The sequence below is a fragment of the Tsukamurella hominis genome (assembly GCF_965137015.1).
In the GTDB taxonomy this organism is placed as follows: domain Bacteria; phylum Actinomycetota; class Actinomycetes; order Mycobacteriales; family Mycobacteriaceae; genus Tsukamurella; species Tsukamurella hominis.
The window spans coordinates 1-56,980 of sequence record NZ_CBCRZG010000021.1 but is presented as its reverse complement, the minus strand read 5'-3'; the positions used below and the strand labels follow the sequence as shown (position 1 = coordinate 56,980).

Sequence of the window (56,980 nt, the reverse complement as noted above, 5' to 3'; positions counted from 1 at the left end):
TCCCGCTCGACGACCTGCTCGACGCGAGCAGCAGTCTGCGGGTGGTATCCGCGTCGCTGTCGGCCCCGGCACGCCCCGCCGTCGCCGGCGCAGGAGCGGAAGCAGGTGCGGCGGTCAACGCAGCCATGGCCGGTCATGCCGAGGTCGGCGGGGTCTTCACCCAGCAGCTGATCGCGAACATCGCCGAGTTCGGCCGCGCCGCCGACGGTATCGCCGCGCGGGCATCGGCGTCGGACATCGCCGGCAAGGCCCTGTTCAACCGCGTGCAGGCGTGACCGGACACGCGTCGAACGGCGCACACCTCACCTCCGCCCGGTCGGGGACGTTCCGTGGCTGAATTCGTCCGGGTCACCGTCGTCGGCCCGGAGGACAACGCCGCCGACGTCACCGCGCCGCTCGGACGCCCCGTCGCCGAGGTCGTCGACCAGGTCGCCGCCGTTCTCGGTCTCGATCCGTCCGACGAGACCGGATGGCAATTCGCGTCGGTAGCGGCCGGTCCCCTCGCGGCGCACGGGAAGCTCAGCGACTACGGCGTCGTGGACGGGGACCTGCTCTACATCGTGCCCGCCGCGAGCGAGGTCGCCGCACCGGAGATCTTCTCCGCGATCGACGTGGTCGCCGACTACGTCGAGGACGACCGCCGGATGTGGACCGGCAACGCCCGGCATTCCGTCGTCGTGGGCTACGCGGGAATGCTGGTCGTCGTCGCGGCCGTCGCCTTCGCCGTCACGGGGGGCCTCGTCGCCGGCGCATGCGCCGCCGCGATGGGCGCGTTCATCCTCGCCACCTACGCAGCCCCGGAGCCGGCCCGTCACCTCGTCTGGATCACTCCGATCTGCTTCGCCGCCGCGTCGGCGGCGGTGTTCCACGCGTCCCCGTGGCCACAGGTCGTCCTCGCCACCGTCGGCGGCGGCCTGTGCGGAATCGCCATCACGACCTTCGTCCTGTCACCGGCCCGGTGGGCGATCGTCGCTTCGTCGTCGATCGCCGGCGCAACCGCGATCGCCGCTGTGATCGCGATCCGGTTGGGAGTCAACGCGACCGCACTCGCGGCATGGATTTCTCCGGTCCTCATCATCGGCCTCGCCTGCGCCGGAAGGCTCTCGGTGGCGTGGTCGGGACTGGGCGGCGTCGTGGCCCGCACCGAAGAGGAGTCTCCCGCCGCCTCGTACGAGGCCGGACGTGAGCGCCCCGGTCGACCCGAGATCGTGCGGCGGGCGGTCATCGCCACCGACCTTCTTGACGGGATCGTGTGGGCGTGCTGCGCGAGCGCCGTGGGAGCCGTTCTCGTGCTAGCGATCACGGGGGTCTGGGAGCAGGCGGCGTTCGGCGCCTACATCGGACTGGCCTTCCTCCTGCGGAGTCGAAGCTTCTCGGAGGTCCGGCACGTCGCGCCGATCATCGGCGTCGCGGTGACGAGTGCGTTCATCGTGCCGGTCGCCCTGATCGGTCAGCGCATCGGGGAGTCGGCGCCGTTCATCACCGCGGCCGCGACCATGGTCATCGCCCTGCTCCTCGGCGTGATCATTCTGTTCCTCGGCTACTTCGAGCTCCCCACCGTCACCGGCGCACGCCTGGCTCAGCTCTGGAACGTCGTCGATGCGCTCGTCCTACTGGGGCTGATTCCCATGCTGTTCTGGGCTCAGGGCATCTACCAGTACATACTTGGTACCGACCTGGGGCGCTGATTGTGACTTCGCACCCATCCAGCCGGCGATCCACACTCCCGCCAACACCGCCGCCGCGGCGATCGCCGCGATCGCGACGGACCACAGCACGAGCATCACGACCGATGCCGTCGACCGCGGCGGGAGCTTTCCGTTCAGGACCGCGGCAGTGGTCAACTTCGTACGGAGCGAATGCGCCTGCAGAATCCGCTGTCGTTCCGACCGTTCCCAGTGCACCCGCTGCGCCTGCTGACGCGAACCCGCTACCTGATCGTCGACCTGCATTCCGCAACGGTATCGCGTGCACGACCCCGAGAGGCTCCTCCGTGACGAAATCGACAGCCCGCGCGCCACACCGGCGTTCGATTCATCGCCGTCCCGCTGCCGTCCGCGGCGTCACGATCGCCGTAGCCGTGGTGGTTCTGCTATCCGGATGTTCCGCGCGCCTGACGCGAACACCCGACGCCCCCGCTTCCTCGGCCTCCAGCGCGCCGTCGGCCCCGCGTGCGGCGGCAGCGATGGCCAAATGGGCTGCCATTCACAGCGGCCCCTACCTCACCCCGACGACGGCGCTGGAGTCCTACTCCTGGGCCGCCCTGGTGATGGGGAAGAACGCACCACGCTGCCAGCTCGGCTGGGCCACGCTGGCGGCCATCGGGCGCATCACCTCCGACCACGGGACTTCCCGGAGTCACCGCCTCGGCGACGACGCCGTCGTCCAGCCGTCCTTCCGCGAAGCGCAGAAGCCGGCGGCCAAGGACACGGACGGCGGATTCTACGACGGCGACGCTTCCGCGGACCTTCTCATGGGCCCACTTCTGTTCGCCCCCACCGTGTGGGAGCAATGGGCCATCACCGCGAGCTCCGACACGAACACGCCACCCAACCCCGACAATCTCGACGATGCCGCCTTGACCCTCGGTCGCCTGCTCTGCGGCGCCGGCGCCGACATGTCGACCCCCGAGGGCTGGCAGAAGGCCGTCGCCTCGTACAACCCCGATCCCAAGTTCATCGAGGCCGTCAACTTCCAAGCCAAGTCGTTCACCGACTGAAGCGCCACCCGCGGCAGAAACGAACCTCCATGTCGGTCACCATTTTCCGCCGGCCCGCCCGCGGGCGTGGTCCCGAGCTGAACGTCGCCCCCCTCGACATCCCCGCCGTCCCCGCCACCGCCCGTGGCGCGGGCGGAATATCGACCGTCGTCCGCGCGGTGCTCCCGCTCGGCGCGGCGATCGGCGCCGGGGCGATGCTGTTCTCCGGCAACAACCCGATCCGGATGCTCGCCGGCGTCGCCATCATCGCCTCCATGGTGCTCGCCGCGATCGCCAGCGTGATCTTCGCCCGCACGGGCAGCCGCCGGGAAGCACGTGAGGCCCGCCTCGGGTACGTCGACTACATCGGGCGACTCCGCGTGGGTATCGACCAGGACATCCTCGACTACCGTGCCGCGATGGCGTGGCGCCATCCGGCACCCGAAGCCCTACCGCAGATCGCGGTCAACCGCCTCCGACTGTTCGAACGACGCCGCGGCGACATCGACTTCCTCGTGGTCCGCATCGGTGAGGGCGTCGGCCCGATAGCGCGTTCCGTGACCCTTCCCGGCGCCTCCGGCTCCGCCGCGCCACCCGATCCGGTCGCCGCGGCGCATGCCGACAGGCTCCTGCAACGCGCGGAGTCGGTCATCGGAGTACCGGTCGCCGTCCGGCTGCGCGGCACGGTCTCGGTGTTGGGTGAGGGGCACGAGACCGGACGCACGATCACGGCCCTCGTGCTCGGCGCCGCCGCTCTTCACGCTCCGGCCGATCTGCAGATCATGCTGTGCGCCACGCCCGATGACATCGGCGCACCGCCCGACCCCGTCACCGGGGCAGGCCGATTCGACTGGATGAAGTGGCTCCCGCACACGGCCGACCCGGGGCGCTTCGACGGTCCCTTCCCCGCCCGCCGCATCACCACCGCTCCGGACGAGATGCGGACGCGGCTCGTCGAACTCATCTCCGCGCGCATCACCGCTCTCAGCGACCGGGGCCACCGGTCGCGTTCGGAGTCCGCATGGGACGGCCCGACGCTCGTCGTCATCATGACCGAAGCCGCCCGCATCGGCAGTGGTCTAGGGGCGGGTACCGATCCGGCCGACCTGCTACCTCCGGGAGTCTCGCCCGAGCAGCTCGGGATCTGCTTCGTGACCGAGACACTGCGCCGCGTCGATGAGCCGGGACACGTCGACACCCGCGTCCGCGTCTCCCCGACGGGCGAGGTGGATGTGACCGACCTGACGGGAGTCCTGACCAGACTTCTCGGCGGAGACGACTCCGACGCCGACGGTGAGCCGGACACCACCGACGGCGCTACCGCCGTGCGGAGCTCGCGATCCGGATACGACGGCGACGACGGCCGGATCTCCGCGGCATCGATCAACGGGATCGACCTCGACAGTGGACCGGGATGGGTGAAGCGTCTCATCCTGGGGACGGACCGCGGGACCGTCGACGCCTGGACCCTCGAGCTGGCCACCGTCTGCGCCAGGCGACTCGCGCCCCTGCGCCTCGTCGCGGACCCGATCCCGTCGAGTGCCCTCGAAGCCACCTTCGACCTTCCGTCCCTGCACGACATCGGTGATCCCGCAGATCTCGACCCGGCGGCACTGTGGAGCACGCCGAGACCGCTCGGCGATCACCTCAACGTTCCGATCGGCGCGGATGCGGCCGGCGCGCCGGTCCGCCTCGACATCAAGGAGTCCGGCCAGAACGGGATGGGGCCGCACGGCCTCTGCGTCGGCGCCACGGGATCCGGCAAGTCCGAGCTCCTCCGAACGCTCCTCACCTCCATGGCCATCGCGCACCCGCCTGATCTCCTGTCGTTCGTCCTCGTCGACTACAAGGGCGGGGCCGCGTTCGCCGGCTTCGAACGCCTTCCCCACACCAGCGCCTCGGTCGACAACCTGGCCGACGATCTCGGGCTGGTCGATCGCCTGCACGACGCCCTTCTCGGTGAGCTCCAGCGGCGTCAGCGCGTCCTCGCCGATGCCGGCAACCTGCCGAACGTCACCGAATACCAACGCCTACGGCGGCTCCGGCTCGCCGATCCCACTGCGGAGCCGCTGCCACCCCTCCCCGCGCTGTTCGTCGTCATCGACGAGTTCGGTGAGATCCTCTCGGCCAAGCCCGACTTCATCGATCTCTTCGTACAGATAGGGCGGATCGGCCGATCGATCGGCGTCCACCTCCTCCTGTCCACTCAGCGTCTCGAGGAGGGCCGGCTCCGCGGTCTCGAATCACATCTCTCGTACCGGATCGGACTGCGGACGTTCACGGCGCAGGAGTCCCGGACGGCACTCGGTGTGTCCGATGCGCACACCCTGCCCGCCGTGCCGGGTTCGGCGATCCTCAAGGTCGACCCCGATGTCTTCACGAGGTTCAAGGCCGCGTTCGTCTCCGGCCCGTACCGGCCCAGCGTCGAGCGCGTACAGAGCGAGGCCGCGCCGGAGGTGTCCCGGTTCGAGTTCTCGCCCGTCGCGGAGAATCCCGGCCGCCATTCCGCAGCACCGACGCTCGCCCCGACCGACACGACGACGCTCGACGTCATCCTCGATGCGCTCGATGCGCCCGCCCTCCAGTCCCGCCGCATCTGGCTGCCCCCGCTCCCGGCGGCCCTGTCCCTCGACCAGGTCGGCGCGGGCTCGACCCACTCCGTGGACGGCCTCGCAGTCGCGATCGGCCTCGCCGACGAGCCCAAACGGCAACGTCAGTCACCGCTCACCGTCGACTTCCGAGGAACGTCGGGCAACGTCTACATCTCGGGCGCCCCGCAGACCGGCAAGACGACCACGCTGCGGACCATCGTCGCCGCCGGCGCGATCAGCCACCCGCCGGCGACGCTCGGGTTCCACGTCATCGACGCGAACGGAACGGCGCTCGCGGACCTCGAGCGTCTCCCCAACACCGGGAGTGTCGCGACGCGCTACGACGGCGACCTCGCACGCCGGATCGTGGCGGATCTCCACGGCAGTCTGGATTCCCGCGAGCAGTTCTTCGCGTCGCGCCGAATCCAGGGTATCGCCGACCTCCGGGCGCGCATCGCGAGCGGCGAGCAGTTCCCCGAGATCGTGACGGCCGACATCGTCCTCGCGATCGACGGCTGGGCCTCCTTCAAGGAGAACCACGAGGACCTCGTCGACGTGGTCCAGGACATCGGCAACCGCGGTCTCGCGCTCGGTATCCACGTCGTCATCGTCGGTGGGCGATGGGCCGATCTCCGGATGTCGATGCAGGCGGTGATCGGTACCAAGATCGAGCATCGCCTCAACGATCCACTCGATTCGACGATCGGCCGCGCACAGAACACGCTGATCCGCGCCGATCAGCCCGGCCGTGTCATCACGACGGAACCCCTCGGCGCGCAGGCCCAGATCGCCCTCCCGCACCTCTCCTCCGACTCGGGCTTCGACGAGGTCGTGGAAGTGGCGCGGCACCGCGCCGCGGGGCAGGCCATGCCGCCGGTTCCCACCCTCCCCGACGCGCTCGCCTATCGAGGCTTCCGCTCCGGATTCCCCGAGCGCGAGCCGCTCCTCGTCGGCATCAACGAGACCGACCTCGCTCCGCTCGTCCTCGATCCGACGACGACCGACCAGCACCTGCTCGTCATCGGCGAATCCCGTTCGGGGAAGACGAACCTCCTCCGCGTGATCGTCGAGGAACTCGTCTCGACCCACACCGACGAGCAACTCGTCATCGGCCTCTTCGATCCCCGGCGCACACTGCAGGGCTTCGTCCCGGACGACTACCTGGGCGGATACGCGGGATCGCCGCCCGCGGCCGGAGCCCTTGCGGCGGGCATCGCAGAAGAACTGCAGCGGCGGCTCCCGCCGGAGGACCTGCAACAGCAGGCGGCGCCGTTCACGGGACCGCACATCTACCTCATCGTGGACGACTACGACCTGCTCGCGTCCGGCACCTCGAACAATCCGTTGGCCCCGCTGATCCCGTACCTCCCCTACGCGGCCGACATCGGACTGCACCTGGTGGTCGCCCGCCGGTCGGCGGGCATCAGCCGCGCGCTGTACGACAGCGTCGTCGGCGGAATCCGCGAGCACAACGCCACCATGGTGCTGTTCTCCGGCGACCGCCAGGAAGGCAGCCTGGCGCCCGGCGTCCACCTCACCCATCAACCGGTCGGCCGCGTACGCATCATCCGTCCTCATTCCGCACCCGTGCACGCCCAGACCCTGCTCCTCGAGTCCGACTGACCGGTCACCCCCTCATCGCTGCCGCGCGGAGGCGTCGGACACCATCTCCGGGCACGCCCGCCCGGCCCGCAGCTCGTAGTGCCACACCTCGTTCGCGTACGTGCGGCACAACCCGAACCGCTCCGAATAGCGGTCCATCCAGTACGCGGCCTCCGTCGGCCCCACGTCCACCGCATCGCCCGTCACGTGCTCCGAGGTCGACGGGGTCGCGACCAACCGCGCCGCCTCCTCCGCACCGTCACGCCGCACCGCATCGTCGTAGAGGAACTGCTGATACCGCTTCGACCGCCACCCCGACGTCAGGTGCATCGCGACGCCCTCCCGCGCCGCGGCGCGTGCAGCCGACCGAATCGCCGTGCGCAGCTTCGGATCGAGCCTCGTCACCGCCGGCACATCCGCATCGACCGCCACCCGATCCAGCACCACCCCGTCGGCCTCCCCAAGCTGCCCGACGGTGCCCGTCTCCACCCCTCCCGGTATCCCCGGGAGCGCTTCCGAGCACGCCGCGATCACCGCCGCCACGGCGACGAGGACGACCAGCGCGGCAGCCGATTTCGTGAGTACATGAGCCATGTCCTCACGATGGGCCGCTCACGTCCCGGTACCGTCGCCGACGGTCCTCGGTCCCGTCCCGGTTGTGTTTCAAACGCCACAGCGCCGGCGACCTGTGAGTAGTCTCACCGGTCGCCGCGCTGCGACGGTCCCGAGGCGGACGTAGCGTTTCGCCATGGCAGAGAGCACATTGACTGTTGTCGTTCCCGCCTACAACGAGGACGAGGTCATCGAGGAATGCCTCGAACGACTGCTCGCCGAAGGCTCCGAGATCGACGAGATCATCGTGGTCGACAACAACTCGACAGACCGCACCGTCGCCCTGGTGGAGGCCACCGCCGCGGCGAACCCCGTCGTGAAACTGATCCGCGAGACCCGACAGGGCCTGGTGTGGGCCCGCAACGCGGGGCTCGACGCCGCCACGTCGTCGGTGATCGCCCGGATCGACGCGGACACCGTCGTCGCTCCGGGGTGGGCACGGCGCCTGCGCACGTTCTTCGACTCCGACGACGGCCGCGGCTTCGACGTCGTCTCCACCCTCGGAGAGTTCCGCGGGCTCCCCGGCCGGCGATTCCAATCCGCGCTGAACAAGTGGAACGACCCGTTCGGGCGCAACGAGAAGCGCGCGCAGCGGGTGAGCTACTGCTTCGGCCCGAGCATGGCCTTCCGCGCCGAGACGTGGCGCCGGATACGGCCGCACGTCGCGATGCGCCGAGACGTCTTCGAGGACGTCGACATCGCCCTCTGCGTCCAGGACTCGGGCGGGGAGTGCGCGCTGATCCGGGACGTCGTGGTGGAGGTCTCGCCCCGCCGCTTCTACACCGGTGTCGGCAGTTACGCGACGTACGCCGCGTACCTGCCCCGCACGTTCTGGATCCACGGCCGACGGGGAACGGCCACCTGGCTGACGGCCGCGCTCCCGCTGACCGTCGGCTTCCACGCGGCGCGGCTCGCCGTCCTGCGCGGCACCGGCGACGGCGGCTTCGCGCTGCGGAACGTCTTCCGAAGCACCGGGACGGAGCGCGAGCGACCGTGAAGCGACCACCCCCGGCGATCCTGGGCGGGCTCCTCCCGGTCATCGCCTACTTCAGCGTCACCCGCCTGGGCGGCCTCTCGCAGCTGACCGGCGTCGTGCTCGGCATCGTCACGGGCCTGGTGATCGTGACCTGGCGGATGCTCGTCACGCGCCAGGTCGGGCAGCTGGAGCTGTTCACGACCGCCATCCTCGCGGTGGCCCTCATACCGTCGCTCGTCACCGGTGAGCCGCGGATCGCCCTTGCGGCACAGTCCATCGACGGCTTCTTCGCGGCGGCGTACTTCCTCGTATCGGCGTTCACCCGCAGGCCGCTCGTGGCGAGCATCCTCGGGCCGATGTACGTGAAGGCGCTCAAGGTCGAACCGACGGCGTGGGACCGCTGCCTGGATGAGTCTCCGCGGTTCCGCAGCCGGATCCGGTGGATGAGCGTGGTCTGCGCCGTCACCGCGGTCACCGGATCGTCGGCCGGCCTGTACCTCGCGCTGCACTACCCGATCGACACCGTGGTCCTCGTCGGGCCGGTGATCGGCTTCGTCCTCGTCCCGCTGGCCTTGCTCGTCATCAAGCTGGCGGACCGGCCCCTGCGCGCGGAACTCCGTCGTCCAGTGGATCCTCGCCCGGCCTGAGGCCGGGCGCGATCACCAGCGCAGCGTGAGCTCGCCCCCGTCGGGGAGCGCCGCCCAGCGCGGGGCGAAGTCGTCGTAGCGGGCGAAGATCCGCTCGCACAGGGCGGGATCGATGTCCGCGTCCTCGAGGACGCCGGGCCACGCGGGCTCCGGCTTCCGGTGCCCGCGCTCCACCTCCCAGACCGCCGCGGTCAGCGACGCGAGGTACTCCGAGCGCGCCATGTCCGCGGACTGCGCGGCCGTCGGCTGCCGCTTGCGGCGGGACGCCTTGCGCCGCTCCCCCGGGTCGGCGGGCCAGAACAGCCCGTCGAGGCCGTTGGCGTCGGCGATCCGACCGAAGACCCCGCCGCGCAGGCCCGCCTCGGCCTCGACGATGAGGTGCGCCGCGTCGTGCGGCACCGGCGGCCGACCGCCCGGACCGCCGCGGGGCGCCAGCTCCGGGCCCTTCGCGCGCGTGATCCGCACGTCGTACCCGTTCCGGCGCTTGACGAACGTGACCTCCATGCCTCCAGGGTGCGTCGCACGCCGGGCCGCCGCAACCGGTTTTCGACGGGCTGCGGGCCGTGGCCGCGCGCAATACAGTGGCGGCATGTCGATGCGCGCCCGCCCGTCCCTGTCCCTGCTCGGCGCGGCGGTCCTCGCCACGACGGCCGTGGTCGGCGCCGCGCCGGCGCACGCGGCCCCGGCCGCCCCCACTTACGTCGCGCTCGGCGATTCCTACTCCTCCCTCCCCGCCGACGCCACCGTCGGCGCTTCGCAGCAGGAGCGCGCCTGCGGACGGTCCACGCACACCTACCCGAAGCTGGTGGCCGCGTCGCTGGGCCTCGCTCCGGACGCGCTGCGGGACAACACCTGCGGCGGCGCCAAGACGCGGGACGCCTTCGCGAGCCAGCACGCCGGCTCCGCCAAGACCGGCTACTACGACGCCGCGCCACAGCTCGACGGGATCACCCCCGCCACGACGCTCGTCACCGTCTCCCTCGGCGGCAACGACGGCGACCTCTACTCGAGCATCCTCGAATCCTGCGCGGTGGCACCGCGATCGGCCGCGGTCCGCTGCACCGCCGATCAGCGCACCCGCCCGGCCCGCCTGTCCGACGGTGCCGTCGCCTCCCGTCTCGCGCAGATCACCGCGGCGAACGAGCGCATCATCCGCGCCGTCCGCGAGCGCTCGCCGCGGGCGCGGATCCTCGTGGTGGGCTACCCCGCCGTCTTCGCCGGCGACCGGACCTGCGCCACGATCGCCCCCTTCCGCTCCGCCTCGATCCCGTGGATGCGCAGCATCCTCACCGAGCGGCTCAACAGCGCCGTCCGGCGGGCCGCCGTGAACGCCCGCGCCGAGTACGTCGACATGGAGGCACCGTCGAAGGGCCACGAGCTGTGCAGCGCGCGCCCGTGGATCAACGGCGTCGACGAGGTGCCCCGCGCCGCCGCGCTGCACCCCTTCCCCGAGGAGGGCGAGGCGGTCGCCACCGCGGTCACCGCCGCCGTGCGGGCGTCAGGCCCGCGCCTGTAGCCGCTCCCGCGTGGCCTCGTCGGCGGGCAGGAAGGTCTCCAGGTGCAGCTCGTCGACGGTGGCGTCGTGCGGCGTGAGCACGGCGCTGACCACGCTGAACAGTCGCAGCGGCGCACCGTCGGGCATGCGGAGGACGAGCTCGACGACGGGCCCGGACGGCGCGAGTGCCGGGCCGCCGCCCGGGTACCCGCGGCACTCGGCGAGGAGCGCCGCCAGCCGCGGGTCGGCGGTCCGGTCGGCGCGCGCGGCCACCTGGTGCAGCAGGTGCTCGCGCCAGGCCCCGAGGTCGACGATGCGCGGCGCGAGCCCGTCGGGGTGCAGGCTCAGGCGGACGACGTTGACCGGCGGCTCCAGCAGGTGCGGCGCGCAGCCGGCGAGCAGCGGAGCAACCGCGTCGTTGGCGTCCACCAGGTCCCAGTACCGGTCGAGGAGGACGGCCGGATAGGGCGCGTGCGCGTCGAGCAGGGTGCGGAACGATGCCAGCACGCCCGCGGCGTCCGCCGGGCTGTCGTGCCGCGGGGCGAAACCGCCCGCCACGAGGAGGGCGTCGCGCTCGCGGGGCGGCACCTCCAGGTGGTCGGCGAGTCGCAGGATCATCTCGGCGCTCGGCCGCGACCGCCCCGTCTCGACGAAGCTCAGGTGCCGCCCGCTGACCTCGGCGCGGCTCGCGAGTTCGAGCTGGCTGAGCCGCCGCCGCTGCCGCCAGGTGCGCAGGAGCGGACCCACCTCGATCGTCGTCATGCCCGCGAATCTATCCGCGCCGGTGAGGCGCCACCATTACCTCCGAGGTAATCGCCACGGCCCGCGATCGGCGGCAGACTCGGCGTCGCTCCCATCGAACTGACCGAGACCACCTGGAGGACATCATGAACCACGTCGTCGACGCCTACCTCGCCACCTGGAACAGCACCGACCCGCAGGCCCGCCGCGACCTGCTCGCGCGGCACTGGGCGCCCGGGGCCACGTACACCGACCCGATGGCGGAGGTCGCCGGGACCGAGGCCATCGGCGCCGTCGTCGCCGGCGTGCACGAGCAGTTCCCCGGCTTCGAGTTCACCCTCGTCGGCGAGCCCGACGCGCATCACGGCCAGGTCCGGTTCCAGTGGGGCCTCGGCCCCGCGGGCGCGGAGCCGCCGGTCATCGGCTTCGACGTGGTGACCGTCGACGCCGACGGGCGCATCGCCACCGTCGCCGGCTTCCTGGACCGCGTCCCCGCCTGACGGACGACGATGGCCCCCTCCGCGTGGAGGGGGCCATCGCCGGGTGCCGGGCTACCGGCCGATCAGCTTGAGCGCCTTGATCGCCGACGGGACGACGTTCAGGAAGACGTTGCGCGGCACGCCCTTGATGCCGCCGATGCCGATGATCCGCTGCTGCGCGATGGTCTTCGACTCGCAGTACTTGAGCAGGCCCTCGGTGCCGTGGCGGCGTCCGACGCCCGAGATGCCCATGCCGCCCATCGGCGCGGCGGTGGAGCCCCACGCGGCGGCGTAGCCCTCGTTGATGTTGACGGTGCCGGCGTTGATCCGCTCGGCGATCTCCTGGGCCTGCTTGGACGATCCGGCGAAAACGCTGGCGTTGAGGCCGTACTCGGTGTCGTTGGCCTTCTCGACGGCCTCGTCGATGGAGTCGACGGGGTAGATCGAGACCAGCGGGCCGAAGGTCTCCGACTTGAAGCAGACGGCCTCCTCCGGCACGTCCTTGAGCACGGTCGGCTCGTAGAAGAACGGGCCGAGGTCGGGGCGGGCCTTGCCGCCGGCGAGCACCGTCGCGCCCTTGGCAACCGCGTCGTCCACATGCGCGGCGACGGTATCGATCTGCGACTTCGACGCGAGCGAGCCCATCTCGTTCTCGAAGTCGTAGCCGGCACCCAGCGCGAGCGCAGCGGTGCGCTCGGCGAAGGCGCGGGCGAACTCGTCGGCGATCGCCCGCTCGACGTAGATCCGCTCGATCGAGATGCACAGCTGCCCCGAGTTCGAGAACGCGGCGCGGGCGGCACCGTCGGCCGTGTGCGCGATGTCGGCGTCCTTGGTGACCACCATGGGGTTCTTGCCGCCCAGCTCGGCGGAGAAGCCGATGAGGCGCTTGCCGCACTGCTCGGCGAGCGTGGCGCCGGTGGCGGAGGACCCGGTGAACATGAGGTAGTCGGCGCGCTCGACGATCGCGGTGCCCACGACGCCGCCGGGGCCGGGGACCACGGCGAACAGGTCGCGCGGCAGGCCGGCGCGGTACAGCAGCTCGACGGCCGCGAGGGCGCAGTACGGGGTCTGCGAATCGGGCTTGAGCACGACGGCGTTGCCGGCGGCCAGCGCGGCGACACCGTCGGAGACGGCGAGGGTGATGGGGTAGTTCCACGGCGCGATCACGCCGACGACGCCCTTGGGCTGGTAGCGCACGCGGGTCTTGGTGAACACCGGCAGCATGCCGTCGGTGCTCTTCTCCGCCAGGATCTTCGGCGCGTTCTTGCCGTACCAGCGGGCCGTCATCGCGACGTCCAGCGACTCCTCCTGGGCGTACTGGCGGGCCTTGCCGGTCTCCAGCTGCACCATGTCCATGAGCTCGGCGCGGTGATCGTTCACCAGGTCGGCGAACTTGAGCAGCACGGCCGCGCGGTCCTTGGCGCTACGGGCCGCCCACTGCTTCTGTGCGAGGCGGGCCCGCTCGAAGGCCTTCTCCACGTCCTCCACGGTGCCCACGGGGATCGTGGTCACCTTCTCGCCGGAGAACGCCTCGAGGACGTCGCGCGACTCGCGCTGCTCCGGGTGGTCGATCGCCGCGAGGGCGCGAAGACGGTCGAACGTGGCCTGGGTAGGTGCTGGCATGACGCCAGATTACCCGCTTGTTGATGCGCACTCAATAGTGTCGCCGCCCGACGCTCGTGATTGCGTCAGAATTCTGGGCGACGAAGCCAGAATCGGCTTCCTGACCTGCTAGTCCTCCGACTTCACGACGGCTTCCTCCACAGCTGAGCGTACGAAACGTGTTTTCTCCACAACGGCGCTCCCGACGAGCACTTCCAGTCCTACGCCAGCGTCACGCTGGGTTCCATGCACACCATCGAGATCCTGCAGGCGCTGGCCGCTCCGGACGGCGGCGTCTTCTTCCGCCGAGCGGCGCTGCGTGCGGGCGCCGACTCCACGGAGATCGAGCGCCTTCGCCACCTGGGCGACATCGTCGTGATCCGTCGGGGCTGGTACCGCTTCCCCGGAGCGAACACCGCGGTCGTCGCTGCAGTGAAAGGCGGCGCCGTGATCACCTGCGTCTCCGCACTGGCGTTCCGCCCCGGCGTCTGGATCCCGCCACGCAGATCCCCACAGACTGCCAAGGCCACGCTGTCCAAGTCGAAGACCCATCTGCGGCGCGAACGACATCGGCGGACGCGATCGCACGAGGACTGCGACGCGTACCTGCGGCTCCCCTCGCCGGCCCGCGCCGTCGACGACCTACCCACCGCTCTGCGCTGCGCGGCGAACTGCCTCGACGCCGACGAGTTCGTGGCGGTGCTCGACTCGCTTCTGCGCAAGCCCGATCCCTACAGTCTCCAAGACCTCGAGGAGATCTTCGCGGGCGCCCCGAAGGCCACGAGGCGGCTGCTGAAGTACCTGGACCCGCTGGCCGGCTCCGGCACCGAGTCGCTGGTCCGGTACCGCCTGACCTGCCTGCACATCCGCGTGCGCAGCCAGCAGACGATTGCAGAACTCGGCCGGGTGGACCTGCTCGTCGGCGACAAACTCATCATCGAATGCGACAGCACCGACCACCACAGCGGCGCCCAACGGCTCGTGGACAACAGGCGCGACCGGACCGCCACGCGCGGCGACTACCGCGTGATGCGGTTCGACTACTCCGAGGTCATCGGGAATTGGGACGCGATCCTTGCCGAGATCCTCGACATCGTCCGCACCGACCGGCACGTCGGCGTCGTCCGGGTCGTGAAACCGGCAGGTGCGGACGATACGAAGCCGGATCTGGCCTCGTGACCCCGGAATCAGCCGGATTCACGAGGCGATAGCCTTGTGAATATGAGCAACGTGCAGTTCACCCCCACCGCGGACCTGGTCGACGAGATCGGCCCCGACGTGCGCAGCTGCGACACGCAGTTCCGTCAGTTCGGCGGCCGCAAGCAGTTCGCCGGCGAGGTCGTCACGGTGAAGTGCTTCCAGGACAACGCGCTGCTCAAGTCGATCCTGGGCGAGCCCGGCGAGGGCCGCGTGCTGGTCATCGACGGCTCCGACGAGAACGGCGTCCCCTCACTGCACACCGCGCTGGTCGGCGACCTCATCGCCGAGCTCGGCCGCGGCAACGGCTGGGCCGGCATCGTGGCCTACGGCGCGGTCCGCGACGCCGCCGTGATCGGCACGCTCGACATCGGCGTGAAGGCGCTCGGCACCAACCCGCGCAAGTCCACCAAGACCGCGGAGGGCCAGCGCGACATCCCGCTCACCTTCGGCGGCGTGACGTTCAACCCGGGCGACACGCTTTTCAGCGACGAGGACGGCATCGTCCTCCGGTAAGAACGATGTGGAGCACGCGCGAGGTCGCTGAGCTGGCGGGGACCAGCCTGCGCACCGTGCGGCATTACCACTACGTCGGGCTGCTGGACGAGCCCGCGCGACGGTCCAACGGCTACAAGACCTACGGCGTCGAGCACCTGGTGCGGCTGGTCTGGATCCGCCGCATGACGGGGCTGGGCTTCAGCCTCGCGCAGATCGCCGCGATGGACGCCGACGATGTGGACGACGCGGCGGCCGCCGAGCTCGATGACAAGCTGGCCGCCGACATCGAACGGCTGCAGGCGATCCGCGAGGACCTGCGCGCGCTGCGCACGTCGACGGCACCGTCGGACCTGCCGCCCGAGCTCTCCGCGGCGGCGACGGCCCGGAACCTCTCCCCCGCGGACCGCAAGTTCAGCGCCGTCCTCGCCCAGCTCGTGGGGCCGACCCGCGCCGAGGAGTACGCACGCATGCTGACGACGTACAGCCGGACCGACGCGGCCGACGACTTCGACCACCTCCGCGCCGACGCGGACGAGGCCAGCATCGACGATCTCGTCGCCCGCCTCGTCCCCGACGTCCTGCGGCAGGTGACGGACTTCCCCGACCTGGGCGTCTGGTCCGACGAGGGCGGGCACGATCAGCGCACGGCGCAGCGCGTGATCCTCGCCGCGCTGACCGAGCTGTACAACCCGGCGCAGCTGCAGGTGCTCGGCCGAGTCGCAGCCGCGGCCGCACGCGAAGACTGACGGCTCAGCGCGCCACGCGGGCGGACCGCCCGAAGACCTCCACCACGTCACCCACCGCGAGCTGCCGGCCACGACGCAGGTCGACCTCGCCGTTCACCGCCACCTCGCCCTCGGCGATCACCGCCTTGGCCTCGGACCCCGAGTCGATGAGACCCGCCAGTTTGAGGAACTGCCCCAGCCGGATCACGTCGTCGGAGATGGTCACGTCGATCGCCTCACTCACGCGACCCATCATGCCCGACTATCCTCGCCGGTGTGCTGCTCGATCTGGCGGGTACCCGCACCCACGTGGTGGTCGACGAACCGATCGCCCCGGCGAGCGGCCCGCCCGTCGTGCTCAGCTCCGGCCTGGCCGGGAACTGGTTCGACTGGGACGCGGTCACGGAGCTCCTGACCGCGAGCCGCACCGTCGTCCGCCTGGACCGGCCCGGGTACGGCCTCTCCGATCCCTGGCCCGACGGTGCCGTCCCCACCCTGGACTCCGAGGTCACCCGGCTGCGCGAGCTGTTGGACGCGTTGGACATCGACGCGGCGGTGATGGTCGGGCATTCGATGGCCAGCTTCTACGTCGAAGCCTTCGCCCGCGAACACCCGCACCGCACAGCGGGATCCGTCCTCCTGGACGGCAGCGTCGAGACCTCTCCCCGCTGGGTGGTGCCGGGCGAGCTGCGCGACGCCGCGCTCCTGCGCTCGGCCGACGCCGCGGCCGCGGTACGGATGAACCTGTTCGGCCCGCTGGTGCACCGGATGCTGGGCGCGGGCGCGCCGCCGCCCGAGTACGCGGAGATCCTCTCCTCCGAGGCCTACTTCCGCGCCGCGTTCCTGGAGAACGGCCGCTACCCCGTGCTGGCGCACGAGCTGGCCGATCTGCGGGAGCGGACGCCGCTCCCGGCCGGCGTCCCGTGGACGGTGGCCGCGGCGTTCGCCGGGCGGCGCACCCCGTGGGCGACGCACTGGCTGGAGCAGCAGCAGGGGCTGGCGGACGTGCTGCACGCGCGGTTCGCGGTGATCGCGCCGAGCGGGCACCAGGCCATGGTCGATCAGCCCGCGCAGACGGCGGCGCTGATCCTGGACGCGACTAGCCGACCCGCAGAACCCGCAGGTCCGACGCGGTGACGAGGCGCTCGCCGTCCTCGGCGAGCGTGCGCGCGAGTCGGCGGTTCCGCAACCGGGAGATCGCCTTCGAGCCCAGCAGGGTGGTGCGACGGTGCAGCTTCACGACGGTCTCCGGTGCGATCTCGATGCGGAACGGTTGGTTACAGATACTGTATTCCTCCCGCGCGGCGGGGTCCAGCGCTCCGGGCCGAAGCGTGTCGCTCCTCACATGCGGGTTCCGGCGAGCGCCCGCGCACGCCGCGGCTACGCTGTGGGGGTTCGTGCAGCAATTTGCGTCCTCACACATCCTCCAAGGAGAACCGTGTCCGATCTCGACGACCTGATCAAGTCCATCCCGCTCGCGGATATCGCCGCCCAGCTCGGCGTCTCGGAGGACGTCGCCTCGGAGGCCGTCAACCAGACGGTGCCGACCCTGCTCGCCGGCCTCCAGGCGCAGGACACCACCGAGGCCCCCGCCGATCTCGCCCAGGCCGCCGACAACGGCGACGGCCAGCAGATCGTCTCCAGCCTGTTCGGCGAGAAGACCGACGACGTGGCCGCCGCGGCCGCAGCGCCGCTGTCCTCCGGCGTCACCGACGGCCTGGTCAAGCAGCTGCTCCCGATCCTCGCACCCATCGTGATCAGCTTCGTCATGAAGAAGCTGACCAGCGGCGGCGCGGCCGCTCCGCAGCAGGAGCAGGCCCCGGCCCCGCAGCAGCAGAGCGGCGGCGACGTCCTCGGCAGCATCCTGGGCAACATGCTCGGCGGCGGCAACCAGCAGGCCGGCGGCAACGCCGCGGGCAACGTGCTGGGCAGCATCCTGGGCGGCCTGCTCAAGGGCAAGTAACCCGCTCGAACGTCCGAAGGCCGGCCCCCGAGGGGGCCGGCCTTCGTCGTTCGAGAAGTGCGCTACCGCTGCGGTGCGGCGGTGGGGACGATCGGTGCGGGCAGCGCGGTGTCGCCCATGAGGAAGCGGTCGACGGCGGCCGCGGCGCTGCGGCCCTCCGCGATGGCCCACACGATGAGAGACTGGCCGCGGCCGGCGTCGCCGGCGACGAAGACGCCCGGCACCGTCGACTGGAAGTCGTCGCCGCGGGCGACGTTGCCCCGCTCGCTGTACTCGACGCCCAGCTTGTCCAGCAGGTCGTCGCGCTGCGGGCCGACGAAGCCCATGGCCAGCAGCACGAGGTCGGCCTCGAGGGTGAAGTCGGTGCCCTCGACCTTCTCGAACCGGCCGCCCTCCATCTTCACCTCGTAGGCCTTGAGACCGGTGACCTTGCCGTCCTCGCCGATGAACTCCTCGGTGCTCACGGAGAAGACGCGCTCGCCGCCCTCCTCGTGGGCCGAGCTGATGCGGTACATGAGCGGGTAGGTCGGCCACGGGGTCGACTCGGCGCGCTCGCGCGGCGGGACCGGCATGATCTCGAACTGGTGCACGGTGGTCGCGCCCTGGCGCAGCGAGGTGCCCAGGCAGTCGGCGCCGGTGTCGCCGCCGCCGATGATGACGACCTTCTTGTCCTTGGCGTGCAGCGGCGGCAGGCCGTTCTCGTCGAGGACGTCGTCGCCGACCGCGGCACGGTTGGCCCAGGGCAGGAACTCCATCGCCTGGTGGATGCCGTCCAGCTCGCGGCCGGGGATCGGCAGGTCGCGCCACACGGTGGCGCCGTTGGCGAGCACGACCGCGTCGAAGTCCTCGCGGAGCTGCTCGACGGTCACGTCGACGCCCACGTTGACGCCCGTCTTGAAGACGGTGCCCTCGGCGTTCATCTGGGCGAGGCGGCGGTCGATGTGCCGCTTCTCCATCTTGAACTCGGGGATGCCGTAGCGAAGCAGGCCGCCGATCCGATCGGCGCGCTCGTAGACGGTCACGGTGTGGCCGCCGCGGGTGAGCTGCTGCGCCGCCGCGAGGCCCGCCGGGCCCGAGCCGACGACGGCGATCTTCTTGCCGGTCAGCTTGGTGGGGTGCTGCGGCGAGACCCAGCCCTCGTCGAAGGCCTTGTCGATGAGCTCGACCTCGACCTGCTTGATGGTGACGGGATCCTGGTTGATGCCCAGCACGCACGACGCCTCGCAGGGCGCGGGGCACAGCCGCCCGGTGAACTCCGGGAAGTTGTTCGTGGCGTGCAGCCGCTCGATGCCGTCGTACCAGCGGTCCTTGTACGCCAGCGTGTTCCACTCGGGGATCAGGTTCCCCAGCGGGCAGCCGTTGTGACAGAACGGGATACCGCAGTCCATGCACCGGGACGCCTGCTTGCGCAGGGTGGTCCCGTCGAAGGGCTTGTAGACCTCGTTCCAGTCCAGAAGCCGGAGCGGGACGGGCCGGCGGACCGGGGTCTCGCGCGAGTTGTGCTTCAGAAAGCCTTGCGGATCAGCCACGAGCGGCCTCCATCACTGCGTCGTCGATGTTGCGGCCGTCGAGTTCGGCGCGCTTGATGGCGGTGAGGACGCGCTTGTAGTCGCGCGGCATCACCTTGGCGAAGAGCTGGCGCTCCCGCGCCCAGTTGGCCAGGATCCGTTCCGCGACGGCGGAATCGGTGTAGCGGTAGTGGTCGGTCACGGCGCCGTGGACGAAGTCGATATCGGCCTCGTCGAGCGACTCCAGCTCCACCAGCTCGGTGTTGAGGTCGCGCTCGAACTGCCCGTCGGCGTTGTAGACGTAGGCCACGCCGCCGGACATGCCGGCGCCGAAGTTGCGTCCCGTGTCGCCGAGGACCACCACGCGGCCGCCGGTCATGTACTCGCAGCCGTGGTCGCCCACGCCCTCGACCACCGCGACGGCGCCCGAGTTGCGCACCGCGAACCGCTCGCCCGCCTTGCCGTTGAGGTAGACCTCGCCGGCGGTGGCGCCGAACAGGATCACGTTGCCCGCGATGATGTTGTCCGCGGCGACGAACTCCTCCGGGGCGTTGCGCGCCGGGCGGACCACGATCTTGCCGCCCGAGAGCCCCTTGCCCACGAAGTCGTTCGCGTCGCCCTCGAGGCGCAGCGTGATGCCCTTCGGCACGAAGGCGCCGAAGCTGTTGCCCGCGCTGCCCTTGAAGGTGATGTCGATGGTGTCCTCGGGGAGGCCGTCGGCGCCGTGCGCCTTGGTCACCTCGTGGCCCAGCATCGTGCCCACGGTGCGGTTGACGTTGGAGATCGGCGTCTCGATGGTGACCGGCGAGCCGGTCTCCACCGCGACCCGCGCCTGCGAGATCAGCTGCTGGTCCAGGGCCTTCTCAAGGCCGTGGTCCTGCGGCTGGCTGCAGTACAGGTCCTGCTTCATGAACGGCGAGTCCACCTGCGCCAGGATCGGCGAGAGGTCCAGCTTGCCGGCCTTGGCGCCGCCCCAGTGGGCCTGCGCCGCCGTGGTGTCGAGGATCTGCGACTGGCCGACGGCCTCCTGCAGCGTGCGGAAGCCCAGCTCGGCGAGCAGCTCGCGGACCTCCTCCGCGATGTAGAGGAAGAAGTTCTCCACGAACTCGGGCTTGCCGGTGAACCGGCGCCGCAGCACCGGGTTCTGGGTCGCCACGCCCACGGGGCAGGTGTCGAGGTGGCACACGCGCATCATGATGCAGCCGGAGACCACCAGCGGCGCGGTCGCGAAGCCGAACTCCTCGCCGCCGAGCAGCGCGGCGATGATGACGTCGCGGCCCGTCTTGAGCTGGCCGTCGACCTGCACGACGATCCGGTCGCGGAGGCCGTTGAGCAGCAGCGTCTGCTGGGTCTCGGCCAGGCCGATCTCCCAGGGCGCGCCCGCGTGCTTGACCGAGGTCAGCGGGGTGGCGCCGGTGCCGCCGTCATGGCCCGAGATGAGCACCACGTCGGCGTGCGCCTTCGAGACGCCGGCGGCGACGGTGCCCACGCCGATCTCCGAGACCAGTTTCACGTGAATCCGCGCCTGCGGGTTCGCGTTCTTCAGGTCGTGGATCAGCTGCGCCAGATCCTCGATCGAGTAGATGTCGTGGTGCGGCGGGGGCGAGATCAGGCCGACGCCGGGAGTCGAGCCGCGGACCTCGGCGACCCACGGGTACACCTTGTGCGGGGGCAGCTGGCCGCCCTCGCCGGGCTTCGCGCCCTGCGCCATCTTGATCTGGATGTCGGTGCAGTTGCTCAGGTAGTGCGAGGTCACGCCGAACCGGCCCGAGGCGACCTGCTTGATCGCCGAGCGGCGGAAGTCGCCGTTCTCGTCGGGCGTGAAGCGCCGCGGATCCTCGCCGCCCTCACCGGAGTTCGAGCGGCCGCCGAGGCGGTTCATGGCGATGGCCAGCGTCTCGTGCGCCTCGGCCGAGATCGAGCCGTAGCTCATGGCGCCGGTCGAGAAGCGCTTGACGATCTCGCTCGCGGGCTCCACCTCGTCGATGGAGATCGACGGGCGGTCGCTCTGGAAGCGGAACAGGCCGCGCAGCGACGCGAGCCGCTCGCTCTGGTCGTCGACCAGCTTCGTGTACTCCTTGAACACCTTGTACTGCCCGGTGCGCGTGGCGTGCTGCAGCTTGAAGACGGTGTCCGGGTTGAACAGGTGGTACTCGCCCTCGCGGCGCCACTGGTACTCGCCGCCCACCTCGAGCTCGCGGTGCGCCAGCTCCTCGGGGCGGTCGTTCATGGCGCGCTTGTGCCGCGCGGCGACGTCGGCGGCGATCTCGTCGAGGCCGATGCCGTCGAGCTGGCTCTGCAGGCCGGTGAAGAACTCGTCGACGACCTCCTGCGAGAGGCCGATCACCTGGAACAGCTGGGCGCCGGTGTACGAGGCCAGCGTCGAGATGCCCATCTTGGACATCACCTTGAGCACGCCCTTGCCGGCCGCCTTGACGTAGTTGGCGTTGAGCTTCTCCAGCGGAGTGCCGTTGAGCTCGCCGCGGATGTGCATGTCCTCGATGGTGGCGAAGGCCATGTACGGGTTGACCGCCGCGGCGCCGCAGCCGATGAGGGCCGCCATGTGGTGCACCTCGCGGGCGTCGCCCGACTCCACGATGAGGCCGACCTTGGTGCGGCTGCGCTCGCGCACCAGGTGGTGGTGCACGGCGGAGGTCAGCAGCAGCGACGGGATCGGCGCCAGCAGCCGGTCGGAGTTGCGGTCCGACAGGACGATCAGGCGCGCGCCGCCGTCGATGGCCTCGGAGACCTGGGTGCGCACGGTGTCGAGCGCCTCGCGCAGGCCCTTGCCGCCCTCGGCCACGTGGTACAGGCCCGGGATCACCACGGACCGGAACTCGGGCAGGGTGCCGTCGTCGTTGACCTTGACCAGCTTCTGCAGCTCGTCGTTGTTGAGGATCGGCTGCTCGAGGTGGATCTGGCGGCAGCTGATCGCCGCGGGGTTGAGCAGGTCGGACTCGCTGCCGATCGTGCCGCCGAGCGCGGTCACGATCTCCTCGCGGATCGCGTCGAGCGGCGGGTTGGTCACCTGCGCGAAGAGCTGCTGGAAGTAGTCGAACAGCAGGCGCGGGCGCAGCGAGAGCACGGCGACGGGGGTGTCGGTGCCCATGGAGCCGATCGCCTCGGCGCCGGTCTTCGCCATCGGCGTGAGCAGGAGGTCCAGCTCTTCGGTGGTGTAGCCGAACATCTGCTGCCGCTGCGTCACCCGGTCGTGCGCCATCACGGTGTGGGGGCGGTCCGGCAGATCCTTCAGGCGCAGCAGGCCCTCGTCGAGCCACTCCTGGTAGGGCTCGGCGGCGGCGAGCTCGCCCTTGATCTCCTCGTCGGAGACGATGCGGCCCTGCGCGGTGTCCACGAGGAACATGCGTCCCGGCTGCAGGCGAGTCTTGTAGACCACGTCGGCGTGGTCGATGTCGAGCACGCCCACCTCGGAGCCGAGCACGACGAGGCCGTCCTTGGTGACCCAGATGCGCGACGGGCGCAGGCCGTTGCGGTCGAGCACGGCGCCGATCACGGTGCCGTCGGTGAAGCAGACCGAGGCCGGCCCGTCCCACGGCTCCATGAGCGAGGAGTGGTACTCGTAGAACGCCCGGCGGGCCGGGTCCATGTCCTGGTGCCGCTCCCAGGCCTCGGGGATCATCATCAGCACGGCGTGCGGCAGGCTGCGGCCGCCGAGGTGCAGCAGCTCGAGCACCTCGTCGAAGCGCGCGGTGTCGGAGCCGCCCTCGGTGCAGATCGGGAAGATCTTGTCCGCGGCGTCCTCGCCGAAGGTCGAGACGTCGAGCAGCGCCTCGCGGGCCCGCATCCAGTTCTCGTTGCCGTTGACGGTGTTGATCTCACCGTTGTGGGCCACGCGTCGGTACGGGTGCGCGAGCGGCCAGCTCGGGAAGGTGTTGGTGGAGAAGCGCGAGTGCACCAGGCCGAGGGCCGACTCGACGCGCTCGTCCTGCAGGTCCACGAAGAAGCCGCGCAGCTGCGGGGTGGTCAGCATGCCCTTGTAGACGAAGGTCTGGCCGGACAGCGACGGGAAGTACACCGACTCCTCGCCCTGCGAGCCCGCGCCGGCACCGTCGGTCCCGAGCTCGCGCTCGACCCGCTTGCGGATCACGAAGCAGCGGCGCTCGAGGTCCATGCCCGAGAGGGGCGCACCGTCGGAATCCGTGCCGGCGATGAAGACCTGCCGCATGGTGGGCATGGCGTCGCGGGCGAGCGCGCCCAGCGAGCCGTCGTCGGTGGGCTGGTCGCGCCAGCCGAGGACCGTGAGGCCCTCCTCGGCGACGATGCGCTCGACGCCCTCGGCGGCCTTGGTCGCCTCGGCGGCGGCCTGCGGGAGGAAGGCGATGCCCGTGGCGTACGCGCCCTGGTGCGGCAGCTCGAAGTCCACGACCTCGCGGAAGAACCGGTCCGGGACCTGGATCAGGATGCCCGCGCCGTCACCGGTGTTGGGCTCGGCGCCCGCGGCACCGCGGTGCTCGAGGTTGACGAGGGCGGTGATGGCCTTGTCGACGATGTCCCGGGACTTGCGTCCGTGCATGTCCACCACGAAGGCGACGCCACAGGCGTCATGCTCGTTCGCGGGGTGGTACAGGCCCTGGGGGCCCGGGGGGACGAATCGGCTCATCGAATACCTGCCTCTACGCAGCGCCTCACGGCGGAACGGGTTCTTCAAGGTTCGGCGATCCGGGACTGCAGATCACCTCAGGCATCGTTGGCTGTACCGAAAATCTTAGTTTCCCCGCCTCGGATCACCAAATGAAAGGTCATCCTTACCGGGCTGGACCTGCGCTGATGCACCTGCGAACCTCCGCCGACCGCTCGTTTCGGCTAGGTTTCCACGACGTGACCGGAAACGATCCGGGCGAGCTGCTCACGGTGGGCCCGGGACTCGCCGTCGCGCTCGTCGCCCTCACCCTGACGGGCGCCGCCGTGGCGTGGCTCGGGCGCACCGGCTACGGCCCCGCGATCCTGGGTTCGACGGTCCGCGCGACGGTGCAGCTCGCGGTGCTCGGGATGGTGCTCAGCCTGATCGTGCGGAGCCTGTGGTTCACGGCGGCGTTCGTGCTGCTCATGGGCGTCACGGCGGGGTGGACGGCGGCCCGCCGCATCGTCGGGCGAAGGCCGCGGTGGTCGGAGCTGGCGGCGACGACCGCGGCGGTGGCCGGCCCGGCGGCGGTCCTGACGGTGGCGCTGATGGCCAGCGGGGTCCTTCCGGCGCGTGGGATCGCGGTGATCCCGGTGGCGGGCAGCGCGATCGGCGCCGCGATGGCCGGCGCGGGGCTCGCCGGGAAGCGGGCCCTCGAGGAGCTGGCCGCCCGCCGCGGCGAGCTGGAGGCGGGCCTCGCGCTGGGCCTGGACCCGCTGTTCGTGCGGCTGGAGCTGGCGCGCACCGCGGCCGCGACGGCCCTGATCCCCGCACTGGACCAGACGCGCACCGTCGGGCTGGTCACGATCCCCGGCGCCTTCGTGGGCATGGTGCTCGGCGGCGCCTCGCCCCTGGCCGCTGCGGTGATGCAGTTGTACGTGCTGATCGCGATCCTGTGCGTGACGCCGATCGCCGTCGTCGCCGTGACCTGGCTGGTCGCGGCCGGCCGGTACGAGACGGGCCCGCGGAACTACTGACCGCGTACGAAGGATCGCCGACGGAGCCTCGGTGCATCTCTGCGACCGGGACTCGGCGTGTCGTCACCGACACGCACCGAAGATCAGCGGGTGCCGATCGCGTCCAGCTCGGCGAGCGCGTCCTCCGGGAGTTCCAGTGCCGCGCCCGCGACGTTCTCGCGCAGGTGCACGACCGACGAGGTGCCCGGGATCAGCAGGATGTTCGGCGAACGCTGCAGCAGCCACGCGAGGGCGACCGCCATCGGGGTCGCGCCGAGCCGGGCCGCGACGGCGTTCAGCGCGTCCGACTGCAGCGGGCTGAATCCGCCGAGCGGGAAGTAGGGCACGTACGCGATGCCCTGCGCCGCCAGCGAATCCACGAGCTCGTCGTCAACGCGGTGGGCGATGTTGTAGAAGTTCTGCACGCACGCCACCGGCGCGATCGACTGCGCCTCGGCGACCTGCTCCGCGGTCACGGTGCTCACGCCGAGGTGCCGGATCAGGCCCTGCTGCTGCAGCTCGGCGAGCACGGTGAAGGGCTCGGCGATCGAGCCGGCGCTGGGGGTGTCGAAGTCGCCGACGCGCAGGTTCACCACGTCGATCACGTCGAGGCCGAGGCGTTCGAGGTTCTCGTCGACGGCGCGCCGCAGGTCGTCGGGCGCCAGCGCCGGCGGCCAGCCGCCCGTGTCGTCGCGGCGGGCGCCGACCTTGGTCACGATGTGCAGCGACTCCGGGTAGGGGCGCAGCGCCTCGCGGATGATCTCGTTGGTGACGAACGGCCCGTAGTAGTCGCTGGTGTCGATGTGCGTGATGCCGAGGTCGATCACGTCGTGCAGCACCTCGATCGCCGCCTCGCGGTCGGCGGGCGGGCCGAAGACGTGCGGCCCCGCGAGTTGCATGGCGCCGTAACCGAATCGGGTGACCGTGAGGTCGCCGCCGAGAGCGAACGTGCCGCCGGGCAGGGTGGTTGCAGTCATGCACCCATCATTGCACCGCGACCGCCCGGTGTCAGTGCCCGTGCTTGGCCTCGCGGACCTTCCGCCAGCGCTCCATCATCTCGGGGAGCTCGTCGATCATGAACTCGAAGAAGTCGCGCATCACCGAGAGCCGCTCGGCCGCGGGGCCACCCGTGGGCAGCTCCTCGATCCCCTCGATCGCGACGTCGCGCCACCGCTCCAGGATCGGGTTGCGGGCGGCGAAGGCCTCGTACCAGATGTCGTCGCCGAGGGTGATGAGGCTGTGCCGCGACCCCGGGACGTGCGTGCGGCGGATCATGCTCGTCTGCTCGAGGTACCGCACGGCGCCCGACACGGCGCCGGCGGACACCTGTAACCGCTCGGCGATCTGCGACGGCGTGAGCGCCGCCTCCGGCGACGTCAGCACCGCGGCGAAGACGCGGGATGCCATGCGCTGCATACCCGCGTCCACGAACGCGGCTGCCATGTTCTCCACGAAGTCCGGCGCGTCCATGCAGGTCACGATAGCCACAATTCAGACACTTCACAAATTTGTGAACTGAGCGTAGCGTCGGCGACATGACAACTGAAGTCATCCGCGTCGAGGGCCTCACCAAGACCTTCGGTAGCGCACACGCACTCACCGGACTCGACCTCCACGTGACACCCGGAGAGGTCCACGCCTTTCTCGGCCCCAACGGAGCGGGCAAGTCCACCACCATCCGCGTCCTCCTCGGCCTTCTGAAGAAGACCTCGGGCACCGTCGAGCTGCTGGGCGGCGACCCGTGGTCGCAGGCTCCCGAGCTGCACCGCCGCCTCGCCTACGTGCCGGGCGACGTGACGCTGTGGCCCAACCTGTCCGGCGGCGAGATCATCGACCTCATGGGGCGCCTGCGCGGTGGGCTCGACGAGGCGCGCCGGGCCGAGCTGATCGAGCGCTTCGCCCTCGACCCCGCGAAGAAGGCCCGCACCTACAGCAAGGGCAACCGGCAGAAGGTCGCGCTCGTCGCCGCCTTCGCCGCCCGCGCCGAGCTGATGATCCTCGACGAGCCCACCTCCGGCCTCGACCCGCTCATGGAGGAGGTCTTCACGCAGTGCCTCGCCGAGGCGAAGGCCGACGGCACGTCGATCCTGCTCTCGAGTCACATCCTGTCCGAGGTGGACCGGGTCGCCGACACCGTCACCATCATCAAGGACGGTGCGTCCGTCGAGACCGGTTCGCTGGCCTCGCTCCGCCACCTCTCCCGCACCCGGGTCGAGGCGACGCTGGCGCACCCCGTCGACCTCGCGAATACCGCGGGCGTGCACGACCTGCAGGCCGACGGTGACCGCGTCTCGTTCAGCGTCGAGGCGGCGGACCTCGGGCGCCTCCTCGGCGAACTGGCGGCCGCCGGCCCCACGTCGCTGACCAGCCGCCCGCCGACGCTCGAGGAGCTCTTCCTGCGGCACTACGACACCGCCGGGGCCGTGCGATGACCGGCCTCGGCGCCACCCTGCGGCTGGTGGTGCGGCGCGACCGCATCCAGCTGGTGGTGTGGCTCCTGCTCTACGTCGCGATGGCGGCGTCGGCCTACTCGACGGCGAAGACCACCTACGCCGACCAGGCCTCACTCGACTCCGCCGCGCGCGCCGCCAGCGAGAATCCCTCGCTCGTCGCGATGTTCGGCCCCGTCTACTCGGCCACCACCGGCGCCGTGGGCATGATCAAGATGGTCGTCATGATGGCGGCCGCCCTCGGGCTGCTCACCGGCCTGCTGGTGATCCGCCACACCCGCGCCGACGAGGAGTCCGGCCGCCGGGAGATGCTGGGCGCCTCCGCGATCGATCGCACCGCTCCCCCGCTCGCCGCGCTCATCGAGACCACCGCGCTGAGCCTGGCGATCGGCGTGCTCAGCGCGCTGACGCTGGTCGGCATGGGCGCGGATGCGCAGGGCAGCTTCATGTTCGGCGCTCTCTGGGCGTTCACCGGCATCGTCTTCGCCGCGTTCGCGCTGCTCTGCGCGCAGCTCACGGAGGGTGCGCGCGCCGCGCGCGGCCTGTTCGCCGTGGGCCTCGGCGGCGCCTACCTGCTCCGGGCCGTGGGCGACGTCTCCGTCATCCGGACCGACGGGACGCTGCCCGCCGAGCCCGGCTGGGAGTCGTGGCTCTCGCCGCTCGGCTGGGCGCAGCAGATCCGCCCGTTCGCCGACGACCGGCCCTGGCCGATCCTGCTGCTGCTCGCGGCGTCGGTGGTGCTCACCGCGGTGGCGCTACGGATCGCCGCGCAGCGCGACCTGGGTGCGGGCCTCATCCCCGTGGGCCGGGGCCGCGAGCGGGGCAGCGCCCTGCTCGGCTCCGTGGAGGCGCTGACCTGGCGGCTGCACCGCGGCCAGTTGATCGGCTGGAGCGTCGGCATGCTGGCCGTGGGCCTCGCCTTCGGCGGCATGGGCAGCGCGATCGATTCCCTGGCGGGCAACGCGGGGACGCGCGAGATGCTCGAGCGACTCGGCGGATCCGGCTCCAGCCTGCTGGACGTGTTCTTCGGCGCCGAGTTCTCCATCATGGGCATGGCGGTCGCCGCGCTGGGCATCTCGATCGTCAACACCGCCTGCTCCGAGGAGACCTCGGGCCGCGCGGAGTACCTGCTCTCGGCGCCGGTGGCGCGGCTGCGCTGGTACGCCTCGCACCTGACCGCGGCCGTGATCGCGACGACCGGGGTGAGCCTCGCCCTCGGCGTCGGCGTCTCTCTGACAGCCGGCCGCGAGCTGATCGTCCCCGCGCTGGCCGCGCTGCCGGCGGTGTGGGTGATCACGGCGATCGCCGCTCTCGCGGGCGCGATCTCGGCGCGCTGGTCGTCCGTGGGCTGGGTCGTGCTGGCGCTGTGCGTGACCACGATGATCGCCGACGTCCTGAAGCTCCCCGACTGGGTCGCGAAGGTCTCGCCGTTCAAGCACGTCGCGACGCAGCCCGGCGCCACCGTGCTCACCGGCGCCACGATCACCCTGGTGGTGATCGCCGCGGCGGGTCTGATCGCGGCCGCGTTCTCCGAGTCCCGTAGGGACCTGGCCGCGTAGGCGCCGACGTGAGCCCCGGTGGTGCCATCTCAGCACCGCCGGGGCAGCGGAGCCGGGATGCCGTCGCGCGCTTCCATACAGAAACTGAATAGCCCCAGGTCGACCCCCAACGATGGTCCACCACCTGCAGCTATTCAGTTTCTGTATGGATCGCCCGATCAAGTATCCGTCCACTGCCGGCGCCTGGCCCCATCACAGATCCGGGATACCGACCGTGTGAGACTGCATTCGTGACCAACGAACCGCCGCCCGACTCCTCTACGCCGGAAGATCCGACTCCGGACGACGCCGACCGGATGCCCGCTGTGACGGCGGAGTGGATCGCGCAGCCCGGCGACGCACGACGTGCGACGCTGACGGTCCTCCGGTCGCGTCGGACGTGGCTGCGAACGCTGGCGATCACCGTCGGCCTCGGGCTGTTCCTGGCCGCACTGTTCCTGATCATGGGCACGACATGGTGGGACCTGGCCATTCTGCTGGCGATCTTCATGCCGGTCTATTTCCTGCTGATCCCGCTGGCCACCGCCGCGTGTGCGCACCTGCAGAATCGCAAGGTGCTGCGAGCAGGCTCCCGCTGGGCGGCGGGGAGCGACGCGACCCGCATCCGGATCGACAACCCCGTCAACACAATCGTCATCGAACGCGCGAACATCGAGGCGGTCGAACCGTCCTGGGCGATGGTGATCCTCACGGTCCGTCCGAAACAGCGCTACGCCGTCCCCGCGGCGCTCTTCTCCGGCCTCCTGACGGACCGCACATTGCGGGCCACGGCGGACGATCTCAGCCTCTGAGACAGTTGACGTTTCACCTGAGAGACCCGGGGCTAACTTGAGAGATCAAAAGCCCTGCAAATGACTACTGACCGCAGCGAGCGAGTCAGCTGCGGTCAGTGCTCTCTCAGGATAACAGGAGAGTTGCGGTCATGCATATATCTCATCGCGATTCTTTTGTCACGGCGTTTTCGCGCTGCGACCGCATCGCTCCAGGAGCAGCCGGCCGGCGGGATAGGCGGCGAGCGACGCGGGCAGCGCCCCCGGACGCCCGGACTCCAGCACGGCCACCACGGCACCCAGCTCCGACGGTCCGCCGGGCTCCACGCCGAGCCGGCGCAGCGTCTGCCGGGCGACGGGCTCCGGCGAGTCGAAGACGGCGACGTCCCGCCCGGTCCGCTCGCGCAGCGCGGCCACGATCGGCTCCCTGACCAGCCCGTAGTGGGTGCAGCCCAGCACCACGGACTCGATGTCGTCCGGGGTCGCCGCGGCCGCCGCGGAGATCGCCGCCGCCACCCGCTCGGGGTCGCCGGAGTCGATCGCCTCGGCCAGGCCGTAGCAGGGGATGCGGTGCGCGAGGGCCGGGTCGGCGAAGGCGTCGATGAGCGAGGTCTGGTAGTCGCTCACCGTGGCGGCGGCCGTCGCCCAGACGGCGAAGGGGCGCCCCGTCGACCCCGCGGGGCGGATGGCGGGCACCACCCCGACGACGGGGACGGCGGGCTCGAAGCGGGCGCGGGCCGCCTCCAGCGCGTACATGGAGCCGGTGTTGCAGGCGACGATGATCGCGTCCACGTCGTAGCGGGCCGCGGCGCCGGCCATGGCGACCACGCACTCCGAGATCCGGGCCGGTTCCAGCAGGCCGTACGGCATGTTGTCGGGGTCGCGGGCCAGCACCAGCTCGGTGTCGGGCCGCACGCGGGAGAGGGCGTCGGCGTAGTTGACCATCCCGAAACCGGAGTCGATCACCGCTACGCGCATGCCCCGAATTTACCGGGCGAGCCGCAACCGGAAGACGGTGGTGGCGCCGTCGCGCCGGTAGTCGACGTCCCCGCCCAACAGGCGCGCGTTGTCCCGGGCGATGGCGAGCCCGAGGCCCGCTCCCCCGCCGGCACCGCGCGAGCGCGCCTCCTGGGCCTTCGCGAACCGCCCGAAGACCCGCTCCTCGTCGCCGGGCGGCACCCCCGGCCCGTGATCGCGGACCTCGACGATCGCACCGTCGACCGACGGAGCGACGGTCACCGTCACGGGCGGCGCGCCGTGCCGGACCGCGTTGCCCACCAGGTTGGTCACCACCGCCACGACGCGGCGGCGGTCGGACTCGGCGGTGAGCGGCGCACCGTCGACCCGAACGGAGTGCCAGCCGCGGGCCGAGAGCGCCTCGCGCAGGGCCCCGACCAGCTCGAAGGGTTCGCGTCGCACTTCGGCGGCCCCGGCGTCGAGGCGCGTCATCTCCAGCAGGTCGTCGACGAGACCGGCGAGCGTGTCGACCTCGGAGGCGACGAGCTCGGACGCACGCCGCAGGTCGGAGTCCGGGCCGAGGGTCGCGGCCTCCTCGCGCAGCACCTCGGCGGCGGGGACGAGCGCGGCGAGCGGGCTGCGCAGCTCGTGCGAGACGTCGCCGACGAACCGCCGCGACCGTGCGTCCTGGTGGCGCAAGACGTCGATCGACTCGTTCTGCCGGTCGAGCATGGAGTTGAAGGTGTCGGTGAGGTCGCGCAGCTCGGTCACGGTGGTCGCGGGCAGCCGCGCCTCGGTGTCGCCGTCCGTGACGCGCGCGGCGACTGCCTGGATCCGGCTCAGCGGCCGGGTCACCGTGCGCGCGACGATCAGCGCGACGAGGATGCCGAGCAGAGCGCTCCCCGCCACGGCGACGACGACCAGTAACGTGAGCCGGTTCAACCGGGCCCCGACGTCCTCGAGCGGGTGCACGCCGTAGATCACGACGCTCTCCGCGTCGAAGATCGTCGGCCGATTCACGCTGTGCGCGACCAGCACCTTCCCGTCGGGCAATCGCTGGAAACGGTACAGCGAAGGCACTGCTTCGAGTTCGCGCCGCATCGCGCCGGGGAAGTCCTGCGGGGGCGCGGAGCCCTGGCTGACGACCACGCCGTTGATCTCCACGGTGTAGTCGTCCGGCAACGTCTCCCGCACGCTCTCCTGGGTCCATCGGGCCGGACCCTCGCCGGTGCCGGGCACCCGCACCGCCTGGCGCTCAACCGTCTCCATGTCGTGCCGGAACGTGGTGAGCACGGCGTCCTGCGCGTCCTGATACACCCAGTCCCGCACCACCATCGCGACCGCGACGCCGGTGACGCCCGCCGTCAGGCAGGTCACGATCACGATGATCGCGAGGATCCGGGTGCGCAGGCCCGCGATCACGGCGTGGGCCGGAACCGGTAGCCGAAGCCACGCACCGTCTCGATGTGGCTGGTCCCGTCGGGCGGGTCGATCTTGGGGCGCAGCCGCAGGATCGCGTTGTCCACCAGCCGGGAGTCGCCGAGGAAGTCCTGGTTCCAGGCCATCGCCAGCAGCTGCTCGCGGCTGAGCACCTGGCCGGGATGGTCGGCGAAGGCGTACATCAGCCGCTTCTCGGTGGGCGTGAGCGGCAGGGGTGCACCGTCGCGCAGCACCTCCGCGCCGGCCCGGTCGACGGTCAGCGGACCGTCGTCCGACGGTGCCGCCACCTCGCCCGACGGTGCCGGGGCGGCGTCGGCAGGCGCGGAGCGGCGCAGCGCGGCCTTGATCCGGGCGTCGAGCACGCGCGGGCTGACGGGCTTGACCACGTAGTCGTCGGCGCCGGCCTCGAGCCCGGCGACGGTGTCGATGTCGTCCGAGCGGGCCGTGAGCATGAGGATCGGGACGGTGCTGGAGCGGCGGATGCGGCGGCACACGGCGAAGCCGTCCTCGCCGGGCAGGCCCACGTCGAGGATCACCGCATCGGCGGCGGTCACCCGCTGCTCGAGGTCGTCCGTGGCGGCGGCCAGGTGCTCGACGGTGTGGTCGAGCCGGCCGAGCGAGAGCGTCAGTGCGTCGACGATCGCCGGGTCATCCTCGATGAGCAGCAGTCTGACCACCCGTGAGGCTCCCTTCCACGTCGGAGGTCCAGGCCCAGGCGGCCTGACCGACCCGGACCACCGCGGCGGCGCCGACGGCCACCAACCATGCTCCCAGGACATCGCCGGGGCGGTGCCACTGTTGGGCGACGACGAGGACGGAGACCACGCTCCCGGCGCCGACGGCGACGAGGAGCGCGAGGGCCCGGTAGCGCCGCGCGGCGGAGCCGACGAGGATCACCGCGAGCGCCGCGACCACGGCGACGGTGTTGGACGGGAACGAGTTGAGCTCGGGGCCGATGCCGAAGGAGGGCCGCTCGAGCAGGGCCTTGAGGAGGTAGGCGCCGGCCACCGTCGAGCCGAGAACGAGCGCGGCGGAGACGGCGACCGTCTTGGACCGGCGGCTCGCGACGACCGCGGCCACGAGGAGGCCGCCGGCCGCGATCATCGGCAGCTGGTAGCGGCCCAGGGCGCCCTCGACGGGGTTCTCGACCCCGAACGCGGCGGAGATCGTCCGCATGAGCTCGTGGTCGATGACCTGGCCCGATGCGGTTCCGACGACCGCGAGGTAGAGCCCGGCGAAGGCCAGCGCGGCGACGACGGCCGTCGTCGCGGCGGTCCAGGGGCGTGTGGTTGCGAACATGACGTCGAGCATTGTCCCTCATCGTCGTCGGCCCGCCTCCGTTTCGCCCCGCGAATGTCACAGCCGTGTCGCAATCCGGGGGGGGCGTGCGGTGCGGGAACGCGCGGCGCCGCGGGGGTGAGGTCCGCGGCGCCGCGCCGGCGCGTCGCTAGGCGTGGGTGAGAGTGTCCGCCTCCACGACCGCCGAGTCCGTCACCCGCAGCACCCGGCCGGACGCGATGTCGAAGAACAGGCCGATGACCTCGACCCGCCCCGCGGCGACCGCGTCCCGCACCAACGGGTGCTCCGCCACCGCCGCCACCTGCACGGCGACGTTGACCAGGGAGAGCTGGTCGGCGGTGCCGAAGCCCTGGTCCGCCGCCGCGGCACGGACCGGGTGCCCGGCGCGGAAGGCCGCGGTCGACGGTGCCGCGTGCTCGATCCAGCGCTCGATCGTCGGGGGCACGGCGGGCGAGGTGAGCGCGACGCCCATCGCGCCGCACGCCGAGTGCCCGCAGACGATGATCTGCCGGACCGCGAGTTGGTCGACGGCGTAGGAGAGCGAAGCCTCGATCGACGGGTCCGTGCCCGCGGGCGGGACCAGGTTGCCCACGTTGCGGACGGTGAACAGGTCGCCCGGGCCGCTGCCCGTGATGACGTTCGGCACGACCCGCGAGTCGGCGCAGGTGAGGAACAGCGCCTCCGGCTTCTGACCGCCGCTGAGCTGGTCGAAGTCGTCGCTGAGCAGGGCCGCGTGCCGCCGGTGGTAGCGGGCGATCCCGTCGGCGAGGCCGCCGCGGGCGTGCGCGCGCCAGGGCAGCAGGCCGCGCTCGGCCGGCCGTTCCGTGGTCCGACGGGGCGTGACCGTCGCGGCCGCGTCGAGAGCCGCACCGCCCAGGTCGTCGACGGTGACGGTCCCGCCCGCGGCCCGGTAGCGCCGCGCCCACTCCTGGATCTCCTCCGCCGCCGCGTGGTCGAGGAAGTCGACGGTGAGCTCGATCGCGACGTCCTGCCCGGGCGGGACGGTCGCGAGCACCCGCGTCAGGCGCGGCAGCGAGAAGAAGGACAGCGTCCCGTCGACGGTGACGTGCCAGCGCCCGGCACCGTCGACCACGGCCTCGATGTGGGCCCGCGCGACGCGCCACAGGACGAGGACCAGCGCGACGACCAGCCCGGCGAGCACGCCCTCGAGCAGGTTGAGGAACAGGACGCCGCCGATGGTGACGGCGTAGACGAGCAGGTCGCCCGTGCGGCGGGCGGTGCGGATGTGGGCGATCTTCACGAGCTGGACGCCGATCACGATGAGCAGGCCGGCGAGGGCGGAGGTGGGGATCTTCTCGACGAGGCCGGAGAGCGCGACGGAGAAGAGGAGCAGCCAGACGCCGTGCAGGACCGCGGACCAGCGGGTGCGGGCCCCGGCGGCGACGTTGGTCGCGCTGCGCACGATGACGCCGGTGACGGGGAGTCCGCCGAGCAGGCCGGAGACGGTGTTGGCCGCGCCCTGGCCGACGAGCTCGCGGTCGAGATTCGTCTTGGCGCCGTCGTGCATGCGGTCGGTGGCGACCGCGGAGAGCAGGGATTCGACGCTGGCGATGAGCGCGACCGTGAGGACGCCCAGGGCGACGGCGCCCCAGTTCCCGGTGGGCATGGCGGGCAGGCCGATCGCGTCGATGATGGAGCCGTTCAGGCGGATCCGCTCGACGTTCATCGGGACGACGAGGGAGAGCACCGTCGCTGCCGTCACCGCGACGAGGGCGCCGGGGACGCGCCGCCACGTCGCGGGCAGCTTCGGCCAGAGCACCATCACCGCGATCACGACGAGGCCGACGGCGAGGTCGGGCCAGTGCAGGGCGCCGATCCGCGAGGGCAGCTCCGTGAGGTTCTGCAGCACCGAGCTGCGCGAGGAGCCGCCGAGCAGGACGTGGGCCTGCTGGATCACGATCGTGACGCCGATGCCGGCGAGCATGGCGTGCACCACGACCGGCGAGATGGCCAGCGCCGCACGGGCGATCCGGCTCAGACCCAGTCCGATCTGCACCAGGCCCGCGGCGACAGTGATCGCCGTGGTCACCTTCCAGCCGAAGGTCGCGATGAGTTCGGCGACGACCACCGTGAGGCCCGCGGCCGGGCCGCTGACGAGCAGCGGCGAGCCGCCCATCAGGCCGCCGACGATGCCGCCGATCACGCCCGCGATGAGGCCCGCCATGAGCGGCGCGCCCGAGGCGAGCGCGATGCCGAGGGACAGTGGCAGCGCCACGAGGAAGACGACGATCGACGACGGCCCGTCGAAACGCGCTATGTCTCTGAGTTTCTCCTGCATGGACACCACTGTGCGGGCGCGGTGTGGCCGCCCCGCCGCGATGCCGTGAAGGTTCCGTGAAGCCCGCGATCAGGGCGCGGGGAGCGTGAACGCGAAGACGGCACCGCGGCCGGGGCCGGCGGACTCGACCCACAGGTGACCGTCGTGGGCGGTCACGATCGCGCGGCTGATGGTGAGACCCACGCCGCTGCCGCCGTGGTCACGATCCCGGGCGACATCGGTGCGGTAGAAGCGCTCGAAGATCCAGGGCAGGTGCTCGGCGGCGATGCCGTCGCCGTGATCGACCACCGCGATCCGGATCCGGCGGTGCGGATGGCCGTCGGCCTCGAGTTCGACATACCCACCCGGGTCGCTGTGCCGCAACGCGTTCGAGAGCAGGTTCGCCAACACCTGGTCGAGGCGCTGGCGGTCCGCCCGGATCGCGCGACGCGCCCCAGCGCCGATCCGCAGGTGCAGCCGCACCCCTTTGTCCGCGTACGCCCGCGCCGCCGCGGCGGCCGCGGCCTCGAGCGCCTCGATCACGTCGACCGCGCTGGGCCGCAGGTTCAGCGCGCCCTCCTCCGCGTGCGACACGGACAGCACGTCGTCCGTGAGCCGCGCCAGGCGCGTGGTCTGCGTGCGCAGCATGGTGAGGGTCGCGGCGTCCGGCTCGACGACCCCGTCGGCGATGCCCTCGAGGTAGCCGTCGAGAACGCTGACCGGCGTGCGGATCTCGTGCGCGAGGTCGGCGAGCAACCTCCGCCTCGATTGGTCGCTGGACTCGAGCTGCACCGCCATCTCGTTGAACGCCGACACCAGTCCGTCCGCCTCCGGCCCCAGCGCGACGGGGGCGACGCGCACCCCCGAGCGGCCGTCGGCGACCTGCCGCGCGGCGCCCTCCAGCTTCGCCATCGTGCGACCCAGGCGACGCGCGATGAACACGCTCGCCACGACGGAGAACGCCACCGCGGAACCGAATCCGAAGATCACGGCGACCACGTTCACCGACACGGCGCCGGTGCGCCCCAGGATCAGCGGCCACACCACGAAGTCGACCACGGCGGTCATGGCGAGCGTTCCCAGCGAGACGGCCATGAGCATGCCGCCCATCCGCCCGCCCATCCCGATGTCGCGCATCCGCCTCATCCGGGGCCCATCCGGTAGCCCACGCCGCGCACCGTGCGCACGAAGCGCGGGTCGCCGGCATCGTCGCCCAGCTTCCGCCGCACGCGGCCCACGTGCACGTCGACGAGCCGTTCGTCGCCGACCCAGCCCGGGCCCCAGATGGATTCGATGAGCTGCGCGCGCGAGAAGGCGACGTTGGGGCTGCGCGCGAGGGTGGCCAGCACGTCGAACTCGGTGGCGGTGAGCTCGACGACACGCTCTCCCACCCGGACCTCGCGCCCCAGCGGATCGACCGTGAGCTCGCCGAACCGACGGGCGGCGGCGGCACCGTCGGGCAGGGTGCGCGGGCGGCGCAGCATGGCCCGCACCCGCGCCACCACCTCGCGCGGGCTGAAGGGCTTGACGAGGTAGTCGTCGGCGCCGACGGACAGGCCGACGATCTTGTCCAGCTCGTCGCCGCGCGCGGTGAGCATGATGACGTAGGCGTCGCTGAACGACCGCACGGCGCGGCAGACCTCCAGCCCGTCGAGGCGCGGCAGGCCGATGTCGAGCAGGATCACCGCCGGCTCGAGCTCGCGCGCCAGGGCCAGCCCGCGCTCGCCGTCGGCGGCGGTGGTGACGTCGAAGCCGTCGCGGGTGAGGTACTCCTGCGCCAGCCTGGCGAGAGCGGGTTCGTCCTCGATCACGAGTACTTTGTGGGTGTTCATTCTTCATATAGTAATATGCGCATGTGCTGATTCCAGACCCTCCGGCGCCGGCACCGTCGATCCTGGGCATGCTCTCCTGGGATCCGCCCGCGCTCCCCGTGCTGCCGCTGGCGGCGGCGGTCGCGGCCGCGCTGTACCTGCTGGGGGTGCGGACGGTGCGCCGGAAGGGCCGACGGTGGCCGGCCGCGCGCGTCGTGAGCTTCCTGCTCGGCTGCGTCGTGCTCGCGGGCGTCACCGGGCTGCGGATCGAGGCCTACTCGTGGCACCTGTTCAGCGCGTTCATGTTCCAGCAGCTCACTCTGTCGATCCTGGTGCCACCGCTGCTCGTCGGCGGGGCGCCCGGCGTGCTGCTGCTGCGCGCGACGCCGCACCGCGGGCTCGGCCGGATCGTGCTCGGGGCCGCGCTCGGCCTGCTGCGCAGCCCCGCCCCGCGGATCCTGCTGCACTCGGGCTTCACCATCCCGCTGTTCCTGATGAGCTACTACGGCGTCTACCTCGGCGGCGTGGTCGACGCGATCGGCGGGACGTGGCTCGGGCACACCGCGCTGCAGGTCTTCTTCCTGGGCGCGGGCCTGCTGTTCATCATCCCGATCCTCTCGATCGGCCCGCTGCCCGGCCGCGACTCCTGGCTGATGCGCTTCTTCGACATCTTCATCGAGATGCCCCTGCACGTCTTCATCGGCGTGATCCTCATGATGGCGACGACGCCCGTGGTCGGCCTCTTCGCCGCGCCGCCGGCCGCGTGGGGCATCGACCCGCTCCGCGACCAGTCCATCGCCGGGGCCCTGGCCTGGTCCTACGGCGAGCCCATCGCGATGATCACGACCTGCCTGTTCGCGCTGCGCTGGCGCCGGTCCGAGCGGCGCGACGCCGAGCGGGCGGGGGCGGACCGTCGGGAAGAGGACGAACGCGAGGCGTACAACGCCTACCTGCGCGAACTGCGTCGTCAGTAGTCTGGGGTCATGCGCCGCGCCCGCCTCATCCTGCTCGCGGGCTGCGCCCTCTACTCCGCGTGGATGATCGCGCCGCTGCTGGGCTCGCAGCTGAGCCCGCTGTACTCCTACGTCAGCGAGACCGGGTCCGTCGGGCAGCCGAACGCCCAGTTCTTCCGCGCGACGGACCTGCTCGCCGGCACCGCCTTCGTCGTCGCGGCGGCGCTGGCCCTCCGCGCCGCGCGGCCGATGCCGAAGCTCGCCCTCGTCGCGCTCGTGGGTCTGTTCGTCCTGGGCGCAGCGACCATGTGCGACGCCCTCATGCCACTCTCCTGCACCCCCACCGCCGACGCCGCCTGCGCCGCCCGCGAGGCCGCCGGCCAGGTGCCGCTCACGCACGTCGGGCACGCGGTCTCGTCGGGGATCGCGGGCTTCGGCGGGGTGGTCGCCGTGCTCGCATGGGGGCTGTGGCGGCGGAGTTCCGGGTTCGACGGTGCGCGGCTCCCCCTCGGCATGGGGATGGCGTACCTGCTGGCGACCGCGTGGACGCTGGCCGCGATGCTGGAACCCGCGCTCTACCTGGGGCTGGCCCAGCGCTCGCAGGTGCTCACGCTCACGCTGTGGCTGGCGCTTCTCGCGACGTCACCGCAGGCCCGGCGGCCTCGCGACCAGCAGCTTCGCGCTCGGCCGCCCGCAGAACCGCATCGAGCAGACCGGGATACGCCGCGTTCACCTCGTCGATCAGCAGCAGCTGCCGCGCCGTCGCGCCCAGATCGTCACGACGGGTCAGTCCCGCCTCGCGCAACACCTTGAAGTGGTGGCTGGCGGTGGCCTTGGTGACGCCGTCGTAGAGCTCGGCGCAGACGAGCGGGCGCCGCTCGCGATGCAGCCGCCGCACCATCTCGAGGCGCACCGGATCGGCCAGCGCGCTGAGCACGGTGTGCAGCGGGACGGTGGCGGTCGCGTCGGTCATCATTCTCGTTCCCTGAGATAACGGTTTGATCTTCGTCGAACCGGGTGTAGTGTTGCCAACGGTTCGACGATCGTCGAACCACCACCGTACACCCGGAGGTAGGGATGAGCCTGGCGCAGCAGGTCGCGGCACCGTCGACCCACGTCCACCCGCAGCGCTGGTCCTTCGCCCTCCTGCTCACGCTGCTCGCGCTGGCCCTCGGCGTCTCCGGGCTCCCGTCGCCGCTGTACCCGCTCTACCAGCAGCAATGGCACATGTCCGCGCTGTCGACCACCATCGTCTTCGCCGTCTACGCGATCGGTGCGCTGGGCGCGGCGCTGACCGTCGGGCCGATCTCCGACGCCATCGGCCGCAAGCCGGTGCTGCTCGCCGCGGTCGGGACGATCCTCGTGGGCCTGCTGCTGTTCCTGTTCGCCGGCGCCGAGTGGCAGCTGATCCTCGCGCGGTTCCTCCACGGCGCGGCCATCGGCTCGATCACCGTGGTCGCCGGGGCGGCCCTCCTCGACGTCCGGCCCACCGACGGTGCCCGCAACGGCATGCTGTCCGGCGTCGCGCTCAACGTGGGCATCGCGGTCACCGCACTGGGCGCCGCCGCCGTCGCGCAGTACGCGCCGCACCCGCTGCGCACGCCGTTCGTGACGATGGGCGTCGTGGTGCTCGCGATCCTGCTCGGCGTGATCGCGCTGATCGAGCCGCACGTCGGGCGCACCGGCGAGCGGGTCCGGCTCAGCCGCCCCGGCGTGCCCGGGGAGATCACCGCCGACTTCTGGTTCTCCGGCATCGGCATCATCACCGCGTGGTCGGTGCTCGGCGTCTTCCTCAGCCTCTACCCCGCGCTGGTCCAGCACGTGACCGGGCACGGCTCGGTGATCTTCACGGGCGGCCTCGTCGCGGTGATGGCCATCGCCTCCGCGATCTCGCAGTTCATCGGCGGGCGGTACCCGGCCCGGCCGACCGCCATCGTCGGCGACATCGGCCTCGCCGCCTCGCTGGCGCTCGCCGTGGTCGCGGTCCGCTACGGCCAGACGTGGCTCATCGTGGTCGACACGATCCTGCTCGGCGCCACCTTCGGCCTCGCCTTCGGCGGCTCGCTGCGGCACCTCGGCTCCGTCGCGCCCGCGCACGCCCGCGGCCAGGTGATGAGCGCCTACTACCTGCTCGGCTACCTCGCGATGGGCGTGCCGACCGTGATCGCCGGATACCTCGCCACGCAGTACACCACCGCCACGATCTTCCCCTGGTTCGCCGCCGCCGTAGCCCTGGCCTGCCTCGGCGCCGCCGCGATCGGCCTGCGCGGTCGACGGTCCGCCGTCGTCGCGTAGGCGCGGGTCCAGTCCGGCGAGCGAGGCCCCCAGTGGGTCGACGAGGTGATGGCACCGGCCTCGCCGCTCTCGGATTCTGTCCGTTTCGGACACGGTGTGACTGCCGGTCTCCGACGGGGGAAGTGGCGTCCCAGAGGGGAATCGGCTCCGCGCGGGGACATAAGTACCCCCACGGCCCGCCAAAGGGGGAATGGGCTCAGAGTGGGGGACACGGCGCCGCGCGGGGGACGACCGCTCCCCCACCCAACGCCGCGGCTTCCCGTGGGGGAAATGGCGCCGCGCGGGGGACGAATGAACCCCCACGGCTCGCCGTGGGGGAGACGACGCCGCGCGGGGGACGGCCGAGCCCCCATGAAAAGAACGGCTTCTCGTGGGGGACCGAGCGCCGCACGCTCCTCTCGGCGCGGCGCGGGGGACGAACACACCCCATTGCCCAACGGTCGCCGATGCAGGTGGCGGATGCCGAGCTGCCGCGCTCGCCTCCGCGGTGTCCGCGGTGTCCGCGGCGCGGTGTCCGCGGCGCGGTGTCCGCGGCGCGGTGTCCATATCGGACAGAATCCGAGAGTCGCGCGATTTCGCGGGCCGGGCTTGGCGGACGTGGTGACCGGGAAGGCCTCACCGCAGAACGCGACGACACATCATCCCCGCGGACGCGGCCACGCACCGCCCCCGCACCGAACCGCTCGCCGCCGCGGCGAAATCAGCTGCAGCGCCGCAGGATCAGCCTCCGGGGGTACCCGACGCGGGCGCGTCGGTGGACGGCACCGTCGACGGCGAGGGGGCCGCGGAGGTGGTCCCCGAAGCATCACCCTGCGCACCCGGCGGCAGCGCGCTGCCGGCGACCCAGGTGGCCCAGGGCACGGACCAGTCGCCGTTCTGCCACTGCTCGAGCGCGGGGCCGCCGGTGTTGCGGACCTCCACCACGTCACCCGGCTGCGACAGCCCGAAGAACCACTGCGCGTTCGCGGGGCTCAGGTTGAGGCAGCCGTGCGACTCGTTGCGGACGCCCTGCGCGCCGATGTTGTCGAGGGCGTGCAGGTAGATGCCGTCGTTGCTGATCCGGGTGGCCCAGCCGATGGTCTGCTTGTAACCGAGCCGCGAGTTGATCGGCAGCCCGTACGTGGACGAGTCCATGATCACGGGGTTCGCCTTGTCGAGCACCGTGTAGACGCCGCGCTGCGTCCAGAAGTGGAACGTCTGGCCGTTGATGACCTCGTTGCCGCCCTGGCCCATCGACGTGGGCATCGACCGCACCATCTGGCCGTTGACGAAGACCTGCACCTGCTTGGTGTTGTCGTCGGCGATGGAGACGTGCGACTCGCCGATCGAGAACGCGATCGCGATGTCCTTCTCGCCCCACAGCCCCGGACTGACCTCCTTGCCGAAGGCGTTGACCTCGATCGCGACCTTCGTGCCCGACGGGTAGTAGTCCTTCGGCCGCCACGCCACCGTCTTGTCGGTGGTCCACATCCACGCGCCCTCGACCGGCGGCGTGGTGGTGACCTTGAGCAGCTTCTGGGCCATGGCCCGGTCCTTGATCGCCTCGTCGAAGTGGACGACCGCGACCTGCCCGACGCCGTAGACGGCCCCGTCGTTGAGCGACATGCCGCCCGTGTTCTCGAAGTAGGGCAGCGTCTTGTTCGTCTCGTCGACGGTGACCGTGGAGAAGGTGGTGCGCTTCTCGCGCTGCTGGCCCAGCGTCTCGTACTTCGCGACCAGCGTGTACTGGGCGTTGTACTCGAGCGGCTTCGACGCCTTCCAGGTCAGCATGTCCGTCGAGAGCGCGCCCTCCACGGCGACACCCTTCGCGTCGGTCAACGTGACCGAGCCGAGGACGGCCTTGGCAATCGACACCGTGACCGGCGTGATGGGGCTGATGGCCTGGGCACCGTCGGCCGGGGTGACGGTGACCTCGGCCGGGTCGGGCGGCGGCGTGGACGGCCCCGCGCTCGTGCCGCCACCGGTCAGGTCGCCGATCGTGCAGCCGGCGGCCACCAGGGGCACCGCCGCAGCGGCGCCGACCAGGACCGCGCGCCGACCGACGCGCTCGTTGAACATGCTCACTCGTCGTTCCCCTCGCTGATTACATGCGAGTCTAACGATGAGTGCCGACATCGCCCTCCGGGTAGCGCTCCCGATGCATCGCCTCGGCCAGCGGGCGACGCTCGCGCCAGCCGAATCGCTCCAGGTCGGGCACCGTCTGCAGCGCGGTGACGGGGCCCACGCACAGCCACGCGACGACGTGGACGTGCTCGGGCACGTCGACAAGTTCGCGCAGGAAGGGCTCGCGATAGAAGGACACCCAGCCGACGCCGATGCCCTCCGCGGTGGCCGCGAGCCACAGGTTCTGGATGGCCAGCGCGACCGAGAGCCGGCCGGTCTCGTCGATCGTGTGCCGGCCGAGGATGTGCGTCCCGCCGCGGGTGGGGTCGTAGGTGACCACGACGCCGGTGCGGGACGACTCGATCCCCTCGATGACGATCGGGTTGAACGTGTCCTTGCGGTCCTCCGGCAGCGACCGGGCGAAGTCCTCGCGGCACTCGCCGACGTGTGCGGCGAAGCGCGCGAGCGTCTCGGGCTCCTGCACCACGACGAAGTCCCACGGCTGCGTGTTCCCGACGCTCGGCGCGCTGTGCGCCGCGCCGAGGATCCGCACGAGCCGCTCCTCGTCGATCCGCTCCCCGGAGAACTCGTTGCGCACGTCGCGCCGGCGCAGGATCGCCTCGAAGACGTCCATCAGGCCCCGTCCGCCCCGCCGGACGGGGCGGCACCGTCGGCCAGCGCGGCGAGGGCCCCGAGGCTCTCGCCCGTGAGGCGCTGCGTGGTCCACTCCTCCATCGGCAGGGCGCCGATGGAGCGGTAGAAGCCGATGGCGGGCGCGTTCCAGTCGAGGACGGTCCACTCGAGGCGGGCGTAGCCGTTGTCGCGGCACTCCTGCGCCAGGGCGGCCAGCAGCTGCTTGCCGTGGCCGCCGCCGCGCACCCCTGGCCTCACGTAGAGGTCCTCGAGCCAGATGCCGTGGGTGCCGGTCCAGGTGGAGAACGTGCGGAAGTAGACGGCCATCCCGACGACGGTCTCGGCACCGTCGGGCCCCGGCTCGGCGGCGATGCGCGCGAAGACGGCGGGCGCGGGCCCGAACAGCGCGGTGTGCAGCTGCTCGGCCGTGGCGACCGCGGACTCCGGCTCCTTCTCGTACGCGGCGAGCTCGGCGATCATCGCCAGGATCTCCGGCACGTCGGCCGGGGTCGCCGGACGGATCACTGCGCGCCGCCCGTCGCCGAGCCGCTCGGGCCGCTCGCGGCCGCGGCCTGCGCCGCGATCGCGGGCATGAGGCACTCGCGGACCACGCGGCCGGCGGTGTACGGATCGTCGAAGCTGATCAGGCCGTCGGGCGCGAGCAGCACCGAATGCCCGACGCGGGCGAAGATCTCCGCGATCGGCTTCGGGTCGAACTCCGGCAGCTCGCCGCTCGCCTGGAAGCCCGCGATGATGTTCGCGGCGAACTCGCGGCCGATCTCGATGACCATGCCGCCGCCCTGCGCGATCATCGGCAGGCCGACGACGACGTTGCCGTCGCCGATGCCGCGGATCAGGGGCCGGCGGTGCGCCTCGCGGAGGAACGCGACGAAGCCCTCGGTGAGCGCCTCCTCGACCGTGCTCAGGCCCTGGACCTGCTGTTCCACCGTCTTGAGCAGCTGCTCGGCCTCGTATCGGATGGCCTGCTGGACGAGGTTGTCCTTGCGGTTGAACCGGCGGTAGACGGTGGCCACGCCGATGCCCGCGAGGTTCGCGACGTTCTCCATCGTGGTCCGCGAAATGCCGACGCTGCCGATGCTCGACACCGCTGCAGACAGGATGCTCTGCGCGGTCTGATCGTTTCTGCCGGGACTCACAACGTCCGATTCTAGGCGTAGTGGGACACTGGAGGCATGAACGACGGCCCGAGCAAGCCCAACCCGCTGCAGTACATCCTGTACTCGTACGGTCGGAGCGTGCTGCCGCCGTCGATGCACGAGTGGGTGGCCAACGACCTCGCGGGGCCCCGCGCCGCGCTGCGGACCGTCGTGCGATTCGCGATCCCGTGTCTGCTGATCCTGATCCCGTTCTGGTTCATCGACACCTCCGTGCTGAACCGCGCGACGATGACCTTGCCGATCTTCATCCCGTTCGTCTACTTCTCCATCGCGCTGAACAAGATCTACCGGCGCGGGCGGCTGCGGCACCACGGCCTGGATCCCGAGCTCGTCGACGTGATCGCCCGCGAGAAGGAGGCGGACCTGCACGCCGCCTACATCGCCAAGCACGGCCCGCGCGACGAGTACCCGCGCCACAGCTGAGCCTCCCCGCGCGCTGATATGTGACGCACGTCCTACTATCGGTGACATGGCGCTCACCGAACTCGTCCAGAAGCTGGCCCTGAAGATCCCGACGCCGCTCGTCGCGGGCGGCGCGAAACTGCTCTTCGGCCTGCCCGTGTCCGTCAAGCAGCGGCTCGGCACCCCGCAGACCGTCGACGGCAACGAGCTGGACCTCGACTCCCAGATCACCCTGCTCATGCTCAAGGCGCAGGGCGTCAACGGGCTCGCCGGCGTCCGCGACGTCGAGCACTCCCGGGCGTCCACGCGGATGCTCAGCGCCATCGTCGGCGCGGGCACGGCCCCGTCGGTCGGCGTGCGCGGGCTCATGGTCGACGGTGCCGCCGGCCCCCTCCCCGCCCGCCTCTACACGCCCGCCGGGCTCGAGGCCGGCTCGCCGCTCGTCGTGTTCTTCCACGGCGGCGGCTTCGTGCTGGGCGACCTCGACAGTCACGACGCGCCCTGCCGGTACATCGCCGACCGGGCGCGGGTGCGGGTGCTGTCCATCGACTACCGGCTCGCACCGGAGACGATCTTCCCCGCGGCCGCCGACGACGCCGTCGCCGCCACGAGGTGGGCGCTCGAGCACGCCGATCAGCTGGGCGCCGATCCCGCGCGGGTCGCGGTCTCCGGCGACAGCGCGGGCGGCAACCTGGCCGGCGTCGCCGCGCGCGAACTGGCCCTGGGCGGCGGCGCGCAGCCCGCGTTCTCCCTGCTCTTCTACCCCGTGACCGGCGCCGATCCGGCGAACCGCAGCCGCGACACCTTCGCCGACGGCTACTTCCTCACCCAGGCCGACATTGAGTACTTCCGGCAGCTGTACACCCCGGAGCCCGGCCAGGACACCGACCCGAAGTTCGACCTGCGGCACGCCGACGGCCTCGCCGGCATCGGGCGCACGCACGTCGTGGTGGCCGGGTTCGATCCGCTGCGCGACGAGGGCGCCGCCTACGCCCAGCGGCTGCGGGACGCGGGCGTGGACGCCACGACGCAGCTCGCTCCCGGCGCCCTCCACGGCTTTCTCAACATGGTGGGCGTGAGCGCCGACGCGCGGGTCGACGTGGACGCCGCGCTCGACGTCCTGACGGGGGTTCTCGTCCGCAGTTAGCGACAACAACTGTTGGCACTTGCAGCTGCATGAGAACACGCATGTCACGAAAGGTGGCACCTGTACGCGTATACCCCGTATCGTGGGTTCTGCGGCCGCCATATGACGTCTCCCCCCACGTCGGTGGCTGCGTGATTGAGCCTTGATACCGGCTCCCCCTCCTCCCCCCATTCCGGGAGCCGGTATCAAGGCCTTTCACGTTTTCGGCCCAGGTGGTCCGGGGTGGATACTGGAACGGTGACGGATCTCGACCAGGCCCCCGCTCCGGCCGCCGCGCAGCCGGAGCAGGCACAACGCACCTTCCTCGACGTCGGCGGTATGACGTGCGCCGCGTGCGTCGGGCGGGTCGAGCGCAAGCTCAACAAGCTCGACGGAGTGCGCGCGGTGGTCAACCTGGCCACGCGGACGGCCACCGTCGAGCACGCGCCGTCGGTCACCGTCGAGCAGCTGACCGGCACCGTCGAAGCCGCGGGGTACACCGCGGCGCCCAAGTCCCCGAATCCGCGCCGCGCGATCCTCGCCGAGGAGCGCGAGCGGCGCGACGTGCTGCGCCGGCTGATCGTCTCGCTGGTCCTGTTCGTGCCGGCCGCGGACCTGTCGATCGTGCTCGCGACCATCCCGTCGACCCGCTTCAGCGGCTGGCAGTGGGTGCTGCTCGCGCTGAGCCTGCCCGTCGTGACGTGGGGCGCGTGGCCGCTGCACAAGCGTGCCTTCCTGGGCGCGCGGCACGGCGCGGCCACGATGGACACGCTGGTCTCGGTCGGCATCATCTCCGCCACCGCGTGGTCGGTGGTCACCGTGCTCACGCCGGGCCGCCAGCGGCCCGATCCGCACGGCTTCTGGAACGCGATCATCCAGTCCGACCCGATCTACCTCGAGGTCGCGATGGGCGTCACCGTCTTCGTGCTGGCGGGGCGGTACTTCGAGGCCTCCGCCCGCGCCAAGGCGGCGTCGGCGCTGCGGGAGCTCGCGACGCGCGGCGCCCGCGAGGTGTCGGTGCTGGTCCGCGACGGTTCCGAGCTGCGGATCCCCGTCGGGGAGCTGCGCGAGGAGCAGCTCTTCGTGGTGCGGCCGGGCGAGACCATCGCGACGGACGGCATCGTCGAATCCGGGTCGGCGTTCGTCGACAACTCGGCCATGACCGGCGAGTCCCGCCCCGTCCCCACGGGCCCGGGCGACAAGGTCGTCGGCGGCACCGTATGCCAGGACGGCCGCCTGACGGTGCGCGCGACCGCCGTCGGCGCGGACACCACCTTCGCCGCGATGCTCCGCCTCGTCGAGGACGCGCAGGCGACGAAGGCGCGGATGCAGCGCCTCGCCGACCGCGTCTCCGCCGTCTTCGTGCCCTGCGTCTTCGCCATCGCCGCGCTGACCTTCGTGGGCTGGCTTCTGGCCGACGGGGTCGACAGCGCCGTGAAGTCCGCGATCGCCGTCCTCGTGATCGCCTGCCCCTGCGCGCTCGGCCTCGCGACGCCCGTCGCGTTCATGGTCGCCTCCGGCCGGGGCGCGCAGCTCGGCGTGTACGTGCGCGGGCACCAGGCGCTGGAGGCCACCGAGACCATCGACACCGTCGTCTTCGACAAGACCGGCACGGTGACCACCGGCGTGCTCTCCGTGGCCGGCGTGAGCGTCGCGCCCGGGTTCACCGAGTCCGGCGTGCTACGTCTCGCGGGGGCAGTCGAGGCGGCGTCCGAGCACGCCGTCGCGCGGGCCGTCGTCGCGCGCGCCGGCGACGGCCTGCCCACCGTCGAGGACTTCCGGGCCGTCCCGGGCCTCGGCGCCACCGGGGTGGTCGACGGTGCCGTCGTGCGGGTCGGATCGCCGCGGTTCGTCGAGCCGGGTGTGCTGTCGGGGGCCGTCGAGGCCGCCGCCGAGGCCGGGCGCACCGTCGCCGTCATCGAGGTCGACGGTGCCGTCGCCGCCGTGCTCGAGGTCGCCGACACCATCAAGCCCGACGCGGCGGACGCCGTCGCGCGGCTGCACGGGGCCGGGATCCGGACCGTGCTCCTGACCGGCGACAACGCCGCCGCGGCCGCGAAGGTCGCCGCGCTCGTCGGCATCGACGACGTGCGCGCCGACGTGCTGCCCGACGGGAAGGTCGCGGCGGTCCGCGAGCTGCAGGCCTCGGGGCGGCGGGTCGCGATGGTGGGCGACGGCGTGAACGACGGACCCGCCCTGGCCGCTGCCGATCTCGGCCTCGCTATGGGCACCGGCACCGACGTGGCCCAGAGCGCCGCCGACGTGGTGCTCATGCGCGAGGAGCTGTCCGCGGTCCCCGACGCGCTGGGCCTCGCCCGCGCGACCCTGAAGACCATCAAGACGAACCTGATCTGGGCGTTCGGCTACAACGTCGCCGCGATTCCCGTCGCCGTGGCCGGCCTGCTGAACCCACTCATCGGCGCCGCCGCGATGGCGTTCAGCTCCTTCTTCGTCGTGTGGAACAGCCTGCGCCTGCGCAAGTTCGGCGCGCGGTAGACGAGACCCGAGCTCCTCCCGGCTTCCCCGGATTCTTGTTGCGAAAGCAACGGTGCCGGCGCGCGACTCGAGCGCTTACTCGGCTCACCGCGCGGTCGGAAGCGTCGCGAACGACGCAACGACATCGGAGCGCGAAACACCTGCAGACTGGAACGGGGACGAGGCACCCGGTGTGGCGTCGTACGTCGGCCACACCAGGCCACCCACCCGAGCAGGACTCCTCGCGATCAAACTCACGACAGCCGCGTAGCGGGCTTGCCATTCAGACGCTGGCGCTCCCGCATCGGTGCCGAACTCGCCCAGGACCAGCTCTTTTCCCGCCCCCCAGGGAGTTTGCGAAAGCGCAACTGGATCGTCCGGGTCCGGGGTGTAGTAGCAGTGGATGCTCAGAAAATCACTCAGAGAATCTGTGGCAACGCAGCCGCTGCGCCAGCTGTATTTGGATCGGATGGCGCGGGAATGAGTGATCGGCTTGTGAGACGCCGACCGAGTGATCTCACCCAGCGTCCGGATCGTCTCCAACCACGGTTCCGGCTGGCTGTACGACAGCGGGGTCGTCGTCTGACTCTGGTCGCTGGCCTCGTTGGTCACGTCGACCCCGACCACGCGCGGGTAGTTACTGAGCAAACCCGCCCATGCACGGTAGATCTGCTCCGCACTGGCACGAGTGGTCAAACGTCCCCAATGCGACAGATCTCCACCACACGGCAGCGCGTAAAGATTCTTGGCAGTCACGTAGTCGAGCACCTGCTTCCACCGCCTCAGGTATTCGTCGAGGCTGATGGCTCCAGAAGTCACAACGTTCGTGTTGCCGAAAATGCGAACAGCATTTGTACCGATCGATGCCGCGTCGTCGATCATCGGCTTGATCCAACCGTTGAAGTCCCACCGGCGCCAGAATTCGGTCCACACCAACTCTGGAGCAACGCCGTCGTAGAAGTAGGGATTCATGTTCACCCCGCGCAGGCGCACCGTCGACGGTAGCGCAACGCCTGCCGGGGTCACGTAAAAGGCGAACTCACCACCGTGACGGCTATCCCCAGGAGATGCGCTGATCCGGGGAAGTCGTCAGCAGCGTTGGCCGCTTCCCGGGTGATCATGACTCGCGCCGCAGCCACATCGGGGCTCATCGAATACTCGGCCAACCGCGTACTGACGACGGCCTTCTTCGTAGCCGGCACAGGCGCATTGATTGCGAGCCATTGTCCGTTCGACGACTGATCGTGCGGGACAGTGGGCTCGGCTCTGAGAAGACCAGCGGTCCAGCGCACTGACCCTGCACCTTGTTCATCGGCGACCCAGATGATCTCAACCGATACCGACGAGGCGTTCCCAGGTATTCCGACGGTGCCGAGAACATTCGATTCAGTTGCGGGACCGAAGGACTGAACCTTCCAATCTCCCAGCTGTTGAACCGCGCCCTCGAAGGAACTCGCCGGAAGGAACGTCCGCGCTCCAACACCGCTCGGCTCGGCGCGGGCGGTGCCACTCGTGCGCAGGCCCAGCCAGTCGGCTGTCGTGGCACCCGCCAGGCCGACTCCCGCGAGCGCGGAACCACGCAGTAGACGCCGTCTGCCGAGAACCCGGCCCGAACCGGTTTGCGTTGTTTCATCAGTTCGAATGCGCGACACCATCGATTACCCTCTCAGCCACAGCTGATGTGACATTGCAACAGTTGTTATAGCACTGCGGCTACGGAGAACGCGATCAACGCGCCGCCGTCGAACTGCTGCGGTAACGCCTCGAATTCCATCCCTGGCGGCCCCGGGGCCGAGTGACGTCGATGTCGACGGCGGGGCGCACGTCGCAGGTGCGGCTTCCAGCCACCACACCCAAAGCTCGGGCCGAGCCCTGTGTAACCCAACATCACAGCGGGTTCGCGTCGCACAAGAAGCGTGGATTCAACTCAATCCGCATAGTTGGCGCCCCTGAATGCTCATGGGCGATTCTGCTTGCAGACACGTAGTTCCCGAGGAACCGCTTGCGCCGAGTCGGGAGTCGATGCCGCGTCGAACGAGCCCCGCAATGCCCGGGAGCGCGCTTGTCGTCCGGCCACACTCTGCGCCACCACGTAGTCGGAGCCTGCCACGAGGGATCAGCGCCATCTCGGCCATCGCCGCCGTCCTCTATACTTTTGCAATGCCACAACGTCTCACCGCTGTCGATGCAGCGCGCGGTCTCGCGGTGTTCAGCATGGTCACCGGCCACTTCGCTGAAGGCAGCATCCTCTCGTGGCCGACCCACATGATCCCCTACTTCGACGGTGCATCCGCGTTCGTCCTGCTGTCGGGACTGATCCTCGGTGTGGTGCACCGGCGCTGGGTGGACCGTGACAACGGCTTCTCGACCTCCCGCGAACGCCTCGTCCGCAGGATCGCGGTCATCTACCTCTGCCAGGTCTTCCTGTGCGCGGTCGCCGCCCTCATCTCCTTCGCCCTACCCCCGGCACGGCAGCTGGGGCTCTCGCCGATCGGGGAGACGAACAACCCGATCGTCCACGTGATCACCATGCGCTACCTGCCCGCGGGCGGCGAGATCCTGGTTCTCTACTTCGTGCTGATGTGCGGCGCGCTGGTCCTGATCCCGCTCCTGCACCGGAACTGGTGGGCGCCGATCGTCGCCGTCTCCGCCGGCCTCTACGTCTGGGCGATCCTGGCGCCGCCGTCGTGGTTCCTGCTGCCCAACGACAGCCCGGCGGGCGCCACGGCGAACTGGGCGGCGTGGCAGGCGCTGTTCGTTCCCGCCCTCGTGGTCGGGTGGAAGTGGCAGGACTGGAAGGTGGACGCGCACATCAAGCGGCCCCGCGTCCTCGTGACGCTCCTGATCGGTACGGCCGCGGTGTACGTCGCCGGCCGCGCCGTGACCCGGCTCGCCGCGGACGACGTCCTCGGCGCGAAGATCGACTTCGGTCCGGCCCGGATCGTGGCGGCGTGGGTCGTGTTGCCGGCGGTGCTCGCCGTCCTGACGGTGCTGCTGCAGTACGGGTGGTTCGAGCGCGTTGCGCATCCGTTCGTGATGGTCGGGACGCGCTCCCTCGATTCCTACGTGCTGCAGGCCGTACTCCTCATCACGATCCCGATCGTCCTGATCCAGCCCTGGGGACCGGCGCGCGCCACGCTCCTGACCCTCGCCGTGTTCGCGGCGTGCTGGGCGTGGGCGGAGTTCCGGAAGTGGTCCGGGTGGTCGAAGCTGCACCAGCGACCGGCCCGCTTGCGGAAGCGGACACCCGCTACCCCTGCGCCGCTCGCGGGCACCGGCAGCAACTAGCCCGTCCTGGCGACGCGGTCCCTGAACCGCTCGCGCCGCGAACGGGTCACAACAGCTCGGGCTCGGAGTCCTCGTCGCGGTTGCGCCAGGCCCAGTGCAGCACCAGACCGAGGGTGACCAGGGCGATCGCGGCCTCGTCGGTGGCCCACGCGACGACGCCGCCGACGAACTGATCGCGGTGCAGGTCCGTCATCCACTCGAAGTCGAGGTAGAGGTACAGGCGCGAGCCGACGAGCCCGTCCATCGTCATGACGATGAGCGCGAAGACCATGGTGATCGGCATCATCGCCAGCAGCATGCCGATACGCCCGATGAAGGGCAGCTCGCCCGGCACCGGGTCGATCTGGAAGACGCGCCAGTAGAACAGGAACCCGGTGAACAGCAGCGCCGCGTAGATCGCCAGGTGGCCCCAGTGATACCGGCCGATGCTGTCGAAGAGCGGCGTGAAGTACAACCCGTAGAGCACCGCCGCGAACAGCCCGAGCTGCACGACGGGCCGCGTCAGCACGGCGAAGGAACGCGACTCGAGGACCGTCGAGAGCCAGCGCGCGGGCGCCCCGATCAGGGTGTCCCGCATCAGCGTGATCGGCGCGCCGAGCAGCAGGAACACCGGCACGATCGACGTCATCAGCATGTGCACCACCATGTGCACGCTGAACATCGCGTTGGAGTAGGTGCGCAGCCCGGAGCTGGTCAGCGTGAGCAGGAAGGCGCAGCCCAGGACGAAGAACACGGTCCGATACCAGGGCCAGCTCGTGGTGCGCCGGACCAGGAGGAGGTAGCCGACGGCGAGGGCGATTGCGAACGGCGCGAGGTTCAGGTCGGGACGCCAGTTCCCGAGGAAGGCCATCGCGCTGGGCGGGTCCGGCAGGTTGTAGCCGAGGAAGTTCTCCCCCACCGTCGGCCGGTCGCGCAGGAAGGGCGGGGGCGTGAGCTCGGACGCCGCGATCGCGGTGCCGAAGGCGGCCGTCAGCAGGGCGGCCGCGGCGGGCAGCGCGCGCAGCCAGTGGGCCGCACCCGCCGCGAGCAGGAGTGCCCCGGTGGCCAGCAGCAGCAGGCCGTACCAGGTGACCCACAGGTCTGAACCGGGCGCCATGACCAGGGCGATCACGAGCCCGTTGAGCAGCGCGACCCCGGCGTACGCAGGGCCGATCCAGCGGCGCTCGGGCCGGGCCGGCAGGCGCACCGCGGTCCACAGGCCACCGAGCCACAGGGCTGCGACCACCCCGAGGGTGGTGAGCGCGGCGGTGGTGTAGTCGTGGTTCCAGTTCTGCGCCTCGTTCGCGGTGACGATCGTGGCGAGCAGGCCCACGACGGCGGGCAGCAGGATCCACAGGTGCGCCATCCACGACATCGCGGTGCGCAGCGCGGCGTACACGATGACGGCGCAGACCAGCGAGACGATCCAGCCTTTGGCGGTGTCCGACGCGGAGATCAGGATGCCGAGCCCGCCGACGCGGTAGGTGTCGACGAGGTTCTGGGCGGCGCTCTCCGCGGCCGCCAGGAAGATCATCGGGAGCGAGACGACCGCCCAGGCGACGGCGTACCGTCGGGCCTGCAGCTGCGTGAGGTACCCGCGCAGCCCCAGCTCACCGGTGTCGAGGGCCTTAGTCCGGAAGACGGCGTAGGCCACCGCGCCGAAGGTCAGGGCGGCGGCGACGGTGCCGATCACGCGGCCGACGGCCGCCCCGTACGCGGTGAGGGCGCCCGGGTAGGCGTTGCCGTTGACGAGGTAGCGCAGCTCGCCCTCGCTCGCGACCAGCCAGATCACGACCGCGACGGCGGCGAGGGAGCCGACGGCGAGCGCCGCGATGCCACCCGCGCGCAGTGCGCCCGGGGATCCTTCGGTCATCGCAGCGGCGTCGGTCTCCTGCGCCACCGTGGTCAAGTTACTTCGCGTCCTTGATCTTCTTCACGGACTTGTCGAGGAAGCCGTTGAACTCGCCGCGATCCGGGTCGCCGCCGAGCTTGGTGCCCTGCACCGCGACGGTGTAGCCGCGCAGCGAGGCCACGCCGACGAGGACCTTCTGGTGGATCGGGAAGGAATCGGCGCCCTTGGTGCGAGTGCCGTCGAGCGCGATCTCGAAGGTGGCCTTCTGCTTGTCCGAGGAGACCTCCTTGGTGATGGCGCGCACCTTGATGGTGCCGCCCCGCGGATCGTTGGTCTCGATGGTCACGTCGGAGCACAGCTTCAGCAGGCCGACCTTGACGGTGTCGACGTCGACGTCCTTGGCGACCAGCGTCTCGCTCAGGCTCTTGCGGTCCTGGTCGTGCACGCCGGCGACGGTGTCGCCGTCGCCCTGGCCGCCCTTGGCGGCGGCGAGGATGTTCTTGCACTCCGGCGGGGTGACCTTCGCGGAGCTCGCGAGGGTCAGCGGGTCGGCGCCCAGCTCGTTGGCCAGCCGCTGCTGCGGCGACGGCACGACGATGTAGCCGCTCGGGAAGTCGCTGGAGTTGAGCAGCAGCTCCGCCGACGGCGCGGTGGGCTTGGTGGTGGTGTCGGGGTCGGCGACGGCGACACCACCGGTCAGGCCGGCGACCAGCGCGGTCGCGGCGGTGAGGGTGGCGGCACGACGCAGGCCCGCTCGCTTGAGGTCAGTGTTCGCGTTCATCGAATCCTCTATCCGTTCTCGTCGGCCCGGCGTTACCGCGCGGCGCGGCCGCGCAGCGCCATCCAGCCGAGGGCGGCCGCGGCCACCACGATCTCCGCCGCGGCGAAGACGATCATCAGGGTCATCCAGGGCTGCATCGCGCTCATCGAGTGGCCCATCGCGCCCATGTCCATGCCGGGCATCGAGTGGTCCATGCCGGCCATGCCGGAGTCCATCGCCGACATGAGCACCGGGTGCAGCGCGATCATGATCGCGCCCATCGCCGCGGTCCGGAGCCAGGCGCTCACCGTCGGGTTGCGGAACAGGCAGACGGAGCAGTGCGCGCAGCCGATCAGCATCGCGGCGACGATGAGCGACACGACCCAGCTGTTGTCGCCGAGCATCGGCAGGTGCACCAGCGACGTGGCGAGGGCGACGGCCGCGCCGACCCACCCCCAGATCCGGATGGTGCGCGACGTGTCCGTGGTCTCCGCGTGCTTATGCATCACGCGGGCCATCCTACCTGGCATTTCGCGGTGAGCAGAATCCCCGATCGGCCTGTGCGTGCGGCTGCCTCGGGCAACCCCCGTCGCTTGACCGACTCCCCACCTCGTGGTCGACTGGGCCCAGGTAATCGGCGTTACGAAACCAGCGCTTCAGCAAAACCGACCGATCGGAACGGGTCCGTCATGAACGCGAAGCACCTGGGCGCGATGGCCGCCGCCCTCCTCACCGCAGCCACCCTCACGGCGTGCGGGTCGAGCGACGACCAGCAGGACAGCTCCGTCGCCTTCTCCCAAGTCACCGGCGACGACTTCACCTCGAACCCGGGGGCCTTCCAGACCGACGGCGTGCCCGTCCCCGAGAAGGGAGTCACCGTGGTCGGCGATCCCGTCGCCGCGCAGGCGGTCGCGAATGCCGGGCTGGAACAGGGCACCATCACCGCCAGCTCCGAGGACGGGGCCACGGTGTACTACCCGAAGGCGCCGCCGGTGCCGGGGCTGCCCGTCGCGGAGCAGGAGGTCGCGCCGCCGCCCCCGCAGCTCACCCGGCCCGTCAACACCCGCCCGTGGAACTACACGCCGCACCAGATCACCGTGTACCGGCAGATCTGCGAGACCGGCCGGTGGAACGGCTGGGTCGCGGGCGCAGAGGTGCAGTCGCAGACCTGTTGGACCGTGTACGGCCGCCAGCTCGGCGTGCGCCCGTGGTACCCCGGCCAGCCGAAGCCCTGGGAGCGCCCGACCTGGCCCAAGCCCTGGTACGAGCCCACCTTCCGCGCCGACGTCCCCGTCATGTGGGTCTACCCGCGCNACTGGACCCGCCCGCGNCCGCAGCCGATCATCTCCGTGTCCATCGGACTGAACGTGCCGCAGAACCCGCACGCCCGCCCCAACCCGCGCTTCCGCGACGACCCCTACCTCCCGGTGTGGGCCGTCACGCCCGGCCGGCCCGTCGCCGCCCGGGACCAAGCACGGGTCGTCCCGCCCTGGCTGGCCTACGACGTCACGCCGACGGTCCGCTACACGCCGCCGCCCGTCTACCCGGGAACGGTCCTCGCCGCCATGCCCACGTCGGGCCGCGCCGAGGTCATCACCGCGCTCCCCGGCGGGGACGGCGAGTGGAACCCGAACCGGGACAAGACGGTGCTCGCCCCCTCCGCCCGGGCCATCGCGGGCGCGAGCGTCTACAACGGCACGCGCGCCGACGTGGTGCGCGCGCTGGGTGAGGACGTCGACGTGACGGTCGCGACGAGCCGCACCCGCCCGTCGACGACCACCACCACGACCACCACTCGGACCTCGAGCGGCAAGAGCGCGGACGCCACCTCGACCGCCCGGACGACGGATCCCGAGGAGACCGGGGCCGCGACGACGACGCGGACCACCGACCGCACGACCACCACGACCACCGAGAAGTCGTCCACGACCACCGAGAAGTCGTCCACGGCCACGAGTCGCACGACCACCTCGTCGGCGGAGCCGACCACCACGAAGCCGGCGACCACCACGACGACGGCACCGTCGGCGACGAGGACCACGACGACCGCGCCGAAGACGACAACGACCGAGGTGCCCGTCACCACCACTCAGGCGGAGAAGCCTGCGACCACCACGACCGCGCCCGCGACGCGGACGACGACGAAGCCGGCCACGACGACCACCACCACCACGACTCCGGCGCGCTGACCGCACCCGGCATCTTTTCGAGATAGTGTTGCAGTCTCGAAAACTTGTCGGTGGGTCCGCGTAGCGTGAGTTCATGGACGAAGACGGTGCTGTAGCAGAGGATCGGCCGCCCGATGGTGGCGTGGCGGAGCGGTTGCGTTCGATGGAGCGGCAGCGGTGCCGGACGGTGTTCGAGCAGTATCGGTTGGCCGCGGAGCTGCTGCGCGAGCGCGTGTGCGAGCGGGTGGCGGCGGGGTTGCCGCAGGACCGCT

50 protein-coding genes and 2 pseudogenes (1 of these 52 cut by a window edge) are annotated in these 56,980 nt (G+C 71.0%); 25 read left to right on the top strand and 27 right to left on the bottom strand.

The window, feature by feature from the left end; genetic code table 11:
• From ACM9LD_RS20635 to eccCb, 4 genes are all read left to right on the top strand, one after another.
• Positions 1-275, top strand: partial view of a hypothetical protein gene (locus ACM9LD_RS20635; RefSeq protein WP_068526633.1) — the 3' portion only. It extends 22 nt beyond the left edge of the window; only the last 275 of its 297 coding nucleotides appear in the window; the start codon falls outside the window, past its left edge; its stop codon occupies positions 273-275.
• A gap of 54 nt (positions 276-329) precedes the next feature.
• A complete protein-coding gene (locus ACM9LD_RS20630; RefSeq protein ID WP_415678413.1) occupies positions 330-1,688 on the top strand; it encodes an EsaB/YukD family protein in 1,359 nt (452 codons plus the stop codon).
• A gap of 497 nt (positions 1,689-2,185) precedes the next feature.
• A complete protein-coding gene (locus ACM9LD_RS20625; RefSeq protein WP_415678412.1) occupies positions 2,186-2,719 on the top strand; it encodes a lysozyme family protein in 534 nt (177 codons plus the stop codon).
• Between the two features lie 29 nt (positions 2,720-2,748).
• On the top strand, positions 2,749-6,912 hold the full coding sequence (gene eccCb / locus ACM9LD_RS20620; protein ID WP_415678411.1) for a type VII secretion protein EccCb: 4,164 nt from the start codon (positions 2,749-2,751) through the stop codon (positions 6,910-6,912).
• A gap of 12 nt (positions 6,913-6,924) precedes the next feature.
• Here the strand turns inward: eccCb and ACM9LD_RS20615 are convergent, their stop codons facing one another.
• On the bottom strand, positions 6,925-7,485 hold the full coding sequence (locus tag ACM9LD_RS20615) for a M15 family metallopeptidase (RefSeq protein WP_415678410.1): 561 nt from the start codon (positions 7,483-7,485) through the stop codon (positions 6,925-6,927).
• A 154-nt stretch (positions 7,486-7,639) separates the two neighbouring features.
• Here ACM9LD_RS20615 and ACM9LD_RS20610 point away from each other — a divergent pair, with 154 nt between their 5' ends.
• The gene (locus tag ACM9LD_RS20610; protein ID WP_415678409.1) at positions 7,640-8,500 is read left to right on the top strand and encodes a glycosyltransferase family 2 protein; all 861 of its coding nucleotides are present in this window, start codon (positions 7,640-7,642) and stop codon (positions 8,498-8,500) included.
• Positions 8,497-9,126 (top strand): VC0807 family protein, encoded by a 630-nt coding sequence (locus ACM9LD_RS20605; RefSeq protein WP_415678408.1) that lies wholly within the window; start codon positions 8,497-8,499, stop codon positions 9,124-9,126. Before ACM9LD_RS20610 ends, ACM9LD_RS20605 begins: the two co-directional genes overlap by 4 nt.
• A 12-nt stretch (positions 9,127-9,138) precedes the next feature.
• On the opposite strand, the gene ACM9LD_RS20600 is transcribed toward ACM9LD_RS20605, so the two are convergent.
• On the bottom strand, positions 9,139-9,630 hold the full coding sequence (locus ACM9LD_RS20600) for a hypothetical protein (protein ID WP_415678407.1): 492 nt from the start codon (positions 9,628-9,630) through the stop codon (positions 9,139-9,141).
• Between the two features lie 85 nt (positions 9,631-9,715).
• Between ACM9LD_RS20600 and ACM9LD_RS20595 the strand changes: the two genes are divergently transcribed.
• Positions 9,716-10,642 (top strand): SGNH/GDSL hydrolase family protein, encoded by a 927-nt coding sequence (locus ACM9LD_RS20595; protein WP_415678406.1) that lies wholly within the window; start codon positions 9,716-9,718, stop codon positions 10,640-10,642.
• Here the strand turns inward: ACM9LD_RS20595 and ACM9LD_RS20590 are convergent.
• Entirely contained in the window at positions 10,625-11,383 is a 759-nt protein-coding gene (locus ACM9LD_RS20590) for a helix-turn-helix domain-containing protein (protein ID WP_415678405.1), read from the bottom strand. The two genes, ACM9LD_RS20595 and ACM9LD_RS20590, sit on opposite strands and share 18 nt — an antisense overlap.
• Before the next feature lie 125 nt (positions 11,384-11,508).
• Between ACM9LD_RS20590 and ACM9LD_RS20585 the strand changes: the two genes are divergently transcribed.
• Positions 11,509-11,862: a nuclear transport factor 2 family protein gene (locus tag ACM9LD_RS20585; RefSeq protein ID WP_336669568.1), complete on the top strand. Its 354-nt coding sequence runs from the start codon at positions 11,509-11,511 to the stop codon at positions 11,860-11,862.
• Positions 11,863-11,913: 51 nt separating this feature from the next.
• Here ACM9LD_RS20585 and ACM9LD_RS20580 read toward each other — a convergent pair whose 3' ends face one another.
• Positions 11,914-13,464 (bottom strand): succinic semialdehyde dehydrogenase, encoded by a 1,551-nt coding sequence (locus ACM9LD_RS20580; RefSeq protein ID WP_415678404.1) that lies wholly within the window; start codon positions 13,462-13,464, stop codon positions 11,914-11,916.
• Between the two features lie 225 nt (positions 13,465-13,689).
• Between ACM9LD_RS20580 and ACM9LD_RS20575 the strand changes: the two genes are divergently transcribed.
• The 3 genes from ACM9LD_RS20575 to ACM9LD_RS20565 are packed head-to-tail and all read left to right on the top strand — an operon-like array spanning position 13,690 to position 15,884.
• Complete coding sequence (locus tag ACM9LD_RS20575) at positions 13,690-14,622, top strand: DUF559 domain-containing protein (protein ID WP_415678403.1); 933 nt, start codon at positions 13,690-13,692, stop codon at positions 14,620-14,622.
• A 42-nt stretch (positions 14,623-14,664) separates the two neighbouring features.
• Positions 14,665-15,156, top strand: coding sequence for a ribonuclease E activity regulator RraA (rraA, locus tag ACM9LD_RS20570; protein WP_415678402.1), 492 nt, complete (start codon positions 14,665-14,667; stop codon positions 15,154-15,156).
• Positions 15,157-15,161: 5 nt separating this feature from the next.
• Positions 15,162-15,884, top strand: coding sequence for a MerR family transcriptional regulator (locus ACM9LD_RS20565; RefSeq protein WP_415678401.1), 723 nt, complete (start codon positions 15,162-15,164; stop codon positions 15,882-15,884).
• A gap of 4 nt (positions 15,885-15,888) precedes the next feature.
• Here the strand turns inward: ACM9LD_RS20565 and ACM9LD_RS20560 are convergent, their stop codons facing one another.
• A complete protein-coding gene (locus ACM9LD_RS20560; protein WP_415678426.1) occupies positions 15,889-16,116 on the bottom strand; it encodes an RNA-binding S4 domain-containing protein in 228 nt (75 codons plus the stop codon).
• A gap of 23 nt (positions 16,117-16,139) precedes the next feature.
• Between ACM9LD_RS20560 and ACM9LD_RS20555 the strand changes: the two genes are divergently transcribed.
• Positions 16,140-17,000 carry an alpha/beta fold hydrolase gene (locus tag ACM9LD_RS20555; RefSeq protein WP_415678400.1) on the top strand — a complete coding sequence of 287 codons (861 nt, stop codon included), beginning with the start codon at positions 16,140-16,142 and terminating at the stop codon, positions 16,998-17,000.
• On the opposite strand, the gene ACM9LD_RS20550 is transcribed toward ACM9LD_RS20555, so the two are convergent.
• Positions 16,963-17,103, bottom strand: a complete 141-nt coding sequence (locus tag ACM9LD_RS20550) for a hypothetical protein (protein ID WP_224644905.1) — start codon at positions 17,101-17,103, stop codon at positions 16,963-16,965. The genes ACM9LD_RS20555 and ACM9LD_RS20550 overlap by 38 nt on opposite strands.
• Before the next feature lie 198 nt (positions 17,104-17,301).
• Between ACM9LD_RS20550 and ACM9LD_RS20545 the strand changes: the two genes are divergently transcribed.
• Positions 17,302-17,826: a DUF937 domain-containing protein gene (locus ACM9LD_RS20545; RefSeq protein WP_068526621.1), complete on the top strand. Its 525-nt coding sequence runs from the start codon at positions 17,302-17,304 to the stop codon at positions 17,824-17,826.
• A 62-nt stretch (positions 17,827-17,888) separates the two neighbouring features.
• Here ACM9LD_RS20545 and ACM9LD_RS20540 read toward each other — a convergent pair whose 3' ends face one another.
• Complete coding sequence (locus ACM9LD_RS20540; RefSeq protein ID WP_415678399.1) at positions 17,889-19,355, bottom strand: glutamate synthase subunit beta; 1,467 nt, start codon at positions 19,353-19,355, stop codon at positions 17,889-17,891.
• Positions 19,348-23,955, bottom strand: coding sequence for a glutamate synthase large subunit (gene gltB / locus ACM9LD_RS20535; protein WP_415678398.1), 4,608 nt, complete (start codon positions 23,953-23,955; stop codon positions 19,348-19,350). The genes ACM9LD_RS20540 and gltB overlap by 8 nt, the downstream gene beginning before the upstream one ends.
• 218 nt (positions 23,956-24,173) lie before the next feature.
• Between gltB and ACM9LD_RS20530 the strand changes: the two genes are divergently transcribed.
• Positions 24,174-24,953 carry an ABC transporter permease gene (locus ACM9LD_RS20530; RefSeq protein ID WP_415678397.1) on the top strand — a complete coding sequence of 260 codons (780 nt, stop codon included), beginning with the start codon at positions 24,174-24,176 and terminating at the stop codon, positions 24,951-24,953.
• 83 nt (positions 24,954-25,036) lie between these two features.
• Here ACM9LD_RS20530 and ACM9LD_RS20525 read toward each other — a convergent pair whose 3' ends face one another.
• Positions 25,037-25,909: an aldo/keto reductase family oxidoreductase gene (locus ACM9LD_RS20525; protein ID WP_415678396.1), complete on the bottom strand. Its 873-nt coding sequence runs from the start codon at positions 25,907-25,909 to the stop codon at positions 25,037-25,039.
• 31 nt (positions 25,910-25,940) lie between these two features.
• On the bottom strand, positions 25,941-26,402 hold the full coding sequence (locus ACM9LD_RS20520) for a GbsR/MarR family transcriptional regulator (protein ID WP_224644900.1): 462 nt from the start codon (positions 26,400-26,402) through the stop codon (positions 25,941-25,943).
• 65 nt (positions 26,403-26,467) lie between these two features.
• On the opposite strand from ACM9LD_RS20520, the gene ACM9LD_RS20515 reads away from it, so the two are divergent.
• From ACM9LD_RS20515 to ACM9LD_RS20505, 3 genes are all read left to right on the top strand, one after another.
• On the top strand, positions 26,468-27,364 hold the full coding sequence (locus ACM9LD_RS20515; protein ID WP_415678395.1) for an ABC transporter ATP-binding protein: 897 nt from the start codon (positions 26,468-26,470) through the stop codon (positions 27,362-27,364).
• Positions 27,361-28,941: an ABC transporter permease gene (locus ACM9LD_RS20510; protein WP_415678394.1), complete on the top strand. Its 1,581-nt coding sequence runs from the start codon at positions 27,361-27,363 to the stop codon at positions 28,939-28,941. Before ACM9LD_RS20515 ends, ACM9LD_RS20510 begins: the two co-directional genes overlap by 4 nt.
• 230 nt (positions 28,942-29,171) lie before the next feature.
• Positions 29,172-29,732: a hypothetical protein gene (locus ACM9LD_RS20505; RefSeq protein WP_415678393.1), complete on the top strand. Its 561-nt coding sequence runs from the start codon at positions 29,172-29,174 to the stop codon at positions 29,730-29,732.
• Between the two features lie 159 nt (positions 29,733-29,891).
• On the opposite strand, the gene ACM9LD_RS20500 is transcribed toward ACM9LD_RS20505, so the two are convergent.
• The 7 genes from ACM9LD_RS20500 to ACM9LD_RS20470 form a co-directional block, all read right to left on the bottom strand.
• Positions 29,892-30,689 (bottom strand): glutamate racemase, encoded by a 798-nt coding sequence (locus tag ACM9LD_RS20500; protein WP_415678392.1) that lies wholly within the window; start codon positions 30,687-30,689, stop codon positions 29,892-29,894.
• Between the two features lie 9 nt (positions 30,690-30,698).
• The gene (locus ACM9LD_RS20495) at positions 30,699-32,090 is read right to left on the bottom strand and encodes a sensor histidine kinase (protein WP_415678391.1); all 1,392 of its coding nucleotides are present in this window, start codon (positions 32,088-32,090) and stop codon (positions 30,699-30,701) included.
• Positions 32,087-32,785: a response regulator gene (locus ACM9LD_RS20490; protein WP_415678390.1), complete on the bottom strand. Its 699-nt coding sequence runs from the start codon at positions 32,783-32,785 to the stop codon at positions 32,087-32,089. The genes ACM9LD_RS20495 and ACM9LD_RS20490 overlap by 4 nt, the downstream gene beginning before the upstream one ends.
• On the bottom strand, positions 32,757-33,407 hold the full coding sequence (locus tag ACM9LD_RS20485) for a hypothetical protein (protein ID WP_224644894.1): 651 nt from the start codon (positions 33,405-33,407) through the stop codon (positions 32,757-32,759). Before ACM9LD_RS20485 ends, ACM9LD_RS20490 begins: the two co-directional genes overlap by 29 nt.
• Positions 33,408-33,555: 148 nt before the next feature.
• Positions 33,556-35,706, bottom strand: coding sequence for a solute carrier family 23 protein (locus tag ACM9LD_RS20480; RefSeq protein WP_415678389.1), 2,151 nt, complete (start codon positions 35,704-35,706; stop codon positions 33,556-33,558).
• Positions 35,707-35,775: 69 nt separating this feature from the next.
• A complete protein-coding gene (locus tag ACM9LD_RS20475; protein ID WP_415678388.1) occupies positions 35,776-36,822 on the bottom strand; it encodes a sensor histidine kinase in 1,047 nt (348 codons plus the stop codon).
• Positions 36,823-36,827: 5 nt separating this feature from the next.
• Positions 36,828-37,517, bottom strand: a complete 690-nt coding sequence (locus ACM9LD_RS20470; RefSeq protein ID WP_415678387.1) for a response regulator — start codon at positions 37,515-37,517, stop codon at positions 36,828-36,830.
• A gap of 68 nt (positions 37,518-37,585) precedes the next feature.
• Here ACM9LD_RS20470 and ACM9LD_RS20465 point away from each other — a divergent pair, with 68 nt between their 5' ends.
• Complete coding sequence (locus ACM9LD_RS20465; protein WP_415678425.1) at positions 37,586-38,470, top strand: cytochrome c oxidase assembly protein; 885 nt, start codon at positions 37,586-37,588, stop codon at positions 38,468-38,470.
• A gap of 9 nt (positions 38,471-38,479) precedes the next feature.
• Positions 38,480-39,262: a DUF998 domain-containing protein gene (locus ACM9LD_RS20460; RefSeq protein ID WP_415678386.1), complete on the top strand. Its 783-nt coding sequence runs from the start codon at positions 38,480-38,482 to the stop codon at positions 39,260-39,262.
• Between the two features lie 28 nt (positions 39,263-39,290).
• Here ACM9LD_RS20460 and ACM9LD_RS20455 read toward each other — a convergent pair.
• A pseudogene (locus ACM9LD_RS20455) lies at positions 39,291-39,350 on the bottom strand (ArsR family transcriptional regulator); the annotation flags it as partial.
• 176 nt (positions 39,351-39,526) lie between these two features.
• Between ACM9LD_RS20455 and ACM9LD_RS20450 the strand changes: the two are divergent.
• A complete protein-coding gene (locus ACM9LD_RS20450) occupies positions 39,527-40,744 on the top strand; it encodes an MFS transporter (protein WP_415678385.1) in 1,218 nt (405 codons plus the stop codon).
• Between the two features lie 720 nt (positions 40,745-41,464).
• Here ACM9LD_RS20450 and ACM9LD_RS20445 read toward each other — a convergent pair.
• Genes ACM9LD_RS20445 through ACM9LD_RS20430 form a run of 4 tightly spaced genes read right to left on the bottom strand, consistent with a single transcriptional unit; the run spans position 41,465 to position 44,637 of the window.
• Entirely contained in the window at positions 41,465-42,802 is a 1,338-nt protein-coding gene (locus tag ACM9LD_RS20445) for a L,D-transpeptidase (protein ID WP_415678384.1), read from the bottom strand.
• 37 nt (positions 42,803-42,839) lie between these two features.
• A complete protein-coding gene (gene bluB, locus ACM9LD_RS20440; protein ID WP_415678383.1) occupies positions 42,840-43,481 on the bottom strand; it encodes a 5,6-dimethylbenzimidazole synthase in 642 nt (213 codons plus the stop codon).
• Complete coding sequence (locus ACM9LD_RS20435; protein ID WP_415678382.1) at positions 43,481-44,005, bottom strand: GNAT family N-acetyltransferase; 525 nt, start codon at positions 44,003-44,005, stop codon at positions 43,481-43,483. The genes bluB and ACM9LD_RS20435 overlap by 1 nt, the downstream gene beginning before the upstream one ends.
• Entirely contained in the window at positions 44,002-44,637 is a 636-nt protein-coding gene (locus tag ACM9LD_RS20430) for a TetR/AcrR family transcriptional regulator (RefSeq protein ID WP_415678381.1), read from the bottom strand. The genes ACM9LD_RS20435 and ACM9LD_RS20430 overlap by 4 nt, the downstream gene beginning before the upstream one ends.
• Before the next feature lie 36 nt (positions 44,638-44,673).
• Between ACM9LD_RS20430 and ACM9LD_RS20425 the strand changes: the two genes are divergently transcribed.
• The 3 genes from ACM9LD_RS20425 (at position 44,674) to ACM9LD_RS20415 (ending at position 48,682) form a co-directional block, all read left to right on the top strand.
• Positions 44,674-45,081 (top strand): DUF5313 domain-containing protein, encoded by a 408-nt coding sequence (locus ACM9LD_RS20425; protein WP_415678380.1) that lies wholly within the window; start codon positions 44,674-44,676, stop codon positions 45,079-45,081.
• A gap of 46 nt (positions 45,082-45,127) precedes the next feature.
• The gene (locus ACM9LD_RS20420; RefSeq protein ID WP_415678379.1) at positions 45,128-46,207 is read left to right on the top strand and encodes an alpha/beta hydrolase fold domain-containing protein; all 1,080 of its coding nucleotides are present in this window, start codon (positions 45,128-45,130) and stop codon (positions 46,205-46,207) included.
• A 237-nt stretch (positions 46,208-46,444) separates the two neighbouring features.
• On the top strand, positions 46,445-48,682 hold the full coding sequence (locus tag ACM9LD_RS20415) for a heavy metal translocating P-type ATPase (protein ID WP_415678378.1): 2,238 nt from the start codon (positions 46,445-46,447) through the stop codon (positions 48,680-48,682).
• Between the two features lie 84 nt (positions 48,683-48,766).
• Here the strand turns inward: ACM9LD_RS20415 and ACM9LD_RS20410 are convergent, their stop codons facing one another.
• Both ACM9LD_RS20410 and ACM9LD_RS20405 read right to left on the bottom strand, forming a co-directional pair.
• A complete protein-coding gene (locus tag ACM9LD_RS20410) occupies positions 48,767-49,633 on the bottom strand; it encodes a glycoside hydrolase family 5 protein (protein ID WP_415678377.1) in 867 nt (288 codons plus the stop codon).
• Between the two features lie 50 nt (positions 49,634-49,683).
• Positions 49,684-50,316 carry a hypothetical protein gene (locus tag ACM9LD_RS20405; protein WP_415678376.1) on the bottom strand — a complete coding sequence of 211 codons (633 nt, stop codon included), beginning with the start codon at positions 50,314-50,316 and terminating at the stop codon, positions 49,684-49,686.
• Between the two features lie 505 nt (positions 50,317-50,821).
• On the opposite strand from ACM9LD_RS20405, the gene opgC reads away from it, so the two are divergent.
• Positions 50,822-51,949, top strand: a complete 1,128-nt coding sequence (opgC, locus tag ACM9LD_RS20400; protein WP_415678375.1) for an OpgC domain-containing protein — start codon at positions 50,822-50,824, stop codon at positions 51,947-51,949.
• A gap of 46 nt (positions 51,950-51,995) precedes the next feature.
• Here the strand turns inward: opgC and ACM9LD_RS20395 are convergent, their stop codons facing one another.
• Genes ACM9LD_RS20395 through ACM9LD_RS20385 form a run of 3 tightly spaced genes read right to left on the bottom strand, consistent with a single transcriptional unit; the run spans position 51,996 to position 55,049 of the window.
• Positions 51,996-53,828, bottom strand: coding sequence for a cytochrome c oxidase assembly protein (locus ACM9LD_RS20395; RefSeq protein WP_415678374.1), 1,833 nt, complete (start codon positions 53,826-53,828; stop codon positions 51,996-51,998).
• Positions 53,829-53,838: 10 nt separating this feature from the next.
• Positions 53,839-54,561, bottom strand: a complete 723-nt coding sequence (locus tag ACM9LD_RS20390; RefSeq protein WP_415678373.1) for a hypothetical protein — start codon at positions 54,559-54,561, stop codon at positions 53,839-53,841.
• 32 nt (positions 54,562-54,593) lie between these two features.
• Positions 54,594-55,049 carry a hypothetical protein gene (locus ACM9LD_RS20385; protein ID WP_415678372.1) on the bottom strand — a complete coding sequence of 152 codons (456 nt, stop codon included), beginning with the start codon at positions 55,047-55,049 and terminating at the stop codon, positions 54,594-54,596.
• A gap of 822 nt (positions 55,050-55,871) precedes the next feature.
• Between ACM9LD_RS20385 and ACM9LD_RS20380 the strand changes: the two are divergent.
• A pseudogene (locus ACM9LD_RS20380) lies at positions 55,872-56,729 on the top strand (hypothetical protein); the annotation flags it as partial.
• Positions 56,730-56,980 lie beyond the last annotated feature (251 nt).

Coding starts and splice junctions, on each gene's coding strand:
- ACM9LD_RS20625 (WP_415678412.1), top strand. CDS start 2,186: ATGGCCAAATGGGCTGCCATTCACAGCGGCCCCTACCTCACCCCGACG.
- eccCb (WP_415678411.1), top strand. CDS start 2,749: ATGTCGGTCACCATTTTCCGCCGGCCCGCCCGCGGGCGTGGTCCCGAG.
- ACM9LD_RS20615 (WP_415678410.1), bottom strand. CDS start 7,485: ATGGCTCATGTACTCACGAAATCGGCTGCCGCGCTGGTCGTCCTCGTC.
- ACM9LD_RS20610 (WP_415678409.1), top strand. CDS start 7,640: ATGGCAGAGAGCACATTGACTGTTGTCGTTCCCGCCTACAACGAGGAC.
- ACM9LD_RS20600 (WP_415678407.1), bottom strand. CDS start 9,630: ATGGAGGTCACGTTCGTCAAGCGCCGGAACGGGTACGACGTGCGGATC.
- ACM9LD_RS20595 (WP_415678406.1), top strand. CDS start 9,716: ATGTCGATGCGCGCCCGCCCGTCCCTGTCCCTGCTCGGCGCGGCGGTC.
- ACM9LD_RS20590 (WP_415678405.1), bottom strand. CDS start 11,383: ATGACGACGATCGAGGTGGGTCCGCTCCTGCGCACCTGGCGGCAGCGG.
- ACM9LD_RS20585 (WP_336669568.1), top strand. CDS start 11,509: ATGAACCACGTCGTCGACGCCTACCTCGCCACCTGGAACAGCACCGAC.
- ACM9LD_RS20580 (WP_415678404.1), bottom strand. CDS start 13,464: ATGCCAGCACCTACCCAGGCCACGTTCGACCGTCTTCGCGCCCTCGCG.
- ACM9LD_RS20575 (WP_415678403.1), top strand. CDS start 13,690: ATGCACACCATCGAGATCCTGCAGGCGCTGGCCGCTCCGGACGGCGGC.
- rraA (WP_415678402.1), top strand. CDS start 14,665: ATGAGCAACGTGCAGTTCACCCCCACCGCGGACCTGGTCGACGAGATC.
- ACM9LD_RS20565 (WP_415678401.1), top strand. CDS start 15,162: ATGTGGAGCACGCGCGAGGTCGCTGAGCTGGCGGGGACCAGCCTGCGC.
- ACM9LD_RS20560 (WP_415678426.1), bottom strand. CDS start 16,116: ATGGGTCGCGTGAGTGAGGCGATCGACGTGACCATCTCCGACGACGTG.
- gltB (WP_415678398.1), bottom strand. CDS start 23,955: ATGAGCCGATTCGTCCCCCCGGGCCCCCAGGGCCTGTACCACCCCGCG.
- ACM9LD_RS20525 (WP_415678396.1), bottom strand. CDS start 25,909: ATGACTGCAACCACCCTGCCCGGCGGCACGTTCGCTCTCGGCGGCGAC.
- ACM9LD_RS20520 (WP_224644900.1), bottom strand. CDS start 26,402: ATGGACGCGCCGGACTTCGTGGAGAACATGGCAGCCGCGTTCGTGGAC.
- ACM9LD_RS20515 (WP_415678395.1), top strand. CDS start 26,468: ATGACAACTGAAGTCATCCGCGTCGAGGGCCTCACCAAGACCTTCGGT.
- ACM9LD_RS20510 (WP_415678394.1), top strand. CDS start 27,361: ATGACCGGCCTCGGCGCCACCCTGCGGCTGGTGGTGCGGCGCGACCGC.
- ACM9LD_RS20500 (WP_415678392.1), bottom strand. CDS start 30,689: ATGCGCGTAGCGGTGATCGACTCCGGTTTCGGGATGGTCAACTACGCC.
- ACM9LD_RS20485 (WP_224644894.1), bottom strand. CDS start 33,407: ATGTTCGCAACCACACGCCCCTGGACCGCCGCGACGACGGCCGTCGTC.
- ACM9LD_RS20480 (WP_415678389.1), bottom strand. CDS start 35,706: ATGCAGGAGAAACTCAGAGACATAGCGCGTTTCGACGGGCCGTCGTCG.
- ACM9LD_RS20475 (WP_415678388.1), bottom strand. CDS start 36,822: ATGCGCGACATCGGGATGGGCGGGCGGATGGGCGGCATGCTCATGGCC.
- ACM9LD_RS20470 (WP_415678387.1), bottom strand. CDS start 37,517: ATGAACACCCACAAAGTACTCGTGATCGAGGACGAACCCGCTCTCGCC.
- ACM9LD_RS20465 (WP_415678425.1), top strand. CDS start 37,586: ATGCTCTCCTGGGATCCGCCCGCGCTCCCCGTGCTGCCGCTGGCGGCG.
- ACM9LD_RS20460 (WP_415678386.1), top strand. CDS start 38,480: ATGCGCCGCGCCCGCCTCATCCTGCTCGCGGGCTGCGCCCTCTACTCC.
- ACM9LD_RS20450 (WP_415678385.1), top strand. CDS start 39,527: ATGAGCCTGGCGCAGCAGGTCGCGGCACCGTCGACCCACGTCCACCCG.
- ACM9LD_RS20445 (WP_415678384.1), bottom strand. CDS start 42,802: ATGTTCAACGAGCGCGTCGGTCGGCGCGCGGTCCTGGTCGGCGCCGCT.
- bluB (WP_415678383.1), bottom strand. CDS start 43,481: ATGGACGTCTTCGAGGCGATCCTGCGCCGGCGCGACGTGCGCAACGAG.
- ACM9LD_RS20425 (WP_415678380.1), top strand. CDS start 44,674: ATGAACGACGGCCCGAGCAAGCCCAACCCGCTGCAGTACATCCTGTAC.
- ACM9LD_RS20420 (WP_415678379.1), top strand. CDS start 45,128: ATGGCGCTCACCGAACTCGTCCAGAAGCTGGCCCTGAAGATCCCGACG.
- ACM9LD_RS20410 (WP_415678377.1), bottom strand. CDS start 49,633: ATGAATCCCTACTTCTACGACGGCGTTGCTCCAGAGTTGGTGTGGACC.
- ACM9LD_RS20405 (WP_415678376.1), bottom strand. CDS start 50,316: ATGGTGTCGCGCATTCGAACTGATGAAACAACGCAAACCGGTTCGGGC.
- opgC (WP_415678375.1), top strand. CDS start 50,822: ATGCCACAACGTCTCACCGCTGTCGATGCAGCGCGCGGTCTCGCGGTG.
- ACM9LD_RS20390 (WP_415678373.1), bottom strand. CDS start 54,561: ATGAACGCGAACACTGACCTCAAGCGAGCGGGCCTGCGTCGTGCCGCC.